This is a genomic window from Blastococcus sp. SYSU DS0510 (assembly GCF_054050835.1).
On record NZ_JBJHAC010000018.1, the window covers coordinates 55,925 to 102,649 of the forward strand.

Sequence of the window (46,725 nt, forward strand, 5' to 3'; positions counted from 1 at the left end):
TGTACGACCCCGTCGCGACAGCGGGCGCCGCTGCCGGCGCGGCGCCGCCGCCGCCGATGGTGAGGACCTGGCCGACGCGGAGCAGGTTGGGGTTCCCGCCGATCGTGTCGCGGTTGGCGTCGTAGATGCTGCGCCAGGTGGTGCCGTGCTCGGCCGCGAGCTTGCTGAGGGTGTCGCCGGGGCTGACCGTGTGCGCGCCGGGGTGGGCGGCCGCGGAGCCCATGGTCCCGAGTGTGAGGGCCGAGGCCGCGGCGAGGACGACGGCCGGGTACGCCACGGTGGTCATGGCGCGGTTGCGGGAGGGACGACGGTGCCGCCCCACGGTGCGATGGCTGTTGGGCATGGAGTGGTGAGCCTCTCGCCGCCTGCGGGGTTAGCTGTCGGGTTCGGGCGAGAGCTGCCCGGCCGCGCATGGCGCGGCTTCACCCCGAGGTCCCGGAGGGGCCACGAACGGTGGGTCCCCCGCGCCTGCCCGTGCGTCTATGACTCCGGGGTGGCCGTGGGCAGGTTCGGCGGGCGGCCATCCGGGCCCGCCGATCGGCGGACGGAGGGAACGGTAGGTATCAGGATCGGCTCGCCACAGGTCGGACCGGTCCTTTTCGCGGACCCTCCGCACGGCCGCACGGGGCGTCACCAACCGTGCGCGCAGCGCCTCCGTTCACCCGTCCGGGTGACGTCCCCGACGGACCGGGGCGGGCGGCCGCCGGTGGGCGGGGGACGGACGAGTCGGCCTGTACGCCGGGTTCTGTCCACGGGCGCCTCGCGGCCTCCCGATGGGCGGTCATCCATCTAGGCCTGCCGTTGCCGGCAGGCTCCAGCGGTCTACCCGCAGGCTCGGGCGGGCCGCCCTCGAACGCCTGCGCGGAGCGGCGGCGAACCGCCGATCCTTCTTGACCTAGCTCCGGGTGGGGTTTACCGAGCCACGCCGGTCACCCGGCGTGCTGGTGGTCTCTTACACCACCGTTTCACCCTTACCGGCGCGAACGCCGGCGGTCTGTTTTCTGTGGCACTGTCCCGCGGGTCACCCCGGGTCGCTGTTAACGACCACCCTGCCCTGTGGAGCCCGGACGTTCCTCGGCGACGGGGTCTCCCCCGCCGACGCGACCGCCCGGCCGACTCGTCCGTCGTGCCCTGGAGTGTAGGGCGCCCGGCACATGGATCCCGCAGCGCGCGGGTACACGACGTCGATCCCCGCACCACCCGATGGAGGAGGACGTCATGGGACTCATCTCAGGACTGGTCAAGGCCAACCTGCTCAAGCGACTGCTGAGCCGTTTCAGTCGTCGCGGACGCTGACGGCCCAGCGGAGCGGACGCGCCCTGACCGCGGTGGCCGCGGTGGCCGCGCACGCTGCCGCGGTCGTAGGCGCCTGACCGGTCGCCGGCCCGCGGTGGGCGCCCCCCGGCGGCGCGCCTCGCGCTCGCCCTGGTCGGGCCGGAAGTGTCGTACGCCCCGCCTAGCCTGCGGGTATGTCGGTGGTCGGGTTCGCGGTCGGGGTGACGGTGTCACCGGTGGACCCGTTCCCATCCGAGTGGGAGCTCGCCGATCCGGAGCCGCGGCGGTTCGACGAGCCGCTGTCGGCGTGGCTGCCCGCCCGTCGCAGCGCCGGGGAGGTCGCGGATCTGCTGGGGCAGATCGTGGCCGCCGAAGCGCGGCTGGCGGCGCTGCGGGTGGAGCTGGTGATGGACCTGGCGGCGGCCCGCCCGGCCCCGGCCGATCCGCTGCCCGGCGGGGAGCGGGCCGGAACGGTGGGGCCGGCGGGTGTGAGTGAGTTCGTGCCCGATGAGCTGGCGGCGGTGCAGAACTGCAGCCGGGCGGCGGCGGTTACGCTGCTGGAGCACGCCGAGGTGCTCACCACCCGGCTGCCGGCCACCTTCGCCCGGCTGCGGCTGGGGCTGCTGGACTGGCCCCGGGCCCGGGCGATCGCCGCGGAGGTCGCCGCCACCGGGGTCGACACCGATCCGGCGGTGATCGCCGCGGCGGAGGTCGCGGTGCTGCCCGGCGCCACCGGGCTGGGGGTGGGCCGGCTGCGCGAGGCCATGCGCGCGGAGCTGGTGGCCCGCGACGCCGCCGCGGCCGACCGGCGGCGGGAGGTCCGTCGGCGCGGCGCGGACGTGTCGGTGCGCCCGGTCGGGGACGGGATGAGCGAGCTGCGCGCCCTGCTCCCGCATCCCGACGCCCGGGCCTGCCGGGCGGCGGTGGACGCGCACGCCCGGGCGGCGAAGGAGGCCGGGGACGAGCGGCCGATCGGCATGCTGCGCGCCGGCGCCCTGGCCGATCTGCTGCTGCGCCCCTGGCAGGACGCCCCGGCGGTGACCGCGCAGCTGACCGTGATCGCCCCGCTGGGCGCGCTCACCCCGGCCGGCTTCCTGGCCACCGGCAGCCCGCTGCCGGCCGCCTTCACCGCACCCGGCACCCAGGCCGGGATGCCCGCGCCGGTCGGTGAGGTCGACGGTGAGCCGATCACCGCCACGCACCTGCGCGAACTGCTCGCCCAGCTCGACGCCTGCACCCTCCAGGCACCCCCGGGCGGCAGCCTGGACATCGCCATCACCGACGCCACCGGGGCGCTGCTGGCCGTCACCGGCCGGGCGGAGCTGGCCCGGCTTGCCCGAGACGGCTGCCCCGACCACCCCACCGACCTCGACCACCCCGACGCCGCCTGCGGCTGCCCGCTGCTGGGCCCGCCGCCGGCGGTGGACCGCTACCGGCCCTCGGCCGCCCAGCAGCGGTTCCTGCGGGTCCGCGACCGCACCTGCCGCCACCCCGGCTGCACCGTGCCCGCCGGCTGGGCCGACCTGGACCACGTCCTCCCCCACGCCGACGGCGGCCAGACCACCTGCCACAACCTGTGCTGCCTGTGCCGGCGCCACCACCGGCTCAAGACCTTCGCCCCCGGCTGGACCCACACCCTGGACGACGACGGCGTGCTCACCGTCACCACCCCGAGCGGGGTCACCCGCACCACCCGACCACCCGGCCACCACGTCCTCACCCAGCCACCCGGACCACCACCGGACCCGGACCCCGGCCCGGACCCGGAGCCGGACGAGGAGCTCGAACCGGACGACGACCCGCCACCCTTTTGACCCGACCTGGCCCTGTGTCGTGCGGTCCTGCCTCGCGCCGGACCGCCGGGCATCGCCTATCCCCAGTAGAGCCGGAAGCCGACCCGCCGACGCCCGTCCTCGGTCAGCGTGGACATGTCCACGATCTGGCGAGCCTGCACGTCGACGGGGTCGTCCGACAGCAGCTCCAGGTACCGCCGCTGCTCGGCCAGCGAGGCGACCGCCTTCTCCACCTGGTCGCTGACGTCGACCTCGTGCGGCGGGTCGGTCAGCTCGCTGACCGCGATGTACTGGACGCCCGACCACCGCTCCTCGGTCAGCTCCGGGAAGATCCACTCGTTGCCCGCGTCGGCGACCGCGTCGAGCACCGACTGGCCGAGCGCCTGGTGGTCGGCCGAGTTCAGGTAGGCGGGCGACACCCCCGGCGGGCTCCACGTGGGCCCGAAGTACCCGGTGACGACGAGCTCGGGCCGGTGCCGCCGGATCGCCGCGGCGAGGTCGCGTCGCAGCTCGGGCCCGGCCACCAGGACGCCGTCCCGGTGGTCGAGGAACTCCACCTCCGTGACCCCGACGACGGCAGCCGACCGCCGCTCCTCCTCCTCGCGCAGCGGGCCCGCCTCCGCCGGGGGGACGCCGGCCATCCCGGCCTCACCCCGGGTCGCCAGGAGGTAGTGCACCTCCTTGCCCGCGGCCGTCCACGAGGCGACGGCGGCGGCCAGGCCGTACTCGATGTCGTCAGGGTGCGCGGCGACGACGAGGGCGCGCTGCCAGTCGTCGGGCATCGGTGCAGGCGGCATGGGGCGAGTCTGCCCCGCCGTCAGCGCCCGCGGGCCACCCGCAGCGCCGCTGCGACCATCGGCACCTGCAGGGGCAGCCGCACGACGGCCGCGGCCAGCACCGGCGGCTTCCGGAGCCCCAGCCGGAGGTGGTGCAGGTGCGCCGGCACGAACCCCAGCAGCAGGGCCGCGGCCGACCAGCCGCCGACCCGGCGGGTGCTCGGAACGGCCAGCAGCGCGGCGGTGCCGATCTCGGCCACCCCGCTGGCGAGCACCCACGCCCGGGCCGAGCCGAGCTCCGGCGGCACCAGCCACTCGTAGGTGCGCGGGCGCACCAGGTGCAGCACTCCCGACCCGCCCAGCAGGGCTCCCAGCCACGTCGCGCTCGCCGGTCTCCGCATGGGGCCACCGTAGGGTGACCCGCCGTGTCCGCCGTCGACCTGCTCATCGCGGCGGGCGTCGCCTTCGTGGCCGGCGGCGTCAACTCGATCGCCGGCGGCGGCTCGCTGATCCTCTTCCCCACGCTGGTCGGGCTCGGCCTCGGCACGGTCGCTGCGAACGTCACCAACTCGCTGGCCCAGTGGCCCGGCTACCTCGGCGGCGTCGCCGGCTTCCGCGCCGAGTACGCCGGCCAGCGCCGTCGCCTCGTCCGGTTCGGCGCGGTGGCCGCCCTGGGCGGGCTCGCCGGCAGCGTCCTGCTCCTCACCACCCCGTCAGACGCCTTCGACGTCGTCGTCCCGGCGCTCGTGCTCCTGGCCAGCCTGCTGCTCGCCGTCCAGCCGCTCGTGACGCGGCGCCTGGCCGGGCGGGCCGCCGGCGAGCCCGGCGACCCCGCCTGGCTGTACCTGGCGCTCTTCCTCGCCACCGTCTACGGCGGGTACTTCGGCGGCGCGCTCGGGGTCATCCTCGTCGGCGTGCTCGGCATCGGGCTGCACCGGCTGAAGCTCGCCAACGCGCTCAAGTCCGCGCTGTCGGCCGTCACGGCGACCATCACCCTGCTCGTGTTCGGCATCTTCGGGCCGGTCGCCTGGACGGTCGTCGCCGTCGCCGCCCCGGCCGGCCTCGTCGGCGGCTTCCTCGGGGCGCGCATCGCCACCCGCATCCCGGCGACCCCGTTGCGGGTCCTCATCGTGACCTTCGGCGTCGCGGTGTCGGTCTACCTCTACCTGCGCACCTGACCGGCCTCGGCGGGCGTCAGCGCAGGTGCGCGGTGTCGTTCAGCAGCCGCACCGACGAGCGCCCGTCGGTCGACCACGCCACCGTGCACAGCGAGGCGGCCTCCAGGAACACCCGGTGGACGACCTCGGGACCGGTGCCGAGCCCGGCGGCGAGCATCAGCTTGATCGGCGTGACGTGGCTGACCACCAGCACCGTCCGCCCGGCGTGCCGGGTGAGGATCCGCTGCCGGGCCCGCTCCACCCGGCCGGCGACGTCGGCGACCGACTCACCGCCGGGAGCCGCGACGGTCACGTCCCCCATGAACCGGCGCACCGCCAGCGGGTGCCTGGAGCGCGCCTCCTCCGCGCTCAGCCCCTCCAGGGCCCCGAAATCCAGCTCGACCAGGTCGTCGTCGAACTCCACCGGCAGGCCGAGCCGCGCGGCCACGATCTCGGCGGTCTCCCGGGTGCGGCGCAGCGGCGAGGCGACGACCACCTCGATGCCGAGCTCGGCGGCGCGCTCGCCGGCCACCTCCGCCTCGGCCCGCCCGGTCCGCGACAGCGGCAGCTCGTTGCGGCCGCTGAACCGGCGCTCGGGGGTGTGCTCGGTCTGGCCGTGCCGCAGCAGGTGGGTGACCGTCGTGACCACCGGGGCCGGCTCGGCCGTCGGCTGGACGTCGTCCTCGGCCACGCTGGGCTCCGCGGCGGCGTCCCTGTGCACCGGCCGGCCGTCCATCGCGCTGTTCGCCAGGGCGTCCGCGGCGCCGTTCTGCGCGCGCGGCACCCAGGTGTAGCGGACGCCGCCGAGCTTCCGGGCGATCGCGCGGGCCTGCAGGGCGAGCTGCTGCATGTCCGGGTGCTTGATCTTCCAGCGGCCCGACATCTGCTCGACGACGAGCTTGGAATCCATGCGCACCTCGACCTCGGCGGAGGCGTCGAGGTCGAGCGCCGCCTGCAGCCCGGCGACCAGCCCGCCGTACTCGGCGACGTTGTTGGTGGCGCGGCCCACCGACGCGGCGCGCTCGGCCAGCACCCGGCCGGTGTCCGCGTCCCGCACCAGGGCGCCGTAGCCGGCCGGCCCCGGGTTGCCCCGGGACCCGCCGTCGGCCTCCACGACGAACCGGCGGCTCACAGCCCGGACTCGGCCGTGCGGACCAGGATCCGCCCGCAGTTCTCGCACCGGACGACCTCGTGCGGGTCGGCGTTCCCGACCGCCGCCAGCTCCCGCCCGTTGAGCTCGATCCGGCACCCCTGGCACTGGCGGGCGCGCAGCATCGCCGCTCCGGTCGTGCCGGTCTGGGTGCGAACGCGGTCGTACAGCGCCAGCAGCGGGGCGGAGAGGCCACCGGCGACGGCGGCGCGCGCGCTCTCGTGCCGGCTGATGCCGTCGGCGATGTCGGCGAGCGCGTCGTCGCGCAGCTGCTCGGCCCGCTCCAGCTCGCCCCGCGCCTGCGCCAGCGCCTCCTGCGCCGCCCGCAGCGTGGCCTCGGCGGTCTCGAGGCGCTCCATCAGCTCGAGCTCCTGGTCCTCCAGGGTCGCCTGGCGGCGCGCGAGCGACTCCATCTCCGACTGCAGGCTGCTGGTCTCCCGCGCGCTGACCCCGCCGGCGTCCAGGCGCTGCTGGTCGCGGGTGGCGCGCTGCCGCACGGTCTCGACGTCGGCCTCCAGGCGGGCGACCTCGCGCTGCAGGTCACGCACCTCGGTCTCGGCCCGGACGACGTCGTCGGCCAGCGACCGCTCGGTCTCCGCCGCCGCCTCCACCGCCACGGCCTCCGGCAGGGTCCGCCTCCGGTGGGCGAGCTGGGTCAGGGCGACGTCCTCCGCCGCGAGCTCCAGGAGCTTCTGCTGTTCGAAGTGGTCGGCCTTCACGCCGCCAACCTACCTGCGGCTCGACCGCGGCCTGCTCACCGCAGCGCGAGCTCGGCCTCCACCGCCGCGACCGCGGCGTCGGGCGACGGCAGGCCCCCCGAGGCCAGGACCACGCCGTCGACGACGAGGGACTCGACCGCCATGGCCGCCCGCACCGACCGGCGCAGCGCGGCGCCGCGCAGGCCGCGTCGGCGCCCGGCGCCGACCAGCTCCGGCAGCAGCCACAGCCAGTTCGACGGCGACACCACCTCGATGGCGACGTCGTCCGGGAGCCGCGCGCGCAGCGCCCGGTACACCGCACCGACCGCGTCGTCCGCCGGCGGGACGTGGCAGTGCGAGCCACCCTCGTCGAAGGGCCGGACGTCCCCGCTGCAGCAGCCGCCGGACGCGGCCGCCGCGCGGGAGCCCCGGACGAGGACGACCCGCGGGGTCACCGCCGGTCGTCCCGGTCGGGACCGCCGAGCGGACGGTCCGACACCGCCTCGTCGGGGTTGGCGCGGGCGACGACGGACTCCCGCCCGCCGCCGGTCCCGTCGGCGTCCACGGCCGCCGGGCGCTCCCGCCGCGCCGCGAGGAGCGCGATGACCGCCTCGACGATCAGCCAGACCGCCAGCACGAAGATCAGCGCGTCCAGCGGCGCGAGCACCCACTGGTCGTCCCGCACGAAGTTGCGCAGGTTGACCAGCAGCGCCCAGGTGGTCATGACCAGCAGGAACACCAGCGGGACCAACGCCGCGACCGGGTTGCGCCCGCGCCGGGTGATCCAGACCGCTATGACCGAGAGCGCGAGCCCGGCGGTGAGCTGGTTGGTCGTGCCGAACAGCTGCCACAGGACGCCGAAGGTGTACCCGGCCTCCCCGCCACCGGGCAGCAGCGCCATGGCCAGCGGGATGACCACGGCGATGGTCGTCGCCACCGTCAGGTTCCGCGACAGCACCCGCGCCCCGATCAGCTCACCGATCTCCTGGACGACGTAGCGCTGCAGCCGGACGCCGGTGTCCATCGTCGTCGCCGCGAAGCTGATCACGACGACGGCCGCGAAGATCGTCGCGATGTCGAGCGGGATCGCCAGGTTGTTGGCGAAGGTGGCGACACCGTTGACGAAGTTGCCGACGGCGCCGCCCGAGGCCGTGGCGAAGTCGGGGTAGAGCGCCTCCCAGTCCGCCTGCGAGGCGGCGACCCCGGCGGTGGCGGCCAGCACGGCGCCGGTGGCGAGCGAGCCCTCGCCGACGGCGCCCATGTAGCCGACGTACCGGGCGTCGGTCTCCTTGTCCAGCTGCTTGGAGGTCGTCCCCGAGGAGACGAGCGAGTGGAACCCGGAGATGGCTCCGCAGGCGATGGTGATGAAGAGGAACGGGAAGAAGCTCGGCGAGCCCTCGGGGACGTCGTTGACGACCGGCGCCTGGATGGTGTTCATGCCGACGATCAGGCCGAGGCCGATGACGCCGAGGGCGATGAACAGCTGGTGGCTGTTGATGTAGTCGCGCGGCTGCAGCAGCACCCACACGGGGATGCGGGAGGCGATCCAGGTGTAGATGAACAGCAGCACCACCCAGACGTTGCGGGTCTGCTCCACCCCGAGCGCCTCGGCGAGGCCGTCCAGCGAGATCGGGTAGGCGTTGCCGACGAGGATCAGCGCGTACAGCACGATCACGCCCACGATCGACGGCAGCAGCGCCGAGGAGCGGGTCCGGTAGATGTACACGCCGATGGCGATGGCCAGCGGGATCTCCAGCACGATCGGGATGACCGCGCCCGGGTTGGCGACGAACAGGTTGCCGATGACGACGGCGAACACCGCGTTCACCAGGGTGAGCAGGAAGAAGATGATCACCAGGAACAGCCGCCGGGCGCGGCCGTTGATGACCTCGCCGGCCAGGGTGCCGATGCTCTTGGCCTTGTGCCGCACCGACACCGCCAGCGAGCCGAAGTCGTGCACCCCGGCGGCGAAGATCGTCCCGAGCACGATCCACGTCAGCGCCGGGCCCCACCCCCAGAACACCGCGATCGCCGGGCCGACGATCGGCGCGGCCCCGGCGACCGAGGTGAAGTGGTGGCCGAAGAGGACGTGCTTGTTCGTCGGCACGAAGTCGTTGCCGTCGTTGAACTCGTGCGCCGGGGTGACGAACGCCGGGTCGAGGGCGTACACCTTCCGGGCCAGGTAGCTGGAGTAGTACCGGTAGCCGAGGAAGAACAGCACCCCGACCACGGCGGCCACGACGAACGCGGGCACGGCGAACCCCCAGGTCCAGGGCGGCCTCGTCGCCGCCGTCGGAGGGAGTAGACATCCAGGCGATGGACACCACAAGTGTGGGAGCGCTGCACGCCGCAGGCGTGGCCGAACTGTTGTGGGCGGTGCCCGGCGCGCCACCGGGGGCCACCGGCGTCGTCCCCCTCGTGCTCGGCGGGCGGCCGGCGGTCGCCCTGCCGTGGGCGCACGTGGCCACCGCTCGCGCGGTCGCGGCGGCCGGCTCGGCGGCGCTGGTCCTCTCCGACCCGCGCCTCACCGGGTCCCGGTGGTCACCGCTGGCGCTGACCGGCCGCTTCACGCTGGTCGAGGACGGGACCGGCGACCTCTTCACCGAGGACCTGCTCGACCAGGAGCTGCGCAAGCACCCGCCCTCGCGGGCCCTCGCCGACTCGCACATGCTCCGCCGCGAGCACTGGTGGTACCTCCCCCGCCTGGTGCTGCTCCTCGACACGGCGGACGTCGTCCCGGTCGACCGGCGCGAGGGCCCCGCCGACTCCGTCCTCGCCGTGGACGACGGGGGGCTGCACGTGCGCACCGTCCGCGTCGCCGACTGGGACGCCGATCCGCTGGAGCTCCGCGGCGCTCCCGCGGGCGTGACCGGCCCCGCGGTGCTGGTCGGGCAGGAGCTCTCGGTGCCCGACGTCGAGCGCTGGACGGTGCACACCACCTCCGGGCGCTTCGCCGACGGCCGGGTCACCGAGGTGCGCCCGGCCGCGACCCGGCAGCTGGAACCGGTCCCCGGCCTGCTCGCCCGGATCCGCCGGCAGCGTTCCCTCGAGCGGACCTGCATCCAGGCACTGCGCGCCGCCGGTCACGCCTGAGCGGGACCCGCCGGTCAGCCGGCCCGGTAGGCCCAGGGGTCGGTGCGCGGCGCGGCGACGGCGACCTCCACCGCGCCGTCGAGGTCCCGGCGCAGCACGTCGGCGGCGACCGGCAGCCACGGCCACTCGGAGGCGTAGTGCGCCACGTCGCAGAGCGCGGGCCCGGGCACCTCCAGCGCGTCGGACACCGGGTGGTGCTTCAGGTCGCTGGTGAGCAGCACGTCGGCCCCGGCCGCCGCCGCTGCGCCGAGCAGCGACCCACCGCTGCCGCCGCAGACCGCGACGGTGGCGATCCGGCGGTCGGGGTTCCCGGCCGCCCGCACACCGCCGGCCGTGGCGGGCAGCGCCGCCGCCGCGTGCTCGGCGAACCGGCGCAGCGTCATCGGCTCGGGCAGCCGGCCGACCCGGCCCAGGCCCGCGCGCGGGTCCGCGGCGGAGGGCTCCAGGGGGACGGCGTCCTCCAGCCCGAGCGCCGCCGCCAGCGCGTCGTTGACCCCGTGGCGCGGGGCCCGGTCGGCGTTGGTGTGCGCGACGAAGAGCCCGGCGCCGGCCCGGACCAGCCGGTGCACCAGCCGGCCCCGAGGGTCGTCGGCGGGCACGCCGTGCACGGGGGTGAGGAACAGCGGGTGGTGGGTCACCAGCAGCTGCGCGCCGGTCCGCACCACCTCGTCGACGACCGCCGCCGTCGGGTCGACCGCGAACAGCACCGAGCCCACCTGCTCCGCCGGATCGCCGCACACCAGGCCGACCGCGTCCCAGCTCTCGGCGAGGGCGGGGTCGTAGCGGGCGTCGAGGGCGGCGAGGACCTTCCCGAGCTGCACGGTCACGGCTGGTCAGCGTAGGCGGGGGTGCGCGGGACCGACCCGGCGGAGTGCCAAGCTTCCGCCGTGGGAGAGCGGCGGGGTCGGGAGCGGTCGCTGCGCGCCCCGGCCTGGCTCGAGGAGCTGGTGCGCACCACTCCCCCGCCGGTCCCGTGGCGCGACGTCGCCCGGTTCGCCGTCTCCATCCCGGCGCCCCTGGTCCTCGCCGTCGTGGTGGGCGGCGGGGTGGAGGCCGGCGGCGCGCTGGGCGCCGGCGTCTTCGGCACGATGGGCGCGCTCGCGGCGACCCTGGCGCCCCAGCCCGGCCCCCTGCGGGAGCGGCTGCGCCGCAGCGGCGCGGCCACGCTCTTCGGGATGCTCGGCCTGCTCGCCGGTCAGCACGCCACCGGCGGCGGCTGGACACCGGTCGTCGTCATCGCGGTGCTGTCGGCCGTCGCGGCCCTCGTCAGCGCGGTGAGCGCGACCCTCTCCCTGGGCGCGCTCCAGCTGCTCATCTACACCGCCCTCGCGTCGGGGCTCGTGACGCCGCTGCCGGCCGCGGCCGAGGTCGGCTTCTTCCTCTGCGGCGCGGCGTGGGCCGTGGTGATCACCCTCGTCCAGGCGCGCACCGAGCCGCTGGACCCCGACCGGTCCGCCGTCGCAGCGGTGTTCACCCGCATCGGCGAGCTGCTCGCGGCGGTGGGCAGCGATGCGGCGCCCGAGGCCCGGCGGGCGCTGACGGGCGCGCTCAACGAGGCGTACGACCGGGTCATCCGCAGCCGCAGCCGGTCCGCCGGCCGCAGCCGCGAGCTCTCCGAGCTGGCCGGCGTCCTCAACGCCGCGGCGCCCCTGGTGGAGGGCGCGGTCGCCGCGGCCGCGGCGGGGGTCCCCGCCGATCCGCAGGACGTCGTCGCCGCGCACTCCCTGGCGGCGGCGGTCTCCGGCAGCGGGCAGCTCACCGACCAGCGGCCGGCGCCGCTGGCGCAGGGGCACCCCGCGGTGCGGGCGGTCCGGCACGGGGTGCGGCTGGTGTGGAACGTCGTCGGCGACCCCGAGGAGCGCGCCGGTGCCGCCGCGCCGGCCCCGCGGCCGGACCTGCGCACCCGCCTGCACGACCTCGGCGACCGCACGCTGGCCAGTGCCGACGCCCGGGCCTTCGCCGTCCGCCTCTCGCTGTGCATGACGATCGCCGAGATCGCCCGCCAGTACCTGCCGATCGAGCGCCCCTACTGGGTGCTGCTCACCGTCGCGATCGTCCTGAAGCCCGACTTCGGCTCGGTGTTCACCCGGGCCGTGCAGCGGGGCGCCGGGACGCTCCTCGGCGTCCTGATCGGGTCCGCGCTGCTCGCGGCCCTCCCGCGCAACGGCTGGGTGCTCGTCGCGCTGGCCTGCTCGGCCGCGGTGCTGCCGTGGGCGCGCAACGCGAACTTCGGCCTGTTCTCGGTCTTCCAGACGCCGCTGATCATCCTGCTGCTGGACCTCACGCTGCCGAGCGACCCGGGGCTCGTGGGCGCCCGCCTGCTCGACACCCTGATCGGCTGCGCGATCGTGCTGGTGTTCGGCTACCTGCTGTGGCCGCAGACCTGGCGCGCCCCGCTCGACGAGGCGCTGCGCGAGGCCGCCCGCGCCCTGGACGCCTTCGTCGCGGCCGCCTTCACCGGCAGCCCGACCGAGCGCCGCCGCGCCCGCCGGCGCAGCTACCGGGCGCTCACGGAGCTGCAGACCCAGCTGCAGCGGCGGCTGGCCGAGCCGCCGCCGATCAGCACGCGGGCAGCCGCCTGGTGGCCGGTGATCGTCCAGCTGGAGCGCACCTCCGACGCGGTCACCGAGGCGGTCATCGCCGGCCGCGGCGGTGAGCCCGCCCCCGACCTGGCGCAGGTGGCCGCGCTGCGCCGGGCCATCCGCGGGCTGGAGGACGACGTCCGGGCCCGGTCCGCGCCCGACGACGACGCCGAGCTGCACGCCGAGGGCGTGCTGGGCCCGGTTGCCCGGGAGGTCGACGCCGCCCGCCGCCTGGTGCGGGAGGCCGCTCCCGGGCGGCGCGGCAGCGGGCACTGACCGCCCCGGTTTGCGCCCCCGGCCCCGGGCGCCTGGGATGGCGCCGTGCCCGTCGACCCCCCGCTCCTGACCCTGCCCTCGCTCGACGGGCCGCCCCCACCCGGCTCGCGGACGGTGACCACCGACGACGGCGTGGACCTGCACGTCGAGTTCGACGGGAGGGAGGACGCCCCGCTCACCGTCGTCCTCTGCCACGGGTTCACGGCGCGGCTGGCCGAGTGGGAGCTGCAGCGCGCGGCGCTGCGGGACCGGGCGCGGCTGGTCCTCTGGGACCAGCGCGGACACGGCCGCTCCGGCTGGACGCCGCTCAGCCGCGCCACCATCGACCGCACCGGCCGGGACCTCGGCCAGGTGCTGGACGCCGTCGTCCCGACCGGGCCGGTGGTGCTCGCCGGGCACTCGATGGGCGGGATGAGCATCCTGGCGCTGGCCCGGCAGCGGCCGGAGCTGTTCGGCACCCGGGTGGTCGGCGCGTTCCTGCTCGCCACCTCCGCCGGCGGGCTGGCCGACACCGGGCTGACCGGGTTCCTCCTGAGGGTGTTGCGCCGGCTCCGGCTGCTGACCCTGTACCTCTGGCTGCTGCGGCTGATCGCCCCGTCGCTGGAGAAGCGGCGACGGCGGGGCACCTTCCTGGGCCGGCGGGCCATCCGGCGACTGCTGTTCGGGCGGGACGACGCCGACCGCCACTCGGTCCGGATGGTGCAGCAGCTGCTCGAGGAGACGCCGCTCCCGGTGACGATGGCCTTCTACGCGACCTTCCTCGACCACGACGAGGGCGCGGCGCTGGAGGTGCTGCGCCGCATCCCCGTCACCGTGGTCGCGGCGACCCACGACCGGCTGACCCCGGCGGCGCACGGCCGGCGGATCGCCGAGGCCGTCGGGCCGGGCGCCGAGCTCGTCGTGGTCCCCGGGGCCGGGCACAGCGTCAACCTGACCCGCACGGCCGTGGTCGACCGCGCCTTCACCGACCTGCTCGACCGGGTGGACGTCGAGGGGCGCAAGGCCGGTTGACCCGCCCGATTCCGGGCATCGCAGGATGTGGTCGCCGCCACACCGCGGATTTGCGTGCACGGAGAGGCACACCTAGTTTCGGCGGCCACCGACCTGGACGTGCGAGGCCCTGGTCCGAGCAGAGCGACCGGGGCGGCGAGGAGTGAAGACGTGGACCGCATGAGTGCCCTCGACAGCGGGTTCTACTTCGCCGAGAGCGAGAACACCCCGATGCACGTGGGGTCGGTGGCGGTGTTCGAAGGCCCGGCCCCCACCTACGGCGACGTCGTCCGACTGCTGCTGAGCAAGCTCCCGCTGGTCCCGCGCTACCGGCAGCGCGTGCGCCAGGTGCCGCTGCAACTCGGCCGCCCGATGTGGGTCGACGACCCGCACTTCCAGATCCTGTACCACGTCCGGCACACCGCGGTGCCCTCCCCCGGCGGGGACGAGCAGCTGCGCAACCTCGCCGGCCGGGTGCTCGGCCAGCGCCTGGACATGGCCAAGCCGCTCTGGGAGCTGTGGCTCGTGGAGGGGCTGGCCGACGGGCGGTGGGCGCTGATCTCCAAGGTCCACCACTGCATGGTCGACGGCGTCGCCGGCACCGACCTGATGCAGCTGATGTTCGACCTCGACCCCGACGCCACCCACGCCGAGCCGCGGGACTGGACGCCGCGGCGGGACCCGTCGTCGGCCGCGCTGGTGGCGGGGGCGGTCACGGAGGCGGCGACCGCCCCGCTGCGCACCCTCACCGGCCTGCCGAGCATCGCCACCGCCGTCCGCAACGCGCGCGGCCTCACCCAGACCGGCCGCACGCTGGCCCGCACGGTGCCCTCGCTGGCCAAGCAGGCGATCACCCCCACCGCCCGGTCGCTGAACGGGCCCATCGGCCCGCACCGGCGCTGGGCGTGGACGCAGGGCAGCCTCGCGGAGTTCAAGGAGGTGCGCACGGCGCTGGGCGGCACGGTGAACGACGTCATCCTCACCGCGATCACCAGGGGGTTCCGCGACCTCCTCCAGGGCCGCGGTGAGCTGTCCTCGGAGAACCTGGTGGTGCGCACGATGGTCCCGGTGTCGGTCCGCTCGGCGAGCCGGCGCGGCTCGCTGGACAACCAGGTCTCGTGCGTCTTCGTCGACCTGCCCGTCGGCGACCCCGACCCCGCGTCCCGGCTGCGGAGCATCCGCGGCCAGATGGACGAGTACAAGCGGGCGATGCAGGCCGTGGACGTGCCGTCGATCATCGCGATGGGCGACTACGTGGCTCCCAGCCTGCTCTCCCTCGGCGTGCGGGCGGGCATGCAGGCCGGCCAGATGTGGTGCCAGGCCGTGACCACGAACGTGCCGGGCCCCCGGGTTCCGCTGTACGTGCTGGGCAAGCGGATGCGCTCGGCGCACGCCTACGTGCCGATCGCCGGTGGCATCCGCTGCTCCATCGGGATCTTCAGCTACCTGGACACGATGACCTTCGGCCTCAACGCCGACTTCGACGCCTTCCCCGACGTCGACGTCCTCTCCGGCGGGATCCGCCGGGGCATCGAGGAGCTGCTCGAGCTCGCCCGCGCCGCGGAGGCGACTCCCCCGGTGGACCAGCCCACCGGCGGGAAGCCCACGACCTCGGCAGCCGCCCGGTGAGCCCGGGGAAGAAGCGCGCCCGCGAGAGCGGGCTGACCGTCGCCGTCACCGGCCCGACGGGCACCTTCGGCGCCGGGCTGGTCCCGCTGCTCCAGGACGACGACCGCGTCGAATCGGTCATCGGGATCGCCCGCCGGCCGTTCGACCCGGCGGAGCGCGGCTGGACGAAGATGCGGTACCGGCAGGGCGACGTGCGTGACCCCGAGGCGCTGCGCCAGGCCTTCGCCGGGGCCGACGTCGTCGTCCACCTGGCCTTCCTCATCACCGGCAACGCCTCCCGCGAGACGACCCGGTCCATCAACGTCGACGGCACGCTCAACGTGTTCCGCGCGGCGGCGGCGGTCGGCGCGCGGCGGTTCGTCTACGCCTCCTCGGTGGCCGCGTACGGCTTCCACCGGGACAACCCGGAGCTGATCTCCGAGGAGTGGCCGGTGCGCCCGGCGGCCCGGCTGTTCTACGCGCAGGAGAAGGCGGAGCTCGAGCACCTGCTCGAGGAGGAGTCCGCGGTCGCGCCCGACCTGGGCCTGTACCTGCTCCGCCCACCGGTCGTGCTGGGCCCGCAGGCGGTCGGCGCCAAGGACGTGCTGCCCGGCCCGCTCGCCCCCGTCGGGCGCCGGCTCTTCGGCCGGCCGCGGCGGCTGCCGGTGCCCGTGCCGCTGCTCGTGCCGCAGCACCCGCTGCAGTTCGTGCACCAGGACGACGTCGGCCAGGCGCTGCTGCTGTGCGTGCTCGGCGCCGGACCGCCCGGTGCCTACAACATCGCCGGCGAGGGCGTGCTCACCGCGGCCGACGTCGCCCGGGAGTTCGGCGCGCTCGCCATCCCGCTGCCCGCCGCGCCGGCGCAGGCCGCCGCCCGGGCGATGTCCCGGCTGCCGTTCCTGCCGCCGGCGGCGGAGTGGATCGAGGCGGCCAGCCGGCCGGCGATCATGGACACCACCCGGGCCCGCGAGGAGCTCGGGTGGCGACCGCGCTACACCGGGCTGGAGGCGCTGCGCGACACGCTCAGGCCCGGGAGCCGGTGAGCTGGGCGTCCCGCATCCAGTCGCGCAGCTCGGCGACCAGCCGCTCGGGCTCCTGCAGCTGCGGGACGTGGCCGACGCCGGTCCACTCGGCGTAGCGCCACGCGGGGTGCCGGCGGGCGAGGTCGCGCGCGGCCTCCACGGGGACCAGCCGGTCGCGGTCGCCGTGGACCAGCAGCACGGGGACGTCGATCGAGGCCATCGCGGCCCGGTAGGGACGCGGATCGGCGAGCACGCGCAGCAGTGAGCGGGCCGCGGCGAGGAACGCGCGGTCCATGCCCTGGACGTCGCGCCGCTCCTCCAGCAGGGTCACCGACCGGTCGATGACGTCCGACGGCATGCGTCGCGGGTCGACGCCGACGAGCTCCAGCATCTCGTGCACGCGGGCCAGGGCCGAGGTCCGCTGCCGCCGCCACCACAGGAAGCGCTCCCCGACGAAGGGGACCGCGTACAGCGCGAACATGACGGCCACCCGGGGGTCGAGCGCCCGCCGCGACCCGGGGAGGGCGGGGTCGAGCAGCACCAGCCCGCGCACCGCCTCCGGGTGTTCCCCCGTCGCGAGGATCGAGATCATGCCGCCCATCGAGTTGCCCACCAGCACCGCCGGCTCGCCCACCACCTCGGTGAGGAACCGGTGCAGGACGGCGACGTTGGCCGGCACGCTCGTCTTCCGCCCGCCCGGCTCGCTGCGCCCGAACCCGGGCAGGTCCAGCGCGAGCACGCGACCGTGCTCCCGCAGCGCCGGCGCGACGAGGTCCCAGTTCAGGTGCGAGCCGCCCAGCCCGTGCACCAGCACGACCGGCGGCCCGTCGTCCGGACCACCGAAGTCCAGGTAGTGCACCGGACCCCCGAGGTCCACCGTGCGGCTCTGCCCGGGCATCGCGTCCTCGGCCATCCTGCCTCCCTCTCGTCGTCCGTACGGTGGCATGACGTGCCAGCGGCCGCAGCACCGCCCCGTCGCCGCCCTGGACGGAACGCGAACGTGCGCTATGACGCAGGACACAATTCGGCAACATGTGCCCGCGCGTATCCGGCCGACAGGTGTGGGCCAGGCCGCATCTTGGTACCGCCCATCCACGAACGGACGGCACCAGGAGGAACGACGTGGCACGACTGCAGGGTGACGGTCCGGCGCTCCCGCTCTACCTGAGCGAGCCCACCCGGGCCTTCGCGGACTACGGCCTCTACCTGGCGGCCCGTCCGCTGACCCAGCGGCTGCCGAAGGGTGACGGTCACCCGGTGCTGGTCCTGCCGGGCCTGCTCGCCGACGACACCTCGACGCGCGTGCTGCGGGCGACGCTCCGGCGGCTGGACTACCGGGTGCACGGCTGGGGCCTGGGCCGCAACATCGGCCCGACCGCGATCTGCGTGAACGGCCTGCGCGACCGGCTGGACTACCTGCACAACCGCTACCGCCGCGAGGTGACGCTCATCGGTTGGAGCCTGGGCGGCATCTTCGCCCGCGACCTCGCCCGCCAGTGCCCCGACGCGGTGCGCCAGGTGATCACGCTGGGCAGCCCGTTCCGCATCGAGCGGCACACCCAGACCCGCGCCTCCAAGGCCTTCGACCGCTACGCGCACCTGCACGTGGAGCAGCGGCAGTTCCCGTTGGAGACCGAGGGGTGCCCGCTGCCGGTGCCGGCGACGTCGATCTACTCGCACTTCGACGGCATCGTGCACTGGCAGACCTGCCTGAACACGCCGGGCGAGCGCTGCGAGAACATCGCCGTCATGGCCAGCCACCTCGGCATCGGCCACCACCCGGCGGCGCTCTGGGCGATCGCCGACCGGCTGGCGCAGCGGGAAGGCGAGTGGGCCCCGTTCAAGGCACCGGCGTTCCTGCGGCCGGCCTTCCCGAAGCCCGCCGAGCCCGCGGCGCCGGGCCCGGTGGACGTCGCCGCCGCCTGACCGGGCGACGGCACGGGTGGGCGCGACAGGGTTCGAACCTGCGACCGCTCGGTTGTAAGCCGAGAGCTCTACCGCTGAGCTACACGCCCCGCGCGCCCAGCTTAAGGACCCCGCTGCCCCCCACCACTCGCACGCTCGCGGCGGGTTCCTGCAGCGGGGCCACCCGGGCGCCCGGCTTCAGGCCGCGAGCGCGGCGACGGCGTCCTTCCAGCCGGACTGCTCGCGGGCGTCGCCGGGGCCGTTCACCTCGGCGAAGGAGATCGCACCCTCGGCGTCGACCAGGAAGGTGCCACGCACGGCCATGCCCGCCTTCTCGTTGAAGACGCCGTATGCCTTGGCGACCTCGCCGTGCGGCCAGAAGTCCGAGAGCAGCGTGAACTCGAGGTTCTCCTGCGCCTTGAACGCCTTGAGGCTGAAGACCGGGTCGGTGCTGATGGCCAGCACCGTCACGCCCGCGTCGGTGTAGTTCGTCAGCTCGTCACGCAGCTGGCAGAGCTCGCCGGTGCAGATGCCGGAGAAGGCGAACGGGTAGAAGACCAGCAGCACGGGGGTGCCCCGCAGTTCCGCGAGGGACACGACCTGCTTGTCCTGGTCGGGCAGGCTGAACTCGGGGGCGCGATCGCCGACGGAGAGGCTCATGCCGGTGATCGTGCCTCAGCGGCGGCTGCGGGCTGCCTTCGGGGTGACCAGCCGGATCCCCGACCAGTCCTTGGCCGCGGAGATGCTGGTGGTCTGCGAGAGCCCGGCCGTGGGGGCGACCTCGGTCACGTCGCCCGGCTCGACGTGCCCGGGCCGGCCCGACTTCGGGACCAGCAGCCAGACGACGCCCTCGTCGGCCAGGGAGGTCAGCGCGTCGGTGAGGGCGTCGAACAGGTCGCCGTCGTCCTCGCGCCACCAGAGCACGACGACGTCGGCGACCTCGTCGGTGTCCTCGTCCACCATCTCGCTGCCGGAAGCCTCGACGATCGAGTCGCGCAGGTCCTCGTCGGCGTCCTCGCTCCAGCCGAGCTCCTGCACGACCATGCCCGGCTTGATGCCCAACCGGGCCGCCATGCCGGTGCTGTCGACGCTCATCCCTGCTGCTCCTCCATGGGTCGGCCTGCTGCTGGCCTGGTGTGGGGTGGACGGTGCCCGGCCGGGCCGGTGACCGCGCGGGAGCGCGTCACGGGCGGACCAGGCGGGCGACGGACGGACACGCGGCGGTGATCGACACGACCAGCGGGAGAACCACCCGCACCCCGGTCATGTCACCCCTGTCGCTGTCGTCGATGCGCCCGCCACCCGGCCCTCGTGGGCGGGTGTCCGGACGGTGCCGTCTCGTCGAGGCACCGCAGGCGGAAGCGTAGGGCATAGCGGGCGGGGCGCAAGCCTGCGTGCACCGGGCGCACCGGGGCGTTGCCGGGGCGTGTCCGTCCGACACGACTTCACCGGTACATCGCGCCGCGACGTGACGAGGGCGACGTCGTCGGGAGACGATGTGTCCATGAGCGCACCGCAGCAGCCGGACGGCGACCCCGCCCGCGCAGGACAGACCCGCGCGGTCATCACCGACGGGCTCCCCAGCCAGCTGGTCGACACCGACCCCGACGAGACGCAGGAGTGGCTGGAGTCCCTCGACGCCGTCGTCGACCACGCCGGCCGCAACCGGGCCAGGTACCTGATGCTCCGCATGCTGCAGCGCAGCCGCGAGCAGCAGGTGGGCGTGCCGGCCCTGCGCAGCACCGACTACATCAACACGATCCCGCCGGAGCAGGAGCCGTGGTTCCCCGGCGACGAGGACGCCGAGCGGCGCATCCGCGCCTACATCCGGTGGAACGCCGCGATCATGGTCCACCGCGCGCAGCGCCCGGGGATCGGCGTCGGCGGGCACATCTCCTCCTACGCCAGCTCCGCCTCCCTCTACGAGGTGGGGTTCAACCACTTCTTCCGCGGCAAGGACCACCCGGGCGGCGGCGACCAGATCTGGTTCCAGGGGCACGCCTCCCCCGGCATCTACGCCCGCGCGTTCCTCGAGGGCCGGCTGACCGAGGACCAGCTCGACGGCTTCCGCCAGGAGGTCAGCCACCCCGGCGGCGGGCTGTCGTCCTACCCGCACCCGCGGCTGATGCCGGAGTTCTGGGAGTTCCCGACCGTCTCCATGGGCCTCGGCCCGCTGAACGCGATCTACCAGGCCCGGTTCAACCGGTACCTGCACGCGCGCGGCATCAAGGACACCTCCGACCAGCACGTCTGGGCCTTCCTCGGCGACGGCGAGATGGACGAGCCCGAGTCGCTGGGCGTCATCGGACTGGCCGCCCGCGAGGAGCTGGACAACCTCACCTTCGTCATCAACTGCAACCTGCAGCGCCTCGACGGGCCGGTGCGCGGCAACGGCAAGGTGATCCAGGAGCTGGAGTCGTTCTTCCGCGGCGCCGGCTGGAACGTGGTCAAGGTGATCTGGGGCCGGGAGTGGGACCCGCTGCTGGCCGCCGACCGGGACGGCGCGCTGGTCAACCTCATGAACACCACGCCCGACGGCGACTACCAGACCTACAAGGCCGAGGACGGCGCCTTCGTCCGCGAGCACTTCTTCGGCCGGGACGCCCGCACCCGCAAGCTCGTGGAGAGCATGAGCGACAAGGAGATCTGGGGCCTCTCGCGCGGTGGGCACGACTACCGCAAGGTGTACGCCGCGTTCAAGGCGGCCGTGGAGCACAAGGGCCAGCCGACGGTCATCCTGGCCAAGACCATCAAGGGCTGGACCCTCGGCAGCCACTTCGAGGGGCGCAACTCCACGCACCAGATGAAGAAGCTGACGGCCGAGGACCTCGCCGCCTTCCGCGACCGGCTCTACCTGGACATCCCGGACTCGGCGCTGGACAAGACCCTGCCGCCCTACTACAAGCCCGACCCGGACTCCGACGAGATGCAGTACATGCTCGAACGGCGCCGGGCCCTGGGTGGGGCCGTGCCGCGCCGCCGCTCGGAGTTCAAGACGCTCAAGGCGCCCGAGGACAAGGCCCTCGACGTCCTGCGCCGCGGCTCGGGCAAGCAGGAGGTGGCGACGACGATGGCGTTCGTCCGCCTGCTCAAGGAGCTGCTCAAGGACTCCGAGCTCGGCCCGCGGTTCGTGCCGATCATCCCGGACGAGGCCCGCACCTTCGGGATGGACTCCCTCTTCCCGACGCAGAAGATCTACAACCCGGCCGGCCAGCGCTACACCTCGGTCGACCGGGAGCTGATGCTCACCTACAAGGAGTCCGAGCAGGGCGTCATCCTGCACGAGGGCATCAACGAGGCCGGCTCGACGGCGTCGTTCACGGCCGTGGGCACCTCGTACGCCACGCACGGCGAGCCGATGATCCCGATCTACATCTTCTACTCGATGTTCGGGTTCCAGCGGACCGCCGACTCGATCTGGGCCGCCGCCGACCAGATGACCCGCGGCTTCCTCCTGGGCGCCACGGCCGGGCGGACGACGCTCAACGGCGAGGGCCTCCAGCACGAGGACGGCCACTCGCTGCTGATGGCGCAGACCAACCCCGCGGTGGTGAGCTACGACCCCGCGTTCTCCTACGAGGTCGCGCACATCACCCGGGACGCGCTGGCCCGCATGTACGGCGAGGACCCGGGCGCGCCGCTGGGCGGCTCCCGCTCCCCCGACGTCATGTACTACCTGACGGTCTACAACGAGCCGTTCAACCAGCCGGCCGAGCCCGAGGAGCTCGACGTGCAGGGCCTGCTGGCGGGCATGTACCGCTACGCCGAGGGCCCGCGGGCCGAGGACGGCGCGGCCGGCGAGGTCAAGGCGCAGCTGCTGGCCTCCGGCGTCGCCGTGCCGTGGGCGCTGCGGGCCCAGGAGCTGCTCGCGCAGGACTGGGGGGTGAGCGCCGACGTCTGGTCGGTGACCTCCTGGAACGAGCTGCGCCGCCAGGCCGACGAGTGCGAGGAGCACAACCTCCTGCACCCGGAGGAGGAGCCGCGGACGCCCTACGTCACCCAGCGGCTGCAGGAGACCGTGGGTCCGGTCGTGGCGGTGTCGGACTGGATGCGGGCGGTGCCCGACCTCATCGCGCCGTACGTGCCCGGGGGCATGGCGACGCTCGGCACCGACGGGTTCGGGCTCTCCGACACCCGCCCGGCGCTGCGGCGGCACTTCCACGTCGACGCCGAGTCGATCGTGGTGCGCACGCTCGCCTCGCTGGCCGACGAGGGGCAGGTCGACCGGGCGAAGGTGCGCGAGGCCGTGGAGAAGTACCGGATCCGGGACGTGCAGGCCGCCCCGGCCGAGGAGCGGTCGGACCCCAGCCCGGCGACCTGAGAAAGAGGCCGGGGAGCGGGGCCCGTCGCGGGCCCCGCTCCCCGTCTCAGCGCTGCTCGCGGTGGCGTCGGATGACGTCGGCGTAGACGCGGCCGCTGTCCTTCACGGTGCGCCGCTGGGTCTCGTAGTCGACGTGGACGAGCCCGAACCGCTGGGCGTAGCCCCGGGCCCACTCGTAGTTGTCCAACAGCGACCAGGCGAAGTAGCCGCGGACGTCGACGCCGTCGTCCACGGCCGCCCGCACCGCGGCGAGGTGGCGGACCAGGTAGTCGATGCGCTCGGGGTCGTGCACCCCGCCGTCCTCGGCCACCTCGTCCGCCCACGCCGAACCGTTCTCGGTGATGACCAGCGGCAGGCCGGGCGCCTGCTCCCCGATCCACCGCAGCAGCCGGGTGAACGCCTCCGGGCTCACGCCCCAGCCCATGGACGTCGTCGGCCCCTCGGGGTCGAGCTCGACGACGCCCTCGCCGCCGATGAAGGACGTCGGATCCTCCGGGTCCCGGACGCCGACCTCGACCGTGGACTCGAAGTAGTAGTTCACGCCGAGCCAATCCAGCGGCGCGGCGATGGTCTCCAGGTCGCCGTCCTCCACCGGGAGCGGCGCACCGGCCCCGGCGAGGTCGGCGACGACGTCCTCGGGGTACGCGCCGTTGATCACCGGCAGGAGGAACATCCGGTTCTGCTGCCCATCCAGCTTCCGCGCGGCGTCGACGTCCTCGGGCCGATCGCTCGCCGGCGTCATCGGCGTGAAGTTCAACGTGATCCCCAGGCTCTCGGCGCCCTGGTCGCGCAGCACCCGGCTGGCCAGGCCGTGCCCCAGCAGCAGGTGGTGGGTGGCCCGCGCGGCGGCCACCGGGTCGCGCTGCCCCGGCGCGTGCTGGCCGGACATGTGGCCCAGCAGCGCGCTGCACATCGGCTCGTTGAGCGTGGACCAGTGCCGCACCCGGTCGCCCAGCGCGTCGTGCACGATCCCCGCGTAGTCGGCGAAGCGGGCGGCGGTGTCGCGCGCCGCCCAGCCGCCCTGGTCCTGCAGCGCCTGCGGCAGGTCCCAGTGGTAGAGCGTCAGCCAGGGGTCCACGCCGTTCTCGAGCAGCTCGTCGACCAGCCGGCGGTAGAAGTCCAGCCCCCGCTGCTCGATCCGACCCGCGCCCTCGGGCAGCACGCGCGACCACGCGACCGAGAACCGGTAGGCCGAGAGCCCGAGCTCGACCATCAGCGCGACGTCCTCGGGGTAGCGGGTGTAGTGCTCGGCGGCGACGTCGCCGGTGTGCCCCTGGAACGTGCGGCCGGGGGTGTGGCTGAACGTGTCCCAGATGGAGGGGCCGCGGCCGTCGGCCCGCACCGCGCCCTCGATCTGGTAGGCGGCCGTGGCGGCGCCGAAGAAGAACCCGGGCGGGAAGACCAGCCCGGAGGCCAGCTCCGGTCGGAGGTCGGTCGAGGACATGGGCGCGCTGCTCCTTGGCGGGTCGGTCGGTCCGGGGCGCTGGTCGGCGGCGTGCGCCCCGACGCGGTGAGAACGTTCTCACACCCGCCGCGCCCACGCCTGGCCCGGACGGGCGGTCCACGCCGCGGACCTCGTGCGGGGATCGATCCGGCACTACGGTGACCACCCGGCGGCCGGCGCGGGCGCCACCGGGAACCGCCGAGGAGGTGCCATGACCACCGATGCGCGGCCGGCGAGCCCCACGCTGCACGAGGTCGCCGAGCTGGCGGGGGTCTCCCGGGCGACCGTCTCGCGGGTGATCAACGACTCCCCGCGCGTCAGCCCGGAGGCCCGCCGGGCCGTGGAGGCCGCCGTCGAGACGCTGCGCTACGTGCCGAACCGGGCGGCCCGCAGCCTGGTCACCCGGCGCACCGACACGATCGCCCTGGTCCTGTCGGAGTCCGACACCCAGGTGTTCTCCGACCCGTTCTTCGCCAGCATCGTCCGGGGGCTCTCCGGCCGGCTGGCCGACACCGAGCTGAACCTCGTGCTGCTGGCCGCCCGCGGGGAGCGGGAGCAGGCGAAGATCGGCCGGTACGTGCGGCAGGGGCACGTCGACGGCGTGATCCTCATGTCGCTGCACCGCGACGACACGCTGCCCGACATCCTGGCCACCGCCCACGTCCCGGTGGTGCTGTCCGGGCGCCCGCTGGACGGCCGCGCCATGGCCTACGTCGACGCCGACAACGCCGGTGGGGCCGCCGCCGCCACCCGGCACCTGCTCGGGCTGGGCCGCGGCCGCGTCGCGACGATCACCGGGCCGATGGACATGGTCGCCGGGCTGGACCGGCTCGCCGGCTACCGGGCCGCGCTCGCCGAGGCCGGCCGCGCGGAGGCGCCGGAGCTCGTCGCGGAGGGCGACTTCACCGAGGCCGGCGGCCGGCGCGCCATGACCCGGCTGCTGGCCGACGCCCCCGACCTGGACGCCGTGTTCGTCGCCTCCGACCCGATGGCCTGCGGTGCGCTCCGGGCGCTGCGGGCAGCCGGCCGGAAGGTGCCCGAGGACGTCGCCGTGGTCGGCTTCGACGACGCGGCGGTGGCGGCGACCTGCGACCCGCCGCTGACCACCGTCGCGCAGCCGCTGGACGAGATGACCGCGGCGCTGGTCGACCTGCTGCTGGGGCAGATCGAGTCGGGTGCGGGCGCCGGGGAGAGCCGGCTGTGCGCGACATCGCTGGTCCGGCGCGCGTCGGCCTGAGCGCGGCCCCTCAGCCGGACAGGGCCTGGAACGCCATCTGCGCGTAGAGGGCGACGCCGGCCGGCAGCGGCTCCTCGTCGAACACGACCAGGTTGGAGTGGTTGGGCGGGGCCGTGGCGGGGTCCACGCCGTGCGGGCGGGCGCCGAGCCACGCCATCACGCCGGGCACCCGCTGCAGCACGTAGGAGAAGTCCTCGGCGCCCATCAGCGGGGCGGGCATCAGCACCGCGGCCTCCCGGCCGAACAGCTCGGCCGCCGTCGTCAGCACGCGGGCGGCCATGCCCGGGTCGTTCATCGTCACCGGGTAGCCCTCGGCGTGCTCCCAGTGCAGCTCCAGCTCGTGCGCGGCGGCCACGTGCGTGGCGACCCGCTGCACCGAGGCGACGACGTCGGCCCGCCGCTCGGCCGAGAGGGTCCGGATCGTCCCCTCCAGGTAGGCGGTGTCGGGGATGACGTTGTTCGTGGAGCCCGCCTCGATGTGGGCGACGGTCACGACCGCCGGGTCGAAGACGTCGACGCGGCGGGTGACCATCGACTGCAGGGCCAGCACGATCTCGGCCGCCACGGGGATCGGGTCGGCCGCCGCGTGCGGCTCGGAGGCGTGCCCGCCGCGCCCGCGGAGCGTCATGCGCCACTGGTCGGCCGCCGCCATCACCGGGCCGGGCCGGAGGTTCACCGTCCCGCTGGGCAGGGTCGAGGAGACGTGCAGCGCGAACGCGCCGCTCACCGGGGCCTCGGGGACGACCTCGAGCAGGCCCTCGTCCAGCATGTAGCGCGCGCCGTGGAACCCCTCCTCCCCCGGCTGCGCCATGAAGACGACCTGGCCGGCCAGCTCGTCCCGGTGGGCCGAGAGCACCCGCGCCGCGCCGACCAGCATCGCGACGTGGGTGTCGTGGCCGCAGGCGTGCATGACGCCGGGCACCTCGGAGGCGAACGGCAGGGCGCTGTCCTCGTGCACCGGCAGGGCGTCCATGTCGCCGCGCAGCAGGAAGGTCGGCCCCGGGCGGGCGCCGCGCAGCACGCCGACCACCGAGCTGGTCGTGGTGCCGGTGGTCACCTCCAGCGGCAGCTCGGCGAACGCCTCCAGCACCGCCGCCTGCGTCCGGGGCAGGTGCAGCCCGATCTCCGGGTGCCGGTGCAGCTGCCGGCGCAGCTCGATCGTGCGGTCGGCGTCGGAGTACGCCGCGGCGAGCAGGTCGGAGGGACTCGGCATGCCCCCCACTCTCACACGGCCCACGCCGGCCGGGCGGCGTCGACCTGCCAGACGACGACCGCCGCGGGCTGGGCCACCCGCACCGGACCGCCGTCCCAGCGCGCCACCTCTTCGCCCGCGACGAGCACGAGCCCCGGCGGCACCGCGAGCTCCTCCCCCGGCACCGCTCGGCCGACCCACAACCGCGCGTCCCCCCGGCCCAGGTCGACCGCGCCCGCGGCCGACCGGTGCACCGCGTGCGCGGCGGGCTCCGCGGGAGCGGCGCTGCGCAGGTAGCACTGCAGCACCCGGGCCCCCTGCGCGCCGGCCACCTCGTCGTGGGCCAGCCCGTCACCGGCGCGGAGCACCGCGACGTCGCCGGCGGTGACGGTGACCCCGGCGCCCCACCGGTGGTGCAGCGCCCCGGCCAGGACGACGGCGACGACGTCGACGGCGCGGTGCTCGTGCCGGCCGTAGCCCTGCCCGGGTCCGAGCCGGTCGTCGGCGATCCGCAGCAGCGGGCCCAGCGAGCCGTCGTCGGGGGCGAGCACCACGCGGGAGTCGGGGGCGGCCGGCCCGCCGTCCCCACCGCCCCGGGGGGCACCGACCGGGGGAACGTCCACGGCCTCACTCTCCCCGATCTCGACGGGCGTGACACGCTGACCCGGTGAGCCGGGTGAGCAACCACCCGCCGAGCGACGCGACGCTCCGGCGGCTGGAGCGGGCGTCGGGGTCGTTGGCCACGCAGGCCGTCGCCCGGATGGACGAGGACCTGCCCTGGTTCCGAGCCATGCCGGCCGACCAGCGCTCGTGGGTCACCCTCGTGGCCCAGGCCGGGATCGCCTCCCTCGTCGAGTGGTGCCGCAGCCCCGGCCGGCCGCCGCGGCTCACCGGCGAGGTGTTCGGCGCCGCGCCCCGCGAGCTGGTCCGGGCGGTGGCCCTGAAGCAGACGGTCGACCTGATCAAGGTCACCGTGGAGGTGATGGAGGAACGGGTCACCTCCGTCGCCGAGCCCGGGGACGAGGAGACGCTGCGGCTGGCCGTGCTGCAGTTCAGCCGCGAGGTCGCCTTCGCCACCGCGCACGTCTACGCGAGCTTCGCCGAGAGCCGGGGCGCCTGGGACGCGCGGCTGGAGGCTCTCGTCGTCGACGCGCTGGTGCGGGGCGAGCGTTCGGAGGAGCTCTCCGGGCGGGCCGCGGCGCTCGGCTGGGCCGCGGGCACCCCGGCGCTCGTCGTGGTCGGGGCGACGCCGACCGGAGGCGAGGACCCGCACGGGGCCGTGCGCCGGGCCGCCCGCAGCCTGCACTGCGACGTGCTGGTCGGGGTGCACGCCGACCAGCTGGTGGTCGTCCTGGGCGGCACCGGCGACCTCGACGCGGCGGCCGATCGGGTCGCCGACGAGTGCGGCGACGGGCCCGTGGTCACCGGCCCGGTCGTGGACGGCCTGGGGCGCGCCGCCGTCTCCGCCGCGGCGGCGCTCGCGGGGCTCCGGGCGGCGGGCGCGTGGCCGGAGGCGCCGCGCCCGGTGGCGGCCGACGCCCTGCTCGCCGAGCGCGCGCTCGCCGGCGACCCGCTGGCCCGGACGGCGCTGCACGACCACGTGGCCGCGCCGCTGCGCGCCGCGGGTGGCGGGGTGCTGGAGACGGTCCGGGCCGTGCTGAGCACCGGCGGCAACCTGGAGGCGAGCGCGCGGGCGATCTTCGTCCACCCCAACACCGTGCGGTACCGGCTGCGCCGCGCGGCCGAGCTGACCGGGCTCTCGGCGACCGACCCGCGGGGCAGCTGGACGCTCCAGGTGGCCCTCGCGCTCGCCGCCCTGGACCGCGACCGCTCCCTCTGGCACTGAGCGCGACACCGGGCCCGCACGTCCGGTTCCCACCACAGGCCGGCCCTCCGACCCGCCGTATTGCCGCGTGTGTTGGAGGGTTCCCACAAAGAACGGCCGTGGGCTTTTGCCCCCCTCGCCGCGCGGGGAAGCGGTGATCACTGGCACGGTGGAGAGGTGCTCGCCGTCCTCGCCCCGGGTCAGGGTGCCCAGAAGCCCGGGATGCTGACCGACTGGCTCGACCTCCCCGGCGCCGAACCGTTCTTCCGCTGGGCCGGTGCCATCGCCGGTGCCGACCTGCTGTCCCTCGGCACGACCGGGGACGCCGAGGCGATCAAGGACACCGCGGTCACCCAGCCGCTCGTCGTCGCGATGAGCCTGTTCGTCGCCCGCGAGCTGGGCGGGCTGCCCGGCCCGGTGTCGCACACCCCGCACACCGGCCGCGACGTCGTCATCGCCGGGCACAGCGTCGGCGAGCTCACCGCCGCTGCGCTCGCCGGCGTGCTGAGCGTCGAGGCGGCGATCGCGCTGACCGCCGTCCGCGGCCGGGCCATGGCCGCGGCGTGCGCGCAGACGCCCACCGGCATGTCCGCCGTCCTGGGCGGCGACCCCGACGAGGTCCTGGCCGCCCTCGAGCGGCACGGCCTGACCCCGGCCAACATGAACGGCGCCGGGCAGGTCGTCGCCGCCGGCACCGTCGACGGGCTGGCCGCGCTGAAGGCGGAGCCGCCGGCCAAGGCGCGCATCATGCCCCTCCCGGTGGCGGGCGCCTTCCACACCGCGTACATGGCCCCGGCGCGGGAGGAGCTCGAAGGGCTGGTCGGCGGCCTCCGCCCGGCCGACCCGAGCCGGCTGCTGCTCTCCAACGCCGACGGCGCCGCCGTCGACTCCGGCGCCGAGGTGCTGGCCCGCCTGGTCAGCCAGGTGACGAGCCCGGTGCGCTTCGACTCCTGCCTGGCCACGATGCGCGAACTCGGGGTCACCGCCGTCCTGGAGCTGCCGCCGGCGGGGGCCCTCGCCGGGCTCGCCAAGCGCGAGTGGAAGGGCGCCGGCATCGAGGTGCTGGCCGTCGGCTCGCCGGCCGACCTCGACCGCGCCCGGGAGCTGATCGCGGCCGAGCGCGGCCGGGCCGAGGCCGAGCACCTGCCCGACTGGCGCATGGTCGTCGCCCCGGCCCGCGGGACCGTGAGCCCCGCCGAGATCGCGGAGGGCACCCACCTCCCCGCGGGCACCCCGCTCGGCTGCATCCGCGGCCGGCGGGAGGAGGTCAACGTCTCCGCCGGCTACGACGGCGTGCTCGCCGAGTGGCTGGTGCACGACGGGGATCTCGTCGACGCCGGCGACCCGATCGCCCGGCTCTACCCGGAGGTGACCGCGTGACCAGGCTGAAGCTGCCCCAGGGCGCCGCGGGCGCCCGGATCGTGGGGTTCGGGAGCTACCGCCCGCGGCAGCGGGTGACCAACGACGACCTCGCCCAGCGCATGGACACCAACGACGAGTGGATCCAGGCGCGGGTCGGCATCGCGGAGCGCCGGTGGGCCGAGCCCGACGAGACGCTGGTGGAGATGTCGGTCGCGGCGGGCGGCAAGGCCCTAGCCGCCAGCGGGTTCGACGCCGGCGACATCGACCTGGTGCTGCTCGCGACCACCAGCCCGCCCAAGGCCATCCCGGGCCTCGCGCCGCGGATCGCCCACCAGCTGGGCGTCCCCCGCCCGGGTGCCTTCGACGTCAACGCCGGCTGCGCCGGGTGGTGCTACGCGCTCAGCGCCGCGGCCGACGCCATCCGCAGCGGCACCGCGCGCAACGCCCTGGTCATCGGTGGGGAGCGGCTGACCGACTACACCAACCTCGAGGACCGGGCGACGGCGGTCATCTTCGCCGACGGCGCAGGCGCCGCGGTGGTCACCGCGTCCGACGAGCCGGCCATCGGCCCGGCGGTGTGGGGCAGTGACGGCGACCTGCACGAGGCGATCGCCATCCCTCCGGACGAGACCGGCATGAGCATGGCCGGCCAGGCCGTCTACCGCTGGGCGACGACGAAGCTCACCGACACCCTCGTCGAGGCGATGCGCCGAGCCGGCGTCGGGCCCGAGGACATCGACGTCTTCGCGCCGCACCAGGCCAACCTGCGGATCATCGAGCTGATGGCCAAGCGGCTCAAGCTCCCCGAGCGGACCGTCATCGCCCGCGACATCGTGCGCTCGGGCAACACCTCGTCGGCCTCCGTGCCGCTGGCGTTGGCGGCGCTCATGGAGAGCGGCGAGGCGAAGAGCGGTGATCTGGCCCTGCTCCTAGGGTACGGAGCCGGTCTGACCTTCGCCGGTCAGGTCGTCGTCCTGCCGTGAGCTCAGCGGCCGGGAGCCCGACCGCTCCCCCCAGATCCCCGGGACACCCGTCCCGGACGTCGACGGCGCCCCGCCCCGGGGTCGCCGTCCCATCCGAGAGAGAGGACCCCGCGTTGGCAAGCACCCAGGAGATCCAGGCCGGACTCGCCGAGATCCTCGAGGAGGTGGCCGGTGTGACCCCTGCCGACGCCACCCCGGAGAAGTCCTTCACCGAGGACCTCGACGTCGACTCCCTGTCGATGGTCGAGATCGCCACCGCCGTCGAGGACAAGTTCGGCGTCGCCATCCCCGACGACCAGCTCGCCAACATCAAGACCGTCGGCGACGCCATCAGCTTCATCGAGAGCAACCAGTAGAAGGACCCCCTGCCCCCCACCACTCGCACGCTCGCGGCGGGGCCCTGCAGGGGGCCTCGCCGCGAGCACCCGTACGAGGAGACATCCCATGAGCCCGTCCACCACCGACGTCGTCGTCACCGGCCTCGGGGCCACCACGCCCCTCGGCGGGGACGTGACCGGCACCTGGGACGCCCTGCTCGCCGGCCGCTCGGGCATCAGCCGGATCACCGAGGAGTGGGTGCAGGAGTTCCCGGCCCAGCTGGTCGCCCGCCTCGCGATCGACCCCGCTGAGCAGATCGACCGCGTCCGCGCCCGCCGCCTCGACCGGAGCCAGCAGGTGGCGGTCATCGCCGCCGAGCAGGCGTGGGCGGAGTCCGGCGCGGCGGACTCCGGGGTCGCCCCGGAGCGGATCGCCGTGGTCTTCGGCACCGGCATCGGCGGCGCGCTGACGCTGCTCGGGCAGGACGACGTGCTCGAGCAGAAGGGCCCCAAGCGGGTCTCGCCCTTCACCATCCCGATGCTGATGCCCAACGGCCCGGCGGCGGCGGTCGGCCTGGCCATCGGCGCCAAGGGCGGGGTGCACGCCCCCGTGAGCGCCTGCGCCTCCGGCGCGGAGGCCATCCGCTGGGGCCTGGACCTGCTGCGCTTCGACCGCGCGGACATCGTCCTCGTCGGCGGCGCCGAGGCCTGCGTCCACCCGCTCCCCATGGCCGGGTTCGCCGCGATGCGCGCGATGTCCACCCGCAACGACGAGCCGGAGCGCGCCTCCCGGCCGTTCGACAAGGGCCGTGACGGCTTCGTGCTCGGCGAGGGCGCGGCCGCCCTGGTCCTGGAGCGGGCCGACTCCGCCGCCGCCCGCGGCGCCCGGGTGCACGCCCGGCTCGCCGGCGCCGGCGCCACCGCCGACGGCTACGACCTCGTCGCCCCCCACCCCGAGGGCGAGGGCGCCGGCCGGGCGATCACCGCCGCGCTGCGCGACGCCGGCCTCTCCCCCACCGACATCGGGCACGTCAACGCCCACGCGACCTCCACCCCGGTCGGCGACACCGCCGAGGCCGCCGCCATCCACTCGTCGCTGGGCGAGCACGTGCTGGTCAGCGCCACCAAGAGCCAGACCGGCCACCTGCTGGGCGCCGCCGGCGCGCTGGAGGCGGTGTTCACCATCCTCGCGCTGCGCGAGCAGGTGGTCCCGGCGACGGCGAACCTCGACGACCCCGACGACGACGCCGCCGTCCAGGCCCTGGACATCGTGCGCCGTGAGCCGCGCAAGGCCCAGCTGACCGCGGCGGTCAACGACTCGTTCGGCTTCGGCGGTCACAACATCGCGCTGGTCTTCACCACCGCCTGACGAAGGACCCCGTCCCCTCACCCTTCGCAGGCTCCGGGCGAGCCTCCGGACGGGGCCACATGACCCGGAGGTACCCGTGACGACAGTCCAGGCAGCGCCCGCCGTGACCGCGCCCGACCCCCGCGACCCGGAGGACCGGCTGCGGCGGTTCTTCGACGAGGGCTCCCTGCTCCTGCTCGGCACCCACGACACCTCCGGGGTGCTGGCGGGCCGCGGCACGGTGCAGGGCAGCCCCGCCATCGCCTTCTGCACCGACGCCACGGTGATGGGCGGGGCGATGGGCATCGACGGCTGCCGGCACATCGTCGACGCGATCGATGCCGCCCTGCGGGAGCGGGTGCCGGTCATCGGTATCTGGCACTCCGGCGGGGCGCGCCTGGCCGAGGGCGTGACCGCCCTGCACGCGGTCGGCGAGGTGTTCGCGGCGATGGTCCGGGCGTCGGGCCGCATCCCGCAGATCTCGGTGGTGCTCGGCCCGGCCGCCGGTGGGGCCGCCTACGGGCCGGCGCTCACCGACCTGGTGATCATGGGGCCGGCCGGCCGGGTGTTCGTGACCGGGCCCGAGGTGGTGCGGTCGGTCACCGGCGAGAACGTCGACATGGAGAGCCTGGGCGGCCCCGACACCCACGGGCGGCGGAGCGGCGTCGTGCACGTGGTCACCGACTCCGAGCCCGCCGCGCTGGAGACGGCACGGCTGGCCGTCGACCTGCTGGCCGCGCAGGGCAGCTTCGCCCCGGCCGCGGACCAGACGGGCACCGACCTGGGCGCGCTGCTGCCCGAGCAGACCAACCGCGCCTACGACGTGAAGCCGCTGGTCTCCTCGATCCTGGACGAGCCGGGGCTGGAGCTGCACCCGCGGTTCGCGCCCAACGTGGTCACCGCGCTGGGCCGGCTGGCCGGGCGCACCGTCGGCGTGGTCGCCAACAACCCGCTCCGCCTGGGCGGCTGCCTGGACTCGGCGTCGGCGGAGAAGGCGGCCCGGTTCGTGCGCATGTGCGACGCCTTCGGGGTCCCGCTGGTGGTGCTGGTCGACGTGCCGGGCTACCTGCCCGGCGTCGGGCAGGAGTGGGACGGCGTCGTCCGCCGGGGGGCCAAGCTGCTGCACGCATTCGCCGAGGCGGTGGTCCCCCGCGTCACGCTGGTGACCCGCAAGTCCTACGGCGGCGCCTACATCGCGATGAACTCCCGCTCCCTGGGCGCGACGGCGGTGTTCGCATGGCCCGGGGCGGAGGTCGCCGTCATGGGCGCCAAGGCGGCCGTCGGCATCCTCCACCGCAAGAAGCTGGCCGCGGCGCCTCCCGGCGAGCGCGAGGCGCTGCACGCCCAGCTGGCCGAGGAGCACGAGCGGATCGCCGGTGGGGTCAACCGGGCGCTGCAGATCGGCGTCGTCGACGAGGTGGTCGAGCCGGTGCGCACCCGGCAGCGGCTCGTCGAGGCGCTCGCCGCCGCCCCGCACGGCCGCGGGGCCCACGGCAACATCCCGCTCTGACGTGGAAAGGCCGTCCCGGCGCCGCTTCCCCGACGGCGCCCGGACGGCCCGCTCCAGGCTACGACGACTCCCCGACCAGGCCGGGAGTGTCGTGCCCCGATCGTGACCTTCAGACCACCTGGTGGAGCCAGGTCACCGGGCTGCCGTCGCCGGCGTGCCGGTAGACCTCCAGGTCGGCGTCCCAGGCCGCGCCCAGCAACTCGTCCACCCCGTGCCGGAAGGCCTCGATGGAGGTCGCCGTGGCCGCCAGGTGCCGCAGCTGCTGCTCGGTGACGATGAGGTCGCCGTTCGCGCTGGTGGGCGCGCGGAAGACCCCGTGGCCCGGCACGTAGGACATGCGCTCGCCGTCGTTGCCGTGGCTGGCTTCCTCGGTGACCTCGAAGCGCAGCATCGGCCACGCGCGCAGCGCAGCCACGAGCTTGGCGCCGGTACCGGGCGAACCCGTCCACGCCACTTCGGCACGGTATGCACCGTGCGCCGCAGGCTGCTCAGCCCACGACAGGGAGACCGGCGCGCCGACGACGCGTTCCAGCGCCCACTCGACGTGCTGGCAGAGCGCCTTCGGGCACGAGTGCACGAAGACGACACCCTGGGTTGACCGTCGCTGCACCGGGCACCTCCATCGACTCGATCGGTCTCGTCTTCCCCTACGGACCCATCGATTCGGTGACGCGCCGTTATCGGCAGTGGCGGAGCAGGGCTCCCGCGACAAGTCTGCACGATGGAGGCCCCATCGCGCCAGCCCGGCTGTGACTCCTGGGGCGCACGTGGCATCGCTGCATCAGATCGGCGCCTTGTTGCTGGTCAGCGGCCAATACCATCTGCGACCGAGCACGTCCAGCCATGTCAGCGTATTCACAGGTCCACGCGCTCGGCGGGCGCCGCGCCGGTCGGCCACCCTCTTCTCCCGGCCCAGGAGATCGACCTTCCGATCACTGAACGTAGTTGCTCGGTGGGACGCGGGCGCCGCGTTCGCGGCGTGCGACCAGCAGATCCGGTCGGGCCATCGTTGACTCTCCGTGGCGACTGGGAGACACCGTGTGGACGGACGAGGGTCAGCGTCCAGCACGGCGGGCTCGTCGCCGCCCAGCCGGGCGACGGTGTCGGTCTCGCGCACGGCGCCGGCGAGCGCCGTCGCCACCGCGGAGAGCGGGACGTCGCCGGCCGCGTGGCCCTCCCGGTAGGCCGCCGGCGCGGGGAGCCCGCGCGCCGGCTCCGCCACAGCCGCCGACCCCGAGAGTTCTCCCGAGCCCGCCGGCGGTGCCTGGCGCCGTCATCCCTGTGCGCGTGACCGGCGCCACGATCGGCGATGCCTGCACCGCGCGACGTGCGGGTAGGGCCTGCGCCGTGGGCGCGCACCAGGGCATGGCCGAGGCCGGTCGGGACGTCGTCGCCGGCATGGTGCTGGAGGCGTGGGACGTCTTCCTGGCCCAGGCGGAGTCGGTGGACCTCGACCGCTCCTCACGCCTGCCGGGGTGGCGGGCGCACGAGATCTGCGTGCACCTGGGCTGCTGGGACGACCACGCCGCCCTGCGCAACCTCGTCGCCTCGGCGCGGGCCGGCGCGACCGGGACGCCGCCGAACCCGGACGCGGTGAACGCGCGGGTGACCACAGCCCACCGCGGCACCTCGCGGGAGGAGGTGCTGGCCGCGGTGCGCCGCAACCGCGAGGCGACCGCCCGGTACCTGGCCGAGGAGCCCGTGGAGCTCGACACCGCGCCCGCGGTCTCCGTCGTCGGCCGGCTGCCGCTGCTCAGCGTCGTCCTCGGCCAGGCGTACGAGCTCGCCGTCCACGGGCTGGACCTGGTCTCCTGCGGCGCGGAGCCGCCGCCCACCTCGGTGCTGCAGTCGGGGCTGGCCGCGCTGACGGACGTCACCGGCGCCCTCGCGGCCTCGACCGGCATCTCCGGGCGGGTCAGCTTGGTCACGCCCGACGGCGGCTGGGGGTTCACCTCGGCGGGCGGCGGGTGGGAGGTGCGCCGGGTGCCGGCCGGGGTCGTCGAGGGGCCGGCCGTCGAGGCCGCCGCCGCCCTCCTGCTCGATGCCGCGTCCGGGCGGGTCAACCCCGTCCCGGCGGCGGCCCGCCGCAGGCTGAAGGTGCACGACGTGCCGGGCCTGCTGCAGCTGGCGCCGATCGTGCAGCAGGTGCCGGGCATCCCGGGCGGACCGATCCTGCAGCTGGCCGCCCGCACCGTCGGTGGCGCCGGCGGCGTGCTCGGGCGGCTGTTCGGCCGGGGCTAGGTGTACTGCCCAGCAAGGTTGTTCAAGCGGGTGATCGGGGAGTGCTTGCCGATCGCGGTGTGGGGCCGGTGATGGTTGTACTCGTGCAGCCAGGCGGGCAGGGCCTTCCGGCGGGCTGACTCGCTGAGGAACATGCGCCCGAAGGCCCAGCCGTCGGCCATGGTGCGGTGAAAGCGTTCGATCTTGCCGTTGGTCTGTGGACGGTACGGGCGGGTCCGCTTGGGCGTGATCCCGAGCTCGAGGCAGGCGTCGCGCCAGGCGTGGGAGCGGTAGGCCGAGCCGTTGTCGGACAGCACCCGCTGGACGGTGACACCGCGGGCGGCGAACCAGGCCACCGCGGGGCGCAGCACGCCGATGGCGGTGGCGGCGGTCTCGTCGTCGTGGATCTCGGCGTAGGCGACCCGGCTGTGGTCGTCGATCACGGTGTGCACGAAGGCCGTGCCCAGCAGCGGGCCGTGGTGCCTGTTGCGCGGCTTGCCGGCGGTGGCGGCCCGGTTCTTGTCGCCCTGGGCGCGGCCGACGTAGCGGTGGCCGCCGCCGTCGGGGATGTTGCCCAGCTTCTTCACGTCGACGTGCAGCAGCGATCCGGGGTGGTCGTGTTCGTAGCGGCGGATCGGTTCCCCGGTGGCGCGGCCGACGTGGGATAGCCGGTTGATCCGGCAGCGGACCAGCACCGCGTGCACGGTGGAGGCGGCCAGGCCGAGTCGGTCGGAGATCTGCACCGTGCCCAGTCGCTTCTTCCAGCGCAGGTGCACGATCTTGCGCACGATCGGCCGCGGGGTGCGCCGCGGGCAGGAGTGCGGGCGGTAGCTGCGGTCTTCCATCGCCGCCGGTCCGCCGGTCCGATAGCGCTCGGCCCATTTCTTCGCCGTGGGCCAGGCGACGTTGAACACCGCCGCGGCGTAGCTGATCGTCCAGCCGTCCTCGACCACGGCGCGGGCGAGCTTCAGACGGTGTCGAGGGGTCAGGGCGGCGTTAGCGTGGGCCACGAGGACCTCCGGGTTCGTGTGGTGGGTGCCTTCAGCAGCTCCACTCCACGTCCGGAGGTCCTCCCTCCACAAGACCCTCAGTCAGATCCCGTGGTCACACGTCCTCGACCAACGTCTCTGGTCAGCACAGCTAGGCGTTGCCGCGCGCGAGCCGCGTCGTCCGGCTCCGGCACCACCAGGCGGTGCCGGCAGCGAGCGCGACGAGGGCGCAGACGGTGCCCGGGACGACGACGGAGGCGCCCAGGTGGGCCAGGAGCACGCCGGCCGAGGCGCCGACGCCGACCTGCAGCACCGTGCTCGGGACCAGCCCCACGGCCGTGGCGGCCACGAAGGGCACCAGCTGCACACCCGCCAGGCCGGCCCCGTAGTTGATGCCGACGAAGGGCACGACCGGCACCAGCCGGATGACCAGCACCGCGGCGAACGAGCGCCCCGCGACCAGCCGGTCCAGGCGCGGCCCGGCCAGCCGGGCGACGGCCGGGCGCCCCAGCCCACGGGCGAGCCCGAACGCCAGGACGGCGGCGAGCAACCCGCCGGCGAACGCCACGGCCAGCCCCGCCGCCAGCCCGAAGACCGCGCCGAGCAGGGCCGAGACCACCGACCGCGGCACCGGCGCCAGCAGCACGAGCGCCACGGCGCCCACCAGCACCGGCCAGCCGCCGACGCCGGCGCCGGCCACGGCCGCCCGCAGGTGGTCCGCCGACGGCAGGTCCAGGGTCAGCGCCGCTGTCGCACCGCCGACCAGCAGGACGCCGAGGACGGCTGCCCGCAGCCAGGTCCGATCCACCGCCGTCCGCACGCCCCGATCCTGCCGCACGGGGCGCGCCGGACCGGTCAGCTGCAGCTGCCGCCCAGGGAGATGCCGCGCTGCGCCAGCCACGGGACGGGGTTCGTCCGGTCGGCGTAGAGGCCGCCGCGGTGCACCTCGAAGTGCAGGTGCGGACCGGTGGACTGGCCGCGGTTGCCGACCTCGGCGATCTGCTGCCCGCCGCTGACGACCTGCCCCGGTGACACGAAGAACTGGTTCACGTGCCCGTAGACGGTGATGACCCCGTCGTGGTGCTGGATCGCGACGGCGAGCCCGAAGCCGCTGGCCGGCCCGGCCTGCAGCACCACGCCGGGCTCGGGCGTGTAGATCGGGGTCCCGATCGGCGCGGCGATGTCCACGCCGAGGTGCATCGTGCCCCAGCGTGCCCCGTAGCAGGAGGTGACCCGGCCCTGGGTGAGCGCGGCACCGCTGCCACCCGGCGCGGCCGCCACCGTCATGACCGCGGCCTGCTCCGCCGCCTGCGCGGCGTCGTACGCGCGAGCGGCGTCCTCGGCGCCCTTGACCTCGAGCAGCCGGATCTCCGCGTCCCGCAGCTGCTGGTCCAGGCTGGCCTTCTCCGCGGTCAAGGCGTCGAACTCGGACTGAGCCGCGGCGAGCAGACGGTCGGCCTCCGCCTGGGCCTCCTGCGCCGTGCGGGCGGCGGCGTCGCGCTCGGCGACGGCGGCCTTGGCCTCCTGGTCGAGCCGCGCCTCGCGCGCCTCGGCGATCCGCAGCTCCTCCAGGACCCGGGCGCGGTCCTCGCCGAGCAGATCCAGCGTCGCGGCCTGCTGCAGCAGCTCACCCGGGCCCTCGGCGTGCAGGACCATCTCGAGCTCGGTGAACGCCTCGTCGCTGCCCATGTAGGCCTCCCGGCCCAGGGTGGCGACGTCGTCCTGGGTGCGGCCGACGGCCTCCCGGACGGCGGCGAGCTCGGCGGCGATCGCGTCGGCGTGCTGCCTGGCGCGGTCGAGCTCGGCCTGGGCGGTGAGCACGGCGCCGCTGGCCTCCTCGGCCTGCAACGTCATCTGCTGCAGGCGCTCCTCGGCCTCGCGGACGCGCTGCTCGATCGTCGCGACCTCGGCGGCGACGCGGTCGTGCTCGCTCTGCGCTCCACTCGGGGCCGCCGACGAGGACTGCGTCCCGATCAGGGACAGGGCCAGCAGCGCGGTGAGGGCGATGGTCGCCCGGCCGGCGGCGCGGCGTGGTCGCCGCAGGCTGCGGCGCAGGTAGTGCATGGTCGCCAAGGCGACGATCTCCGTTCCTCGGTCCGCCTACCAGGTCAGCTGACGGGTTCGGGCCGGAACGTGCCCTACCAGCCTGCCCGTGGAGGCGCAGGCCGGATTCACCCCAGAGAACATGGGTCCCCGGTCCCCGCGGCGGTCAGACCGCAGAGTTCGGCGGGGCCCGCCCGAGCCCCCGGGTTCGGGAGCGGGATCGGGTGGGCCGCGAGAGACGGTACAAGCTAAACCTGGATATGTCACAGGCACATAACGAACCATCTCGGTCCGCCACTCGGGTCCCGAGTCGCGACGCGGATGACGTACCGGCGTCTGGCAGGCTGCTAGGTCCGGGGCGGTAGCTCAGCCGGTCAGAGCATGGGACTCATAATCCCTGGGTCGTGGGTTCGAGCCCCACCCGCCCCACCGGTCCTGGCCTGCGGTTTCGCCCTGGCGGGCGGGGCCGCTGGCGCCCACGCGGCCCGCGGGTGGGCACGAGGTAGGCACAGCGGCGTCGGTGGGCGCCCGCTGGGCACGCGGGACCAGCGCCGCGGCGGACTCCGCTGCCTCGCGCTCAACGTCTTCGAACACCGACGTGTAGACCTGCTCGGTGATCGACGTCGACGAGTGCCCGAGCATCTGACTGGTGAGCTTCAGGTCCTTCGTCGCCCGGTAGGTCAGACTGGCCGCCAGGTGGCGCAGGTCGTGCAGCCGCACCGGGGGCAGGCCGGCCCGGATGACGAGGCGGTCGAACCGCTGGGAGGCGCTGTCGGGCACCAGGGCGGCCCCGTCGGCCTTGGTGAAGACCAGGCCGGTGTCGACCCACGCGGAGCCGAGCATCAGACGCAGCTCCGCCTGCCGGCGCCGGTGAGCGCGCAGCACCTCGGCGGTGCCGGCGTCCAGGCTGACGGTGCGGGCGCTGGTGTCGGTCTTGGTGTCGCCGGCGACGACGTCCCGGCCAACCTGGACCCGGGCTTCCCGGATGGTGACGATGCCGCGGTCGAGGTCGACGTCCGACTACGGCAGGCCCAGCGCCTCGGAGCGGCGCATCCCGCGGAAGGCGATGAGGTGCCACGGGCGTACTGCTCGTCGTCCGCGGCGAAGTCCAGGAACGCGCCAGCCTGCTCCGGGGTCCAGACCATGGCCGCGGCCGGGCGCTTCCCGGTGCGCCGCCAGGCCTCCACCCGGTGCTCCGTCCACACCAGGGCCCGATCGGCACGACCCGACGGCAGCTCGACGTACTCCCCCGGGTTCACCGAGATCTTCCGGCGCTTCACCGCGGTGCCGAGCGCCGACATGGCGGTGGCGTGCACTCGGCGGATCGTGGCGTCCGACAGCGGCCGGCTGGCGGCCGGGGTGTCGGTGCGCGCCTCCAGCAGCCGGCGCAGCAGCGGCGACGGGCGGCCGTCCAGCGGGCGGCCGATCTGCCTCATGGCCGCGTACAGGGCCTCGAGGTCGACGTCGCGCAGGTCGGACAGGCGCAGGTGGCCGAGTCCCGGCCTCAGGTAGAGGTTGAGGTGCTGGGCGTAGCCGTGCCGCGTGGATGCCCGCAGCGTCGTCTTCCCGGCCAGCCATTCGTCGAGGTAGCGGCCGACGGTCAGGTCCTTCTCCGGGCGCAGGTACGTGCCGCGAGTGATCGCCTGCACCGCCTCGGCCAGTGCCGCGTCGGCCTCCGCCTTGGTGTCGTACGGGCCCAGCTTCTCCTGCCGGCGGCGACCGTCCGCGGCGCGTGGGGCGTCGTACCGGCCCCACCAGGCGCCGTGGCCCTTCCGGCCGAGCTTCGGGCAGCGAGAGCCGTACTGGCGGCGGTTCTCGTCCCGGCAGCCGCACCGCTTGAACGTTGACCCCTTCACGGACGCCCTCCTGAGGGTCGGGTCGCCCCTCGTCCGCTCGCTGGATGACGTCCTCGAGGAACCACTTGAGCGCGATGTCCGACGGGCTCAGGAGCGGGACGCCTGGCTGCCGCTGCCCCTGTTCGTCGACGCCGGTCTTCATGCGCTCCAGTCGTTGCAATTCGTCCTCCACGCGTTGGCGCCAGCCCGGACGCTCGGCCGCCGCCTCTGCCAGCTGGCCCACCGCGTAGTCGTAGTCCTGTTGGGCCCCCTGTCGGACCTGCCAGAGGCGGGAACCATCGGCCAGGAGTCGGTGTAGCTGCAGGTCCGCGATGGCATCCAGCGGCAGGACCAGCTCGGAGAACGTCACACCCAGCGCCTTCGCCAGGGCCAGCGCCTCATCGACCGTGATATCGCGCCGCTTGCCCTTACCAGCCTCAACCGGGACCTCGATCTTGGAGATCGACGACTGGGGCATTTGCACGCCGAGACGCTCGAGCCGCTTCGCGAGCTGCTCCTGCGACAACCCTGCCCGCTGACGGAGCGACTTGATCCGTCGGGCGATGTTCTCCTCAGATCCCAGGGCCGTCAGAGCCTGCTCCAGGTCGGTCCACGTCGGCGAGGACAACGCCTGCTCACGGGCGTCCTCCTCGGCTGCAGCGACAAGATCCTCGATGGAGTCGAAGCCGGCCATCCTCAAGCCGGCGAGGTGTCGGTCATCCCCGTGGGCCTCGGCCTTCACGAGCTCCACGAAAGAGTCGTAGCCGAGTGGAAGCCCTACTTGGGCCTGGGGACGCCAGCGAGATCCTCGAGGTGTCGCAGGCAACATTGAGGCACTGGCGGGCCGTCGGACGCGGCCCCGAGTACCTCCGCGTGGGGCGGCACGTCAGGTACCGGCCCAGCGCGATCGAGGAGTGGCTTGAGGAGGACCGAGGCGCGGCGGTCGAGCTGTGACCCGCGCATGGAGCCCCGCCCAGGTGCGCGCGCTCGGCGTCCGCACCGACCTGGTCACCGCCTGTGAGATCGCGTACGGCGCGAAGAGGACCAAGGCCTACGAGCTGTTCCGCCGCGGCGAGCTCGGCTTTCCGGCCGTCCGCGTCGGCAACCGCGTCGTCGTGCCCGTCGCCGCACTCTGCCGGTTCCTCGGCATCGAGCTGGAACCGGACGCCGCATGATCCGAACAGAGATGAGGCCGCGCCGGGGGGCATCCGGAACCGGCCTCTCTGAAGATCGAATCGCCGCCGAGCCACCCGTCTTCGCTGGGCAGGTGGCACTGCTGCGGCTACTCCCCCACCAGTTCCTGTCGCGCGGCTGCACGCCTCCGCGGAGCTGCGGTCTGGCGTCGCCTCGAATCAGACCGCTGACGGGGGGCCAGCGCCCGCGGAGGCCGCGATGAGCCTGCTCGTGACCGCTGCGGCGTTGCGGCTGCTGCCCGGTGCCGAGATCCTCACCGCCAGAGACCTCGGCGAGTACGCCGTCGAGCTCGCCGTTAACGGGTGGGCAGTGTTCCCTCTGCGCGGCAAGGTCCCGGCGATCCGCGGGGGCCACGGTGTCCTCGACGCCACGACCAACGTCGACCAGGTCATCCGCTGGTGGACGCACGAGTGTTCCGGCGCGAACATCGGCGCCCGCGTGCCCGAGCAGCTGTTTGTCCTCGACGTCGACCCCCGCAACGGCGGCGGCGACTCCCTCGACCAGCTCACCGCCGCGCACGGGCGGCTGCCGAACACCCGCACCGCGATGTCCGGGCGTGGCGACGGCGGACGGCACCTGTACTTCCGGCACCCGGGCGGCCGGCTCACCTCGAGCAGGTTGGGGCCGGGCCTGGACATCAAGACGTCGGCGGGCTACATGGTCATGCCGCCGTCGCTGCACCCGGCCACGGGGCAGCCCTACCGGTGGGTCAACGAGCCCTTCGCAGCCGCCCCCGGCTGGCTGGTCGAGCTGATCAGTGCCCAGGCCCCCGCCGCGCCGCAGAAGCTGCGGTCCGTGGCGCCGGGGCAGGCCCTGTCCGCGCTCGGAGGCTCGATCGCCGACCGCTACTCTGCCAGCGCCTCGTGGGCGGACATCCTCTCCCCGCACGGCTGGCGCTGCCTCTCCGCCGATCCGGATGCTGACGGCGCCCGCTGGCAACACCCCATCGCCACTGGCCCCGTGTCGGCGACCGTCCGCCACGACTGCCTGTTCGTCTACTCACCGAACACCCCGTTTCCGGTCACCGAGGCCGGCAACGTGCGCGGGGTGACCCGCTTCCGCGCCTACGCCGTGCTCCAGCACGGCGGGGACCTGTCCGCGGCAGCCCGCGCGCTACGGACCGGGGCCGCAGCATGAGCCTCTCCCTCGCTGACCTCCCCATGCCGGCCCCCGCACGCGGCTCAGGGGTTGCCGCCGCGGCACCCGACTTCGCCGCCGGTTTTAAGTCCGGTGGCTCCTGATCCTCGACGCCCCCGACACCGTTCCGGCCGTGTGGGGCGACGGCGATCAAGTCCTGTGGGCCCGGGGCGAAGCTCTCATGCTCGTCGGCCCTCCGGGCGTCGGGAAGACCACGATCGCCGGGCAACTTGTCCGCGCCCGGCTCGGCTTCGCCGACAACGTCCTCGGCTGGTCGGTCGAGGCCGGCCACCGGCGGCTGCTGTACCTGGCCATGGACCGCCCCCAGCAGATCGCCCGCGGCCTGCACCGCCTGTTCTGCGACACTGATCGGCGCCGCCTCGACGACCGGCTTGTCATCTGGACCGGCCCCCCGCCCGCGGACCTGGCCCAACACCCCACCACGCTCCTCGAGCTCGCCCAGGCCGCTGACGCCGACACCGTTGTCGTCGACTCACTCAAGGACGCCGCCATCGGCCTCACCGACGATGCCGTCGCCGCCGGCTACAACCGGGCCCGACAAGCCGTCATCGCCGCCTGCATCGAGGTCCTCGAGCTGCACCACCAGGTGAAGCGCGGCGCCAACGGTGGCAAGCCCGACACCCTCGCCGACGTATACGGCTCCGCCTGGTTCACCGCCGGCGCCGGGTCCGTTCTGCTGCTCTGGGGCGCCGCCGGCGACCCCATCGTCGACCTCCGCCACCTCAAGCAGCCCGCCGATGACGTGGGCCCACTCCGCGTCATCCATGATCACGCCGCCGGCACCAGCGCCATCTGGGGCGGCGCAGACCTGCTCGCGCTCGCCCGACACAGCCCCGGTGGCATCACCGCCAGGGGCGCTGCCCAGGCCCTCTTCGAGAGCGACAAGCCCGACCGCAACCAGATCGAGAAGGCCCGCCGCCGCCTCGACGCCCTCGCTCGCGGCGGCCACCTGATCGAGCACGAGGGCCACCGCGGTGGCGCCGACGGCGGTGCTGCCACCACCTGGCACAACACCAGCCTCGTCCCTATCGCCGATGCGTCATGACCGATCGCCCCGGCCCGAACCAATCACGCACGGATCACGGCCTCGAACGCCGACTGGACGATCACGCCGTGAACAACCGATCACGCCCCCACGGAAAGCTCCAGGTCACAGCGAACACGACACCGATCACGCCGATCAACCGCCTAGAGCGATCACGTTTCGCCCCCTCTAGATGTACTGCCCAGCAAGGTTGTTCAAGCGGGTGATCGGGGAGTGCTTGCCGATCGCGGTGTGGGGCCGGTGATGGTTGTACTCGTGCAGCCAGGCGGGCAGGGCCTTCCGGCGGGCTGACTCGCTGAGGAACATGCGCCCGAAGGCCCAGCCGTCGGCCATGGTGCGGTGAAAGCGTTCGATCTTGCCGTTGGTCTGTGGACGGTACGGGCGGGTCCGCTTGGGCGTGATCCCGAGCTCGAGGCAGGCGTCGCGCCAGGCGTGGGAGCGGTAGGCCGAGCCGTTGTCGGACAGCACCCGCTGGACGGTGACACCGCGGGCGGCGAACCAGGCCACCGCGGGGCGCAGCACGCCGATGGCGGTGGCGGCGGTCTCGTCGTCGTGGATCTCGGCGTAGGCGACCCGGCTGTGGTCGTCGATCACGGTGTGCACGAAGGCCGTGCCCAGCAGCGGGCCGTGGTGCCTGTTGCGCGGCTTGCCGGCGGTGGCGGCCCGGTTCTTGTCGCCCTGGGCGCGGCCGACGTAGCGGTGGCCGCCGCCGTCGGGGATGTTGCCCAGCTTCTTCACGTCGACGTGCAGCAGCGATCCGGGGTGGTCGTGTTCGTAGCGGCGGATCGGTTCCCCGGTGGCGCGGCCGACGTGGGATAGCCGGTTGATCCGGCAGCGGACCAGCACCGCGTGCACGGTGGAGGCGGCCAGGCCGAGTCGGTCGGAGATCTGCACCGTGCCCAGTCGCTTCTTCCAGCGCAGGTGCACGATCTTGCGCACGATCGGCCGCGGGGTGCGCCGCGGGCAGGAGTGCGGGCGGTAGCTGCGGTCTTCCATCGCCGCCGGTCCGCCGGTCCGATAGCGCTCGGCCCATTTCTTCGCCGTGGGCCAGGCGACGTTGAACACCGCCGCGGCGTAGCTGATCGTCCAGCCGTCCTCGACCACGGCGCGGGCGAGCTTCAGACGGTGTCGAGGGGTCAGGGCGGCGTTAGCGTGGGCCACGAGGACCTCCGGGTTCGTGTGGTGGGTGCCTTCAGCAGCTCCACTCCACGTCCGGAGGTCCTGGGACTGCCCCGAGTTCAGTTGACTCGTCGGGTGTGGTTGGTCAGGCCGCGGTAGCGGCGAGGTTGAGTGTCTCGTACTCGACTGGGGTGAGCCGTCCGAGACGGCGTTGCCGGCGCCGGCGGTGGTAGGTCCGTTCGATCCAGGTGATGATCGCCAGCCGTAGTTCTTCTCGAGTCGCCCACCGCTGCCGGTCGAGCACGTTCTTCTGTAGCAGTGCGAAAAATGACTCCATCGCCGCGTTGTCACCGCACGCGCCGACCCGGCCCATCGAGCCGACCAGCCCGTTGTTCCTGATGGTGCGGACAAAGGCGTTCGACCGGAACTGGCTGCCGCGGTCGGAGTGCACCGTCGTGCCGACCGGGCTGCGCCGGATGATGGCGTTGCGCAGCGCCGCCACCGCCAGGGAGGCCTTCATCCGCGAGTCGATGGAGTAGCCGACGATCCGCCCCGAGTAGACGTCCTTGATCGCGCAGAGGTAGAGCTTGCCCTCGGCGGTGTTGTGCTCGGTGATGTCGGTCAGCCAGGTGACGTTGGGCGCGGTGGCGGTGAACTTCCGGTCGACCAGGTCGTCGTGCACCGGCGGGCCAGCCTTGCGGTTCAGCCCGCGCTTCTTGGCGAACACCGACCAGATCCGCTGCTGGGAGCACAACCGAGCGACGCGGTTCTCACCTGCAGTGATGCCCCGCTCGCGGAGTTCGTCAGCGATGAACCGGTAGCCGAAGGCCGGGTCGTCGGCGTGGATGTCGACCGCCGCGTTGATCAGGTGCGCGTCGTCCCAGTCGCGCTGGCTGACCGGGTGAGCGCACCATTTGTAGAAGGCCTGCTTGGAGAAGCCCAGCACCCGGCAGGTCACCGCGACGGGGATCTTCTCGGCGGCGAGTTCACGGACCAGCGGGTACATCATTTTGGGAGGACATCGCGGGCGAAGTAGGCCGTCGCCCGCCGGAGGATTTCGTTCTCCTGCTCCAGCAGCTTGTTGCGCCGGCGCAGCTCCCTCAGCTCCGCGGACTCGTCCTTGGGCTCACCAGTGGCGTCCACCAAGGTGGTGTGCGGCGGCCCCGGTGAGCAGCGGGCCCTGCACGTGAAGGCGGCCACCGCGTGATCTTCTGGAAAACCTCTCACAGCACTCCAGGAGAACAACGCGATGACCGCT

General features: G+C 74.4%; 42 protein-coding genes, 2 tRNA genes, 1 other RNA gene, 3 pseudogenes and 2 riboswitches (1 of these 50 running past the window's edge). Of the genes and pseudogenes, 22 read left to right on the forward strand and 26 right to left on the reverse strand.

Features of this window, described 5'->3' with window-relative positions:
* Positions 1-286 carry the beginning of a LysM peptidoglycan-binding domain-containing protein gene (locus tag ACI79P_RS15205; RefSeq protein WP_456581892.1) on the reverse strand. 587 nt of this gene lie to the left of the window's left edge, so only the first 286 of its 873 coding nucleotides appear in the window; its start codon is at positions 284-286; its stop codon lies off the left edge, out of view.
* 64 nt (positions 287-350) lie between these two features.
* A riboswitch (cyclic di-AMP (ydaO/yuaA leader) is annotated at positions 351-489 on the reverse strand.
* A gap of 229 nt (positions 490-718) precedes the next feature.
* Positions 719-1,120, reverse strand: an RNA gene (rnpB, locus tag ACI79P_RS15210) — RNase P RNA component class A.
* 349 nt (positions 1,121-1,469) lie between these two features.
* Here rnpB and ACI79P_RS15215 point away from each other — a divergent pair.
* Positions 1,470-3,089, forward strand: coding sequence for a DUF222 domain-containing protein (locus ACI79P_RS15215; RefSeq protein WP_456581893.1), 1,620 nt, complete (start codon positions 1,470-1,472; stop codon positions 3,087-3,089).
* A 56-nt stretch (positions 3,090-3,145) separates the two neighbouring features.
* Here the strand turns inward: ACI79P_RS15215 and ACI79P_RS15220 are convergent, their stop codons facing one another.
* Together ACI79P_RS15220 and ACI79P_RS15225 are read right to left on the reverse strand one after the other, a co-directional pair.
* Positions 3,146-3,865, reverse strand: a complete 720-nt coding sequence (locus tag ACI79P_RS15220) for a PIG-L deacetylase family protein (protein ID WP_456581894.1) — start codon at positions 3,863-3,865, stop codon at positions 3,146-3,148.
* 20 nt (positions 3,866-3,885) lie between these two features.
* Complete coding sequence (locus ACI79P_RS15225) at positions 3,886-4,245, reverse strand: DoxX family protein (protein WP_456581895.1); 360 nt, start codon at positions 4,243-4,245, stop codon at positions 3,886-3,888.
* 24 nt (positions 4,246-4,269) lie between these two features.
* On the opposite strand from ACI79P_RS15225, the gene ACI79P_RS15230 reads away from it, so the two are divergent.
* The gene (locus tag ACI79P_RS15230; protein ID WP_456581896.1) at positions 4,270-5,022 is read left to right on the forward strand and encodes a sulfite exporter TauE/SafE family protein; all 753 of its coding nucleotides are present in this window, start codon (positions 4,270-4,272) and stop codon (positions 5,020-5,022) included.
* 16 nt (positions 5,023-5,038) lie between these two features.
* On the opposite strand, the gene ACI79P_RS15235 is transcribed toward ACI79P_RS15230, so the two are convergent.
* Genes ACI79P_RS15235 through ACI79P_RS15250 form a run of 4 tightly spaced genes read right to left on the reverse strand, consistent with a single transcriptional unit; the run spans position 5,039 to position 9,103 of the window.
* A complete protein-coding gene (locus tag ACI79P_RS15235) occupies positions 5,039-6,133 on the reverse strand; it encodes a bifunctional RNase H/acid phosphatase (RefSeq protein ID WP_456581897.1) in 1,095 nt (364 codons plus the stop codon).
* Entirely contained in the window at positions 6,130-6,870 is a 741-nt protein-coding gene (locus ACI79P_RS15240) for a zinc ribbon domain-containing protein (protein ID WP_456581898.1), read from the reverse strand. The genes ACI79P_RS15235 and ACI79P_RS15240 overlap by 4 nt, the downstream gene beginning before the upstream one ends.
* Positions 6,871-6,905: 35 nt before the next feature.
* Positions 6,906-7,304, reverse strand: a complete 399-nt coding sequence (locus ACI79P_RS15245) for a hypothetical protein (protein WP_456581899.1) — start codon at positions 7,302-7,304, stop codon at positions 6,906-6,908.
* Entirely contained in the window at positions 7,301-9,103 is a 1,803-nt protein-coding gene (locus tag ACI79P_RS15250; protein ID WP_456581900.1) for a carbon starvation CstA family protein, read from the reverse strand. Before ACI79P_RS15250 ends, ACI79P_RS15245 begins: the two co-directional genes overlap by 4 nt.
* 101 nt (positions 9,104-9,204) lie before the next feature.
* Between ACI79P_RS15250 and ACI79P_RS15255 the strand changes: the two genes are divergently transcribed.
* Positions 9,205-9,942, forward strand: a complete 738-nt coding sequence (locus ACI79P_RS15255; protein ID WP_456581901.1) for a hypothetical protein — start codon at positions 9,205-9,207, stop codon at positions 9,940-9,942.
* A gap of 14 nt (positions 9,943-9,956) precedes the next feature.
* Here ACI79P_RS15255 and ACI79P_RS15260 read toward each other — a convergent pair whose 3' ends face one another.
* Positions 9,957-10,769, reverse strand: coding sequence for a Nif3-like dinuclear metal center hexameric protein (locus tag ACI79P_RS15260; protein WP_456581902.1), 813 nt, complete (start codon positions 10,767-10,769; stop codon positions 9,957-9,959).
* A 60-nt stretch (positions 10,770-10,829) separates the two neighbouring features.
* On the opposite strand from ACI79P_RS15260, the gene ACI79P_RS15265 reads away from it, so the two are divergent.
* From ACI79P_RS15265 to ACI79P_RS15280, 4 genes are all read left to right on the forward strand, one after another.
* Positions 10,830-12,800 carry an FUSC family protein gene (locus ACI79P_RS15265; protein WP_456581903.1) on the forward strand — a complete coding sequence of 657 codons (1,971 nt, stop codon included), beginning with the start codon at positions 10,830-10,832 and terminating at the stop codon, positions 12,798-12,800.
* A 45-nt stretch (positions 12,801-12,845) separates the two neighbouring features.
* Positions 12,846-13,811 (forward strand): alpha/beta fold hydrolase, encoded by a 966-nt coding sequence (locus ACI79P_RS15270; protein ID WP_456581904.1) that lies wholly within the window; start codon positions 12,846-12,848, stop codon positions 13,809-13,811.
* A 159-nt stretch (positions 13,812-13,970) separates the two neighbouring features.
* Entirely contained in the window at positions 13,971-15,419 is a 1,449-nt protein-coding gene (locus tag ACI79P_RS15275) for a WS/DGAT/MGAT family O-acyltransferase (RefSeq protein ID WP_456581931.1), read from the forward strand.
* Positions 15,416-16,441, forward strand: coding sequence for an NAD-dependent epimerase/dehydratase family protein (locus ACI79P_RS15280; protein WP_456581905.1), 1,026 nt, complete (start codon positions 15,416-15,418; stop codon positions 16,439-16,441). Before ACI79P_RS15275 ends, ACI79P_RS15280 begins: the two co-directional genes overlap by 4 nt.
* Here the strand turns inward: ACI79P_RS15280 and ACI79P_RS15285 are convergent.
* Positions 16,422-17,333, reverse strand: a complete 912-nt coding sequence (locus tag ACI79P_RS15285; protein WP_456581906.1) for an alpha/beta fold hydrolase — start codon at positions 17,331-17,333, stop codon at positions 16,422-16,424. The genes ACI79P_RS15280 and ACI79P_RS15285 overlap by 20 nt on opposite strands.
* A gap of 209 nt (positions 17,334-17,542) precedes the next feature.
* Here ACI79P_RS15285 and ACI79P_RS15290 point away from each other — a divergent pair, with 209 nt between their 5' ends.
* Positions 17,543-18,346, forward strand: a complete 804-nt coding sequence (locus ACI79P_RS15290) for an esterase/lipase family protein (protein ID WP_456581907.1) — start codon at positions 17,543-17,545, stop codon at positions 18,344-18,346.
* A gap of 17 nt (positions 18,347-18,363) precedes the next feature.
* On the opposite strand, the gene ACI79P_RS15295 is transcribed toward ACI79P_RS15290, so the two are convergent.
* The 3 genes from ACI79P_RS15295 to ACI79P_RS15305 form a co-directional block, all read right to left on the reverse strand.
* Positions 18,364-18,435 (reverse strand) — tRNA-Val (locus tag ACI79P_RS15295).
* Positions 18,436-18,523: 88 nt separating this feature from the next.
* Positions 18,524-18,985, reverse strand: coding sequence for a peroxiredoxin (locus ACI79P_RS15300; RefSeq protein ID WP_456581908.1), 462 nt, complete (start codon positions 18,983-18,985; stop codon positions 18,524-18,526).
* 15 nt (positions 18,986-19,000) lie between these two features.
* Positions 19,001-19,420: a DUF3052 domain-containing protein gene (locus tag ACI79P_RS15305; RefSeq protein WP_456581909.1), complete on the reverse strand. Its 420-nt coding sequence runs from the start codon at positions 19,418-19,420 to the stop codon at positions 19,001-19,003.
* Between the two features lie 409 nt (positions 19,421-19,829).
* Between ACI79P_RS15305 and aceE the strand changes: the two genes are divergently transcribed.
* Positions 19,830-22,646 (forward strand): pyruvate dehydrogenase (acetyl-transferring), homodimeric type, encoded by a 2,817-nt coding sequence (aceE, locus tag ACI79P_RS15310; protein WP_456581910.1) that lies wholly within the window; start codon positions 19,830-19,832, stop codon positions 22,644-22,646.
* 46 nt (positions 22,647-22,692) lie between these two features.
* Here the strand turns inward: aceE and ACI79P_RS15315 are convergent, their stop codons facing one another.
* A complete protein-coding gene (locus ACI79P_RS15315) occupies positions 22,693-24,090 on the reverse strand; it encodes a GH1 family beta-glucosidase (protein WP_456581911.1) in 1,398 nt (465 codons plus the stop codon).
* 211 nt (positions 24,091-24,301) lie between these two features.
* On the opposite strand from ACI79P_RS15315, the gene ACI79P_RS15320 reads away from it, so the two are divergent.
* Complete coding sequence (locus tag ACI79P_RS15320; RefSeq protein ID WP_456581912.1) at positions 24,302-25,327, forward strand: LacI family DNA-binding transcriptional regulator; 1,026 nt, start codon at positions 24,302-24,304, stop codon at positions 25,325-25,327.
* A 10-nt stretch (positions 25,328-25,337) separates the two neighbouring features.
* Here the strand turns inward: ACI79P_RS15320 and ACI79P_RS15325 are convergent, their stop codons facing one another.
* Positions 25,338-26,540 carry a M20 metallopeptidase family protein gene (locus ACI79P_RS15325; protein WP_456581913.1) on the reverse strand — a complete coding sequence of 401 codons (1,203 nt, stop codon included), beginning with the start codon at positions 26,538-26,540 and terminating at the stop codon, positions 25,338-25,340.
* A gap of 11 nt (positions 26,541-26,551) precedes the next feature.
* A complete protein-coding gene (locus tag ACI79P_RS15330; RefSeq protein WP_456581914.1) occupies positions 26,552-27,142 on the reverse strand; it encodes a pirin family protein in 591 nt (196 codons plus the stop codon).
* 44 nt (positions 27,143-27,186) lie between these two features.
* Between ACI79P_RS15330 and ACI79P_RS15335 the strand changes: the two genes are divergently transcribed.
* The 6 genes from ACI79P_RS15335 (at position 27,187) to ACI79P_RS15360 (ending at position 33,864) form a co-directional block, all read left to right on the forward strand.
* Positions 27,187-28,365 carry a PucR family transcriptional regulator gene (locus ACI79P_RS15335; RefSeq protein ID WP_456581915.1) on the forward strand — a complete coding sequence of 393 codons (1,179 nt, stop codon included), beginning with the start codon at positions 27,187-27,189 and terminating at the stop codon, positions 28,363-28,365.
* A gap of 156 nt (positions 28,366-28,521) precedes the next feature.
* Complete coding sequence (locus tag ACI79P_RS15340; protein WP_456581916.1) at positions 28,522-29,724, forward strand: acyltransferase domain-containing protein; 1,203 nt, start codon at positions 28,522-28,524, stop codon at positions 29,722-29,724.
* Positions 29,721-30,689, forward strand: a complete 969-nt coding sequence (locus ACI79P_RS15345; RefSeq protein ID WP_456581917.1) for a beta-ketoacyl-ACP synthase III — start codon at positions 29,721-29,723, stop codon at positions 30,687-30,689. The genes ACI79P_RS15340 and ACI79P_RS15345 overlap by 4 nt, the downstream gene beginning before the upstream one ends.
* A gap of 113 nt (positions 30,690-30,802) precedes the next feature.
* A complete protein-coding gene (locus ACI79P_RS15350; RefSeq protein WP_091934614.1) occupies positions 30,803-31,045 on the forward strand; it encodes an acyl carrier protein in 243 nt (80 codons plus the stop codon).
* Positions 31,046-31,133: 88 nt separating this feature from the next.
* Positions 31,134-32,375 (forward strand): beta-ketoacyl-[acyl-carrier-protein] synthase family protein, encoded by a 1,242-nt coding sequence (locus tag ACI79P_RS15355; RefSeq protein WP_456581918.1) that lies wholly within the window; start codon positions 31,134-31,136, stop codon positions 32,373-32,375.
* Between the two features lie 76 nt (positions 32,376-32,451).
* Positions 32,452-33,864: an acyl-CoA carboxylase subunit beta gene (locus ACI79P_RS15360; RefSeq protein ID WP_456581919.1), complete on the forward strand. Its 1,413-nt coding sequence runs from the start codon at positions 32,452-32,454 to the stop codon at positions 33,862-33,864.
* Positions 33,865-33,973: 109 nt separating this feature from the next.
* On the opposite strand, the gene ACI79P_RS15365 is transcribed toward ACI79P_RS15360, so the two are convergent.
* A complete protein-coding gene (locus ACI79P_RS15365; protein ID WP_091934603.1) occupies positions 33,974-34,474 on the reverse strand; it encodes a DUF3145 domain-containing protein in 501 nt (166 codons plus the stop codon).
* Positions 34,475-34,645: 171 nt separating this feature from the next.
* On the reverse strand, positions 34,646-35,086 hold the full coding sequence (locus ACI79P_RS15370) for a diguanylate cyclase domain-containing protein (protein ID WP_456581920.1): 441 nt from the start codon (positions 35,084-35,086) through the stop codon (positions 34,646-34,648).
* Between the two features lie 125 nt (positions 35,087-35,211).
* Here ACI79P_RS15370 and ACI79P_RS15375 point away from each other — a divergent pair, with 125 nt between their 5' ends.
* A complete protein-coding gene (locus ACI79P_RS15375) occupies positions 35,212-36,105 on the forward strand; it encodes a maleylpyruvate isomerase N-terminal domain-containing protein (RefSeq protein WP_456581921.1) in 894 nt (297 codons plus the stop codon).
* Here ACI79P_RS15375 and ACI79P_RS15380 read toward each other — a convergent pair.
* The 3 genes from ACI79P_RS15380 to ACI79P_RS15390 form a co-directional block, all read right to left on the reverse strand.
* Complete coding sequence (locus tag ACI79P_RS15380) at positions 36,102-37,094, reverse strand: IS481 family transposase (RefSeq protein WP_456581922.1); 993 nt, start codon at positions 37,092-37,094, stop codon at positions 36,102-36,104. The two genes, ACI79P_RS15375 and ACI79P_RS15380, sit on opposite strands and share 4 nt — an antisense overlap.
* 130 nt (positions 37,095-37,224) lie before the next feature.
* On the reverse strand, positions 37,225-37,893 hold the full coding sequence (locus tag ACI79P_RS15385) for a TVP38/TMEM64 family protein (protein ID WP_456581923.1): 669 nt from the start codon (positions 37,891-37,893) through the stop codon (positions 37,225-37,227).
* Positions 37,894-37,928: 35 nt separating this feature from the next.
* A complete protein-coding gene (locus ACI79P_RS15390; protein WP_456581932.1) occupies positions 37,929-39,137 on the reverse strand; it encodes a peptidoglycan DD-metalloendopeptidase family protein in 1,209 nt (402 codons plus the stop codon).
* Positions 39,138-39,170: 33 nt separating this feature from the next.
* Positions 39,171-39,302: riboswitch (cyclic di-AMP (ydaO/yuaA leader) on the reverse strand.
* A gap of 169 nt (positions 39,303-39,471) precedes the next feature.
* On the opposite strand from ACI79P_RS15390, the gene ACI79P_RS15395 reads away from it, so the two are divergent.
* A tRNA-Ile gene (locus ACI79P_RS15395) sits at positions 39,472-39,545 on the forward strand.
* A 219-nt stretch (positions 39,546-39,764) separates the two neighbouring features.
* On the opposite strand, the pseudogene ACI79P_RS15400 reads toward ACI79P_RS15395, so the two are convergent.
* The 3 genes and pseudogenes from ACI79P_RS15400 to ACI79P_RS15410 all read right to left on the reverse strand — a co-directional run.
* Positions 39,765-40,073 (reverse strand): annotated as a pseudogene (locus ACI79P_RS15400) (hypothetical protein); the annotation flags it as partial.
* Entirely contained in the window at positions 39,959-40,972 is a 1,014-nt protein-coding gene (locus ACI79P_RS15405) for a tyrosine-type recombinase/integrase (RefSeq protein WP_456581924.1), read from the reverse strand. The gene ACI79P_RS15405 and the pseudogene ACI79P_RS15400, both read right to left, overlap by 115 nt.
* A 343-nt stretch (positions 40,973-41,315) precedes the next feature.
* Positions 41,316-41,780, reverse strand: a pseudogene (locus ACI79P_RS15410) (helix-turn-helix transcriptional regulator); the annotation flags it as partial.
* Between ACI79P_RS15410 and ACI79P_RS15415 the strand changes: the two are divergent.
* The 4 genes from ACI79P_RS15415 (at position 41,720) to ACI79P_RS15430 (ending at position 44,348) form a co-directional block, all read left to right on the forward strand.
* Entirely contained in the window at positions 41,720-41,905 is a 186-nt protein-coding gene (locus ACI79P_RS15415; RefSeq protein ID WP_456581925.1) for a helix-turn-helix domain-containing protein, read from the forward strand. The pseudogene ACI79P_RS15410 and the gene ACI79P_RS15415 overlap by 61 nt on opposite strands.
* Entirely contained in the window at positions 41,902-42,126 is a 225-nt protein-coding gene (locus ACI79P_RS15420; protein ID WP_456581926.1) for a hypothetical protein, read from the forward strand. Before ACI79P_RS15415 ends, ACI79P_RS15420 begins: the two co-directional genes overlap by 4 nt.
* A gap of 217 nt (positions 42,127-42,343) precedes the next feature.
* Positions 42,344-43,282 (forward strand): bifunctional DNA primase/polymerase, encoded by a 939-nt coding sequence (locus ACI79P_RS15425; protein ID WP_456581927.1) that lies wholly within the window; start codon positions 42,344-42,346, stop codon positions 43,280-43,282.
* A gap of 133 nt (positions 43,283-43,415) precedes the next feature.
* Positions 43,416-44,348 (forward strand): AAA family ATPase, encoded by a 933-nt coding sequence (locus tag ACI79P_RS15430; protein ID WP_456581928.1) that lies wholly within the window; start codon positions 43,416-43,418, stop codon positions 44,346-44,348.
* Positions 44,349-44,516: 168 nt separating this feature from the next.
* Here the strand turns inward: ACI79P_RS15430 and ACI79P_RS15435 are convergent, their stop codons facing one another.
* Positions 44,517-45,509: an IS481 family transposase gene (locus ACI79P_RS15435; protein WP_456581929.1), complete on the reverse strand. Its 993-nt coding sequence runs from the start codon at positions 45,507-45,509 to the stop codon at positions 44,517-44,519.
* 103 nt (positions 45,510-45,612) lie between these two features.
* Positions 45,613-46,583 (reverse strand): annotated as a pseudogene (locus tag ACI79P_RS15440) (IS3 family transposase); the annotation flags it as partial.
* Positions 46,584-46,725: the final 142 nt, after the last annotated feature.

Coding starts and splice junctions, on each gene's coding strand:
- ACI79P_RS15215 (WP_456581893.1), top strand. CDS start 1,470: ATGTCGGTGGTCGGGTTCGCGGTCGGGGTGACGGTGTCACCGGTGGAC.
- ACI79P_RS15220 (WP_456581894.1), bottom strand. CDS start 3,865: ATGCCGCCTGCACCGATGCCCGACGACTGGCAGCGCGCCCTCGTCGTC.
- ACI79P_RS15225 (WP_456581895.1), bottom strand. CDS start 4,245: ATGCGGAGACCGGCGAGCGCGACGTGGCTGGGAGCCCTGCTGGGCGGG.
- ACI79P_RS15275 (WP_456581931.1), top strand. CDS start 13,971: ATGAGTGCCCTCGACAGCGGGTTCTACTTCGCCGAGAGCGAGAACACC.
- ACI79P_RS15285 (WP_456581906.1), bottom strand. CDS start 17,333: ATGGCCGAGGACGCGATGCCCGGGCAGAGCCGCACGGTGGACCTCGGG.
- ACI79P_RS15300 (WP_456581908.1), bottom strand. CDS start 18,985: ATGAGCCTCTCCGTCGGCGATCGCGCCCCCGAGTTCAGCCTGCCCGAC.
- ACI79P_RS15305 (WP_456581909.1), bottom strand. CDS start 19,420: ATGAGCGTCGACAGCACCGGCATGGCGGCCCGGTTGGGCATCAAGCCG.
- aceE (WP_456581910.1), top strand. CDS start 19,830: ATGAGCGCACCGCAGCAGCCGGACGGCGACCCCGCCCGCGCAGGACAG.
- ACI79P_RS15315 (WP_456581911.1), bottom strand. CDS start 24,090: ATGTCCTCGACCGACCTCCGACCGGAGCTGGCCTCCGGGCTGGTCTTC.
- ACI79P_RS15320 (WP_456581912.1), top strand. CDS start 24,302: ATGACCACCGATGCGCGGCCGGCGAGCCCCACGCTGCACGAGGTCGCC.
- ACI79P_RS15325 (WP_456581913.1), bottom strand. CDS start 26,540: ATGCCGAGTCCCTCCGACCTGCTCGCCGCGGCGTACTCCGACGCCGAC.
- ACI79P_RS15355 (WP_456581918.1), top strand. CDS start 31,134: ATGAGCCCGTCCACCACCGACGTCGTCGTCACCGGCCTCGGGGCCACC.
- ACI79P_RS15390 (WP_456581932.1), bottom strand. CDS start 39,137: ATGCACTACCTGCGCCGCAGCCTGCGGCGACCACGCCGCGCCGCCGGC.
- ACI79P_RS15425 (WP_456581927.1), top strand. CDS start 42,344: ATGAGCCTGCTCGTGACCGCTGCGGCGTTGCGGCTGCTGCCCGGTGCC.